The 42,785-nt window shown below is 72.1% G+C and carries 34 protein-coding genes, 1 tRNA gene and 1 riboswitch; of the genes, 13 read left to right on the top strand and 22 right to left on the bottom strand.

From position 1 onward, the window contains the following. Positions 1-92 precede the first annotated feature (92 nt). From AB0435_RS25725 to AB0435_RS25785, 13 genes are all read right to left on the bottom strand, one after another. The gene (locus tag AB0435_RS25725) at positions 93-1,034 is read right to left on the bottom strand and encodes a Ppx/GppA phosphatase family protein (RefSeq protein WP_366006336.1); all 942 of its coding nucleotides are present in this window, start codon (positions 1,032-1,034) and stop codon (positions 93-95) included. Next, a complete protein-coding gene (locus AB0435_RS25730) occupies positions 1,031-1,561 on the bottom strand; it encodes a DUF501 domain-containing protein (RefSeq protein ID WP_366006335.1) in 531 nt (176 codons plus the stop codon). The genes AB0435_RS25725 and AB0435_RS25730 overlap by 4 nt, the downstream gene beginning before the upstream one ends. Positions 1,562-1,638: 77 nt before the next feature. After that, positions 1,639-2,112 carry a septum formation initiator family protein gene (locus AB0435_RS25735; RefSeq protein WP_366006334.1) on the bottom strand — a complete coding sequence of 158 codons (474 nt, stop codon included), beginning with the start codon at positions 2,110-2,112 and terminating at the stop codon, positions 1,639-1,641. Between the two features lie 127 nt (positions 2,113-2,239). Next, complete coding sequence (gene eno / locus AB0435_RS25740) at positions 2,240-3,520, bottom strand: phosphopyruvate hydratase (RefSeq protein WP_366006333.1); 1,281 nt, start codon at positions 3,518-3,520, stop codon at positions 2,240-2,242. A 478-nt stretch (positions 3,521-3,998) separates the two neighbouring features. Beyond that, positions 3,999-4,748 carry a transglycosylase family protein gene (locus tag AB0435_RS25745; protein ID WP_366006332.1) on the bottom strand — a complete coding sequence of 250 codons (750 nt, stop codon included), beginning with the start codon at positions 4,746-4,748 and terminating at the stop codon, positions 3,999-4,001. Between the two features lie 3 nt (positions 4,749-4,751). Next, positions 4,752-4,918, bottom strand: a riboswitch (cyclic di-AMP (ydaO/yuaA leader). Between the two features lie 260 nt (positions 4,919-5,178). Beyond that, positions 5,179-6,231: a transglycosylase family protein gene (locus tag AB0435_RS25750; RefSeq protein ID WP_366006331.1), complete on the bottom strand. Its 1,053-nt coding sequence runs from the start codon at positions 6,229-6,231 to the stop codon at positions 5,179-5,181. A 164-nt stretch (positions 6,232-6,395) separates the two neighbouring features. Further along, entirely contained in the window at positions 6,396-7,643 is a 1,248-nt protein-coding gene (locus AB0435_RS25755) for a cytochrome P450 (RefSeq protein ID WP_366006330.1), read from the bottom strand. A gap of 345 nt (positions 7,644-7,988) precedes the next feature. Beyond that, positions 7,989-8,420, bottom strand: coding sequence for a DUF6479 family protein (locus AB0435_RS25760; RefSeq protein WP_366006329.1), 432 nt, complete (start codon positions 8,418-8,420; stop codon positions 7,989-7,991). 78 nt (positions 8,421-8,498) lie between these two features. Further along, positions 8,499-9,680 (bottom strand): nucleoside triphosphate pyrophosphohydrolase, encoded by a 1,182-nt coding sequence (locus AB0435_RS25765; RefSeq protein ID WP_366428059.1) that lies wholly within the window; start codon positions 9,678-9,680, stop codon positions 8,499-8,501. 213 nt (positions 9,681-9,893) lie between these two features. Next, a complete protein-coding gene (locus tag AB0435_RS25770) occupies positions 9,894-10,508 on the bottom strand; it encodes a SurA N-terminal domain-containing protein (RefSeq protein WP_366006327.1) in 615 nt (204 codons plus the stop codon). Between the two features lie 125 nt (positions 10,509-10,633). After that, positions 10,634-12,184, bottom strand: coding sequence for a serine/threonine-protein kinase (locus AB0435_RS25775; protein WP_366428060.1), 1,551 nt, complete (start codon positions 12,182-12,184; stop codon positions 10,634-10,636). Then, positions 12,181-12,909, bottom strand: coding sequence for a hypothetical protein (locus tag AB0435_RS25780; protein ID WP_366006325.1), 729 nt, complete (start codon positions 12,907-12,909; stop codon positions 12,181-12,183). The genes AB0435_RS25775 and AB0435_RS25780 overlap by 4 nt, the downstream gene beginning before the upstream one ends. A gap of 88 nt (positions 12,910-12,997) precedes the next feature. Beyond that, positions 12,998-15,088 carry an N-6 DNA methylase gene (locus AB0435_RS25785; protein WP_366428061.1) on the bottom strand — a complete coding sequence of 697 codons (2,091 nt, stop codon included), beginning with the start codon at positions 15,086-15,088 and terminating at the stop codon, positions 12,998-13,000. A gap of 183 nt (positions 15,089-15,271) precedes the next feature. Here AB0435_RS25785 and AB0435_RS25790 point away from each other — a divergent pair, with 183 nt between their 5' ends. Continuing rightward, positions 15,272-15,988, top strand: a complete 717-nt coding sequence (locus AB0435_RS25790; protein ID WP_366428062.1) for a hypothetical protein — start codon at positions 15,272-15,274, stop codon at positions 15,986-15,988. 208 nt (positions 15,989-16,196) lie between these two features. Then, a complete protein-coding gene (locus tag AB0435_RS25795; protein WP_366006322.1) occupies positions 16,197-17,666 on the top strand; it encodes a DUF2079 domain-containing protein in 1,470 nt (489 codons plus the stop codon). A 197-nt stretch (positions 17,667-17,863) separates the two neighbouring features. Here the strand turns inward: AB0435_RS25795 and mfd are convergent, their stop codons facing one another. Continuing rightward, positions 17,864-21,448: a transcription-repair coupling factor gene (mfd, locus tag AB0435_RS25800; protein WP_366428063.1), complete on the bottom strand. Its 3,585-nt coding sequence runs from the start codon at positions 21,446-21,448 to the stop codon at positions 17,864-17,866. A 259-nt stretch (positions 21,449-21,707) separates the two neighbouring features. Here mfd and AB0435_RS25805 point away from each other — a divergent pair, with 259 nt between their 5' ends. Then, positions 21,708-21,908 (top strand): hypothetical protein, encoded by a 201-nt coding sequence (locus tag AB0435_RS25805; protein ID WP_366006320.1) that lies wholly within the window; start codon positions 21,708-21,710, stop codon positions 21,906-21,908. A 14-nt stretch (positions 21,909-21,922) separates the two neighbouring features. On the opposite strand, the gene AB0435_RS25810 is transcribed toward AB0435_RS25805, so the two are convergent. Together AB0435_RS25810 and AB0435_RS25815 are read right to left on the bottom strand one after the other, a co-directional pair. Beyond that, positions 21,923-22,624 carry a DUF4097 family beta strand repeat-containing protein gene (locus AB0435_RS25810; protein ID WP_366428064.1) on the bottom strand — a complete coding sequence of 234 codons (702 nt, stop codon included), beginning with the start codon at positions 22,622-22,624 and terminating at the stop codon, positions 21,923-21,925. 159 nt (positions 22,625-22,783) lie between these two features. Continuing rightward, complete coding sequence (locus AB0435_RS25815) at positions 22,784-23,332, bottom strand: DUF1697 domain-containing protein (RefSeq protein ID WP_366006317.1); 549 nt, start codon at positions 23,330-23,332, stop codon at positions 22,784-22,786. 67 nt (positions 23,333-23,399) lie between these two features. Here AB0435_RS25815 and AB0435_RS25820 point away from each other — a divergent pair, with 67 nt between their 5' ends. Then, positions 23,400-23,612, top strand: a complete 213-nt coding sequence (locus tag AB0435_RS25820; RefSeq protein ID WP_366006316.1) for a DUF4287 domain-containing protein — start codon at positions 23,400-23,402, stop codon at positions 23,610-23,612. A 105-nt stretch (positions 23,613-23,717) separates the two neighbouring features. Here the strand turns inward: AB0435_RS25820 and AB0435_RS25825 are convergent, their stop codons facing one another. Then, the gene (locus tag AB0435_RS25825; RefSeq protein WP_366428065.1) at positions 23,718-26,282 is read right to left on the bottom strand and encodes an FtsX-like permease family protein; all 2,565 of its coding nucleotides are present in this window, start codon (positions 26,280-26,282) and stop codon (positions 23,718-23,720) included. Beyond that, positions 26,279-27,067 (bottom strand): ABC transporter ATP-binding protein, encoded by a 789-nt coding sequence (locus AB0435_RS25830; protein WP_366006314.1) that lies wholly within the window; start codon positions 27,065-27,067, stop codon positions 26,279-26,281. The genes AB0435_RS25825 and AB0435_RS25830 overlap by 4 nt, the downstream gene beginning before the upstream one ends. A 499-nt stretch (positions 27,068-27,566) precedes the next feature. On the opposite strand from AB0435_RS25830, the gene AB0435_RS25835 reads away from it, so the two are divergent. Beyond that, the gene (locus AB0435_RS25835) at positions 27,567-29,246 is read left to right on the top strand and encodes a lytic transglycosylase domain-containing protein (RefSeq protein WP_366428066.1); all 1,680 of its coding nucleotides are present in this window, start codon (positions 27,567-27,569) and stop codon (positions 29,244-29,246) included. Positions 29,247-29,781: 535 nt separating this feature from the next. Here the strand turns inward: AB0435_RS25835 and AB0435_RS25840 are convergent. The 3 genes from AB0435_RS25840 to AB0435_RS25850 form a co-directional block, all read right to left on the bottom strand. Beyond that, complete coding sequence (locus AB0435_RS25840) at positions 29,782-30,675, bottom strand: cellulose-binding protein (protein ID WP_366006312.1); 894 nt, start codon at positions 30,673-30,675, stop codon at positions 29,782-29,784. Between the two features lie 192 nt (positions 30,676-30,867). Then, the gene (locus AB0435_RS25845; protein ID WP_366428067.1) at positions 30,868-33,600 is read right to left on the bottom strand and encodes an SUKH-4 family immunity protein; all 2,733 of its coding nucleotides are present in this window, start codon (positions 33,598-33,600) and stop codon (positions 30,868-30,870) included. Positions 33,601-33,607: 7 nt separating this feature from the next. Further along, positions 33,608-34,585, bottom strand: a complete 978-nt coding sequence (locus AB0435_RS25850) for an SMI1/KNR4 family protein (protein WP_366006310.1) — start codon at positions 34,583-34,585, stop codon at positions 33,608-33,610. Positions 34,586-34,951: 366 nt separating this feature from the next. On the opposite strand from AB0435_RS25850, the gene AB0435_RS25855 reads away from it, so the two are divergent. Together AB0435_RS25855 and AB0435_RS25860 are read left to right on the top strand one after the other, a co-directional pair. After that, the gene (locus AB0435_RS25855) at positions 34,952-35,491 is read left to right on the top strand and encodes a YwqJ-related putative deaminase (RefSeq protein WP_366006309.1); all 540 of its coding nucleotides are present in this window, start codon (positions 34,952-34,954) and stop codon (positions 35,489-35,491) included. 4 nt (positions 35,492-35,495) lie between these two features. After that, positions 35,496-36,002 (top strand): SUKH-3 domain-containing protein, encoded by a 507-nt coding sequence (locus AB0435_RS25860; protein ID WP_366006308.1) that lies wholly within the window; start codon positions 35,496-35,498, stop codon positions 36,000-36,002. 178 nt (positions 36,003-36,180) lie between these two features. Here AB0435_RS25860 and AB0435_RS25865 read toward each other — a convergent pair whose 3' ends face one another. Further along, positions 36,181-37,557, bottom strand: coding sequence for a histidine kinase (locus AB0435_RS25865; protein WP_366006307.1), 1,377 nt, complete (start codon positions 37,555-37,557; stop codon positions 36,181-36,183). A gap of 155 nt (positions 37,558-37,712) precedes the next feature. Between AB0435_RS25865 and AB0435_RS25870 the strand changes: the two genes are divergently transcribed. From AB0435_RS25870 to pth, 6 genes are all read left to right on the top strand, one after another. Continuing rightward, positions 37,713-38,408, top strand: coding sequence for a hypothetical protein (locus AB0435_RS25870; RefSeq protein ID WP_366006306.1), 696 nt, complete (start codon positions 37,713-37,715; stop codon positions 38,406-38,408). 11 nt (positions 38,409-38,419) lie between these two features. Further along, positions 38,420-38,491, top strand: a tRNA-Gln gene (locus AB0435_RS25875). Between the two features lie 115 nt (positions 38,492-38,606). Then, positions 38,607-40,073 (top strand): bifunctional UDP-N-acetylglucosamine diphosphorylase/glucosamine-1-phosphate N-acetyltransferase GlmU, encoded by a 1,467-nt coding sequence (glmU, locus tag AB0435_RS25880; RefSeq protein ID WP_366006305.1) that lies wholly within the window; start codon positions 38,607-38,609, stop codon positions 40,071-40,073. A gap of 73 nt (positions 40,074-40,146) precedes the next feature. Further along, positions 40,147-41,124, top strand: a complete 978-nt coding sequence (locus AB0435_RS25885; protein WP_366006304.1) for a ribose-phosphate diphosphokinase — start codon at positions 40,147-40,149, stop codon at positions 41,122-41,124. A 184-nt stretch (positions 41,125-41,308) separates the two neighbouring features. Continuing rightward, positions 41,309-41,878 (top strand): 50S ribosomal protein L25/general stress protein Ctc, encoded by a 570-nt coding sequence (locus AB0435_RS25890; protein ID WP_366428068.1) that lies wholly within the window; start codon positions 41,309-41,311, stop codon positions 41,876-41,878. An 82-nt stretch (positions 41,879-41,960) separates the two neighbouring features. After that, a complete protein-coding gene (gene pth / locus AB0435_RS25895) occupies positions 41,961-42,551 on the top strand; it encodes an aminoacyl-tRNA hydrolase (RefSeq protein WP_366006302.1) in 591 nt (196 codons plus the stop codon). Positions 42,552-42,785: the final 234 nt, after the last annotated feature.

The raw sequence follows: 42,785 nt of genomic DNA on the forward strand, positions 1-42,785 counted from the left end.
TCTCGGTCTTCTCGACGGTGGCCGGAACGGTCTTCCGGCACTCCGTGGACGGCTCGTCCGGCAGACCCCCTGCGCGACCCTTCGGCGGCCTCTCAGGCGACGCTCCACGCGATGCCGTCCAGGATGTCGTGCTCGCTCACCACGACCTCCTGGGCGCCCGCCCGCTCCATCACCGAGCGGAGCACCAGCGCGCCCGCCGCGATCACGTCGATACGGCCCGGGTGCAGCACCGGGATCGCCTCGCGCTGCTCGTGCGTCGACGTCAGCAGCATGTCGGTGATCTCCCGGACCCGCTCCAGGGAGATCCGCGCGTGGTGGACCGCCTCCGAGTCGTACTCCGGCAGCCCCAGCGCGATGGCCGCGACCGTGGTGACCGACCCGGCCAGGCCGACGAGGGTGCGCGCCTCGCGCAGCGGCACCGTCTCCTCCGCGAGGTCCAGCGCCGCCTCGACGTCGGCCCGTATCGCGGCGAGCCCGTCGGCCGACGGGGGGTCGACGAGCGCGCCGTCCGCCGCGAGGTGACGCTCGGTCATGCGGACGCAGCCGACGTCCACGCTGCGCGCAGCCCGGACGTGGGCGTCGCCGACGACGAACTCCGTGGAGCCGCCGCCGATGTCCACGACCAGGAACGGCCTGTCCAGGTCGGCGCGGCCGGCGAGCTCCCTGGTCGCGCCGGTGAAGGAGAACTCCGCCTCCTGGTCACCGCTGATCACCTCGGGCTCCACGCCCAGGATCTCCACGATCCCGCGCACGAACTCCTCGCGGTTCTCCGCGTCGCGGGACGCGGAGGTCGCCACGAAGCGGGTCCGCTCGGCCTTCAGGTCGCGGATCACCTCCGCGTACTCCCGGCACGCGGCGAACGTGCGCTCCAGCGCCTCCTCCGCCAGCCGGCCCGTGCGGTCCACGCCCTGGCCGAGCCGGACGATCCGCATCCGCCGGTCCAGCTCGGTGAGCTCACCGGTCACCGGGTCGAGGTCGGCGACGAGCAGCCGGATGGAGTTCGTGCCGCAGTCGACGGCGGCTACGCGGGTCACTTCTCCTCGCCCCCGCACGGGCTGACGCACGGGCCCTTGGCCCACCACTCGGGGAGCATGGCGATCGCCTCGTCGCCCAGCGGGTTGACGCCCGGGCCGGCGGCCAGCGAGTGGCCCACGAGCACGTGCAGGCACTTGACGCGGTCCGGCATGCCGCCGGCGCTGGGGAAGCCCTCCAGGACCTCGATCGCGTCACGGCGCGTGATGTAGTCCTCGTGCGCCTTCTCGTACGCCGCGGCGAGCTCCGGGTCGGTCTTCAGACGCTCCGTCATCTCCTTCATGACGCCGTCCGCCTCCAGCGTGCCGATCGCGGAGGCCGCGCGCGGGCAGGTCAGGTAGAAGAGCGTCGGGAAGGGCGTGCCGTCCTCCAGCCGCGGCTGGGTCTCGACGACGTCGGGGTTGCCGCACGGGCAGCGGTGGGCGATGGCGCGCAGCCCGCGCGGCGGGCGGCCCAGCTGCTCCTTGAACGCCGCGATGTCCGCGTCGGTGGGCTCGGTGGGCTCGGTCTTCGGAGGAGGGGTGTCCATGTGCTCGCTCGTACTCGGTCTCGATGGAGGTCTCGGTGAAGCTCGGTGGGGGGGAAGCCCGATGGGAGGGGACGCGGTCAGCGGCCGGCGCCCGGGGCGTCCGAGGCGTCGGCCTGGTCCACGCCGTCCCAGAGGTTGCTGTACCAGGGCCGGTCGGCGGCACCCTGGTCCTTGGGCCGCCGGGCGGCGGCGCTGCCGTCGACCACGCTGTAGCCGGTCTCGCCGGGGCGGAGGTAGTGCAGGTGCTCACGGGCCTGCTGCTCGACGTACGCCGGGTCCTCCAGGCGCGCCTTCTCGTCCAGCAGCCGCTGCACCTGCTTGCGGGCCTGCTCGGTGCGCTGGCGCTGGCCGGCGATGTCCGAGCGCTGGGTGACCCATTGGCGCATGGGATAGGCGAGGGCGACGACCAGGGAGCAGACGACGAGCGCGAGCAGCGCCGCGCGCCCGGTGAGCCTGCCGCGGCGGCGGGTCCGCGCGCGGTACACCCGGGCCCGCGGGCCCCGCACCAGCGCCTTGAGTCTGGCCGCGGTCGAGAACCGGTCGCCCGCCACTTCGCCTCCCCGTGGTCCCTCGACAGCCTCGTTGACGAACGTACGTCCCCGGCCACGGTACGGGACCGTGGCCGGGGACGTGGTGAGGCTGTGGATATCACCCGGGGGTTTCGGCCCCCGGCGGGTGTCAGCCCTTGAAGCGCGGGAAGGCGCTGCGGCCCGCGTAGACCGCGGCGTCGTCGAGGATCTCCTCGATGCGCAGCAGCTGGTTGTACTTCGCGACGCGCTCGGAGCGGGCCGGGGCACCGGTCTTGATCTGGCCGCAGTTGGTGGCGACGGCGAGGTCGGCGATGGTGACGTCCTCGGTCTCGCCGGAGCGGTGCGACATCATGCACTTGAAGCCGTTGCGCTGGGCCAGCTCGACGGCGTCGAGGGTCTCGGTCAGCGAGCCGATCTGGTTGACCTTGACCAGCAGGGCGTTGGCGGCGCCCTCCTCGATGCCGCGGCCGAGGCGCTCGGGGTTGGTGACGAACAGGTCGTCGCCGACGATCTGCACCTTGTCGCCGAGGCGGCCGGTGAGGGTCTTCCAGCCGTCCCAGTCGTCCTCGAACAGCGGGTCCTCGATGGAGACCAGCGGGTACGCGGCGACGAGCTCGGCGTAGTAGTCCGTCATCTCGGAGGCCGAGCGGGACTTGCCCTCGAAGTTGTACGAGCCGTCCTTGTAGAACTCGGAGGCGGCGACGTCCAGGGCGAGCGCGATGTCCTGGCCGGGGGTGTAACCGGCCTGCTTGATGGCCTCGAGGATGAGGTCGAGGGCCTCGCGGTTGGAGCCCAGGTTCGGGGCGAAGCCGCCCTCGTCGCCGAGGCCGGTGGACAGGCCCTTGGCCTTCAGCACGGACTTGAGGGTGTGGTAGACCTCGGCGCCCCAGCGCAGGGCCTCGGAGAAGGACTCCGCGCCGATCGGAGCGATCATGAACTCCTGGATGTCCACGTTGGAGTCGGCGTGCGACCCACCGTTGAGGATGTTCATCATCGGAACGGGCAGCAGGTGCGCGTTCGGGCCGCCCAGGTAGCGGAACAGCGGCAGGTCGGAGGCCTCGGACGCGGCGTGCGCCACGGCGAGGGAGACGCCGAGGATGGCGTTGGCGCCGAGCGAGCCCTTGTTCTCGGTGGCGTCCAGGTCGAACATGGCCTGGTCGATCAGGCGCTGCTCGGTGGCGTCGTAGCCGACGAGCTCCGGGCCGATCTGCTCGATGACGGCCAGCACGGCCTTCTCGACGCCCTTGCCGAGGTAACGGTTCTTGTCACCGTCACGGAGCTCGATGGCCTCGAAGGCACCGGTCGAGGCACCGGACGGCACGGCGGCACGGCCCGTGGAGCCGTCGTCGAGGCCGACCTCGACCTCGACCGTGGGGTTGCCTCGCGAGTCGAGGATCTCGCGAGCTACGACGACGTCGATGGACGGCACGAGGGTCTCCTTCGTGTGTGTCTGGAGTTCTGCGAGCACGAGCCTAACGGGCGGCGGGGGCTCACCCTGCCGTCGGGACGCCCCACGGCCGGAAATTTGGAGCAAGTGGCGAGGTAATGGGGCGAATGGTGTTCGCTGAGCGATGAAGTGGGCCGGGCTTGGGTGCGGGTTTGCTTTTCCGCCTGCGGCGGGCTCGTTCCCCACCCCGCCCCTTCCCGAACTGGGGCGCGTGCCCCAGACCCCCGGCTACCGGTCTGTTGCCGCCTGCGGCGGGAGCGGCCTGCGGCCACGTCCTCAAACGCCGGACGGGCTGAATCGTGCGGACCGTAGCGAAGCGTGCTTCGGGGGTCTGGGGGCCCGGGGGCCGAGCCCGCGGAAAGACAGAGCCCCGCTCCGGCGCGGCTCGGGGTTCGCGTCGGAGCGGGGCGGTGTCGCCGTGCGCGGTACGGGTGCGGCGTGAGCCACCGCACCCACCGGATCAGCTGAGGTGCAGCTGCTGGCCCGGGAAGATCAGGTCCGCGTTGTCGACGACGTCCTTGTTGAGGTCGTAGAGCTTCTCCCAGCCACCCTTGACCTTGTTGGCGTCGGCGATCTTGCCGAGGGTGTCGCCTTCCTTGACCTCGTACTCGCCGTCGCCCTTCTGCACGGGCTTCGGGGCGGCGTGCTTCGGCGCGGTCTGCTTCGGGGCCGGGGCGGCCTCGGACTCGTCCTCGTCGGAGCTCTGCGCCTGCGGAGCGGCGTGCTTCGGGGCGGTCTTCTTCGGCGCGGCCTGGCGCTCGCTGCGGTCGGCGTGCGACTTGGTGGAGGTGCCGTGCGAGGCGGAGGACGAGTCGTCGGAGGTGTCGACGTCGGCCTTCGCGCCACCGGAGCTCAGGTTGCCCGCGCCGGCACAGCCCCAGGCACCGGGGCCCTGCATGGCGAGGAGCTTCTCGGCGACGGCGATCTGCTGGGACTTGCTGGCGTGGTCGGCTCGGTCGGCGTAGCTCTGACCGCCGGCGGCGTTCCAGGAGGACTGCGAGAACTGCAGGCCGCCGTAGTAGCCGTTGCCGGTGTTGATGGACCAGTTACCGCCGGACTCGCACTGGGCGACCTTGTCCCAGGTGGAGACGGAGGCGGCGTTCGCGGAGGTCGCGATCATCAGCGGGGCCGCGACCGCGGCGCCGGTGACACCGGCGAGCGTGACGATGCGGACGGCCTTGGACGGACGACGGTGCTTGCCCTTGGACATGAGTCGTTTCCTCACCGACGCCTACGAGGTGAGCTGTCGGGTTCGGGCTGTGAGTTCGCCCGGCCTCGTGTGCGAGCACACTCGGCTTCACCCCAAGCCGTCCCGGTCCCAGCGGACCGTTCCGGCGCCTACCTTGGTTCCCCCGCTCCTGCCTACGGCGCTTGCGCGACGACTCCGCCGGTCGCCGGCAGGATTCGGCGTGGCGACCGTGGTGCTCGCGGTGGCGAGCGGTCATGACGGTAAGCACTCCGGGCCGACGGGTTCAAACCCCTCTTTCCAGCCACAGTTGCCTCTTGTTACCCATAGAAACCTGACATTTCCGCAGGTGGGAGCGGGTGTGCCAAGTTTTGGAGGGGACCGTTCCGCGGAACTTCAACGAGACCCATGTCTCACTTTCGACTGGAACGGACATTCCCCCCGAACTGTCGGGCTATTTGCCGACCTCAAGCCGCTGACCAGGAAGGATCAGATCGGGATCGGAACCGACAACTTTCTCGTTGCGCTGGTACAGCGATTGCCATCCACCGTTAACGGAGTGAGCCTCCGCGATGACTGACAGATTGTCACCGGGCCGCACCGTGTAGTCCCCGGCGGCGGGCTTGTCCGTACGGGCGTCGCCACCGCCGCGCGAGGCACGGCCCTCGTCGCCCGAACGCGGCGGCTCGGCACGGTGCTTGCCCGAGCCCGAACCGGAACCCTGGCCGGAACCCTGACCGGAGCCGGTCTCCGGGCTGTCGGTGGACGGCGCGTGCGGGGACGCGGAGTCCGCGGGCGCCGGTGTGCCGGTGGACGGGTCGGCGGGCTTCTGCGTGGACGGCGCGCCCGACGTGGGGATTTCGGTGGGGTCGCCCGTGGGTCCGGTTGTCGGGCCGGTCGTGGGACTGTTCGCCGGGCCGCTCGTGGGGCCGCTCGGGTCCTTGCGGTGCTTGCCGCCTTCGGGCTTCCCGTCCCTGTCGCCCGCGGAGGGCGAAGGGGTCCCGGGAGAAGGCTTCGCGTCCGGGTTTGCCGACGGTGAGGCCGGGGCAGCCGGGGAAGCGGTGGAGTCCGACGGCGCGGAGCCGCCCGTCGCGGGTGCGGAGGGAGTGCGCTCCGGTGCACGCGGCGCGGGCGCGTCGTCCGTCGGCGCCTTGGTGCTGCCGGGGGTCACTTCCGGAGCCTTGCCGTCCTTGGCGAGGCCCGCGGCGGAGCCGCACGCCTGCCAGGGGCTCGCGCCGGCGTTCAGGACCTGCTCGGCGACGGCGATCTGCTGCTGCCGGCTGGCGAGGTCGGGGCGCGGCGCGTACGCGCGGCCCCCGTACTGCTCCCACAGCTCCTGGGTCATCTGCAGACCGCCGTAGGAGCCGTTGCCGGAGTTGGTGCTCCACGTCCCGCCGCTCTCGCACTGGGCGACGCGGTCCCACGTGGGGGCGTCGGCGGCGTTGGCGCCGGTGGCCGCGAGCAGCGGCATGGCGAGGGCGGACCCCGTCACCCCCGCTGCGACCACGACGGCGGGTACCTGACGGGGGCGACGATGTCGACCGTTCCCGGAGCGCATGCGATGGCCTCTCGTGTGACGGCGAATATGGTGGTCGAACATAGCCACCGGCCCCACGAGTCACAAGCCGGTGTAGCGCAGGTCACGCGGTGGTCACGACAGTTGACGCAGGGTCACCCGGCGCGTGTCTCGAACTCGACCGGCAGCGTGCGCAGTCCGCGCATGATGAGCCCGCCGCGCCACCGCAACTCCTCAGGATCGACAGAAAGCCGCAGGTCAGGGAGGCGCCGCAGCAGTGTCGCGAGCGCGGTCCTGCCCTCCAGCCGGGCCAGCGGGGCGCCCAGGCAGTAGTGGATTCCGTGCCCGTATCCGAGGTGCTGGTTGTCGGACCGGGAGAGGTCGAGGGTGTCGGGCTCGGCGAACCGTTCCGGGTCCCGGTCGGCGGCCGCGAGGACCACGAGCACGGGGTCCCCCTCGGCGATGCGCTGACCGCCGATCGTCAGCTCCTGCTTGGCGAACCGCCAGGTGGCGAGCTCCACCGGGCCGTCGTACCGCAGCAGTTCCTCCACACCGGTGGCGAGCAGGCTCTCGTCCCCTTCGGCGAGGGCCAGTTGGAGCCGCGCGCGCTGCTCCGGATTGCGCAGGAGGGCGTGGACACCGTTACCGATCAGGTTCACAGTTGTTTCGAAACCCGCAAAGAGCAGGATGAAGGCCATGGCCGCGGCCTCGTTCTCGGTGAGGTGCTCGCCGTGGTCACTTGCCCGGATCAGACCAGAAATCAGATCCTCGCCGGGGTTCTCCCGCTTTCGGTGGATCAGTTCCGCCAGATAGGTGCGCATCTTCTTCACCGCGCGGGCGACGCCGCCGCGCGGGCCGCCGCCGTGGCGGATCATCATGCCCGCCCAGTCGCGGAAGTCGTCCTGGTCCTCGGCCGGCACACCGAGCAGGTCGCAGATCGCATAGATGGGGAGGGGAAAGGCGAACTCGTGGATGAGGTCGGCGCTCCCCCTCGCGCAGAAGTCGTCGATGAGCCCGTCGGTCAGCTCCTGGACGCGCGGCGCGAACTCGGCGACCCGCCCCGGCGTGAACGCCTTGGACACGAGCCGGCGCAGCCGGGTGTGGTCCGGCGGGTCGATGTTGAGCAGGTGCGTCATCAGATTGGCGCTGCGCTCGCCCGGGATGCCGACCTTCCCCTTGCCGTGCGCGGACTCGCTGTGGTGCACGGGGTTCTTCGACAGCCGCTGGTCGGCGAGCGCCTGCCGGGCGTCGGCGTAGCGGGTCACCAGCCAGGCGTCCACGCCGCTGGGGAGCGCGGTGCGGTGGACGGGGGCGTTCTCGCGGAGCCAGGCGTACGTGGGGTACGGGTCTGCGGCGAATTCCCAGGTGAAGAGGGTGGGGATGGCGGTTTGGTTCTCGTGCACGTCTGCTGACGCTACCGGGTGGGTGGGGGCGGCCTGTCCCGACGACCACGGGTCGGCCCGGCGCCTGCGGCGGGCTTTCTCCCCAGCCCCGCCCCTTCCCGGCTGCGTCTGATGTGCGGCTCCGCCGCGTGGGGGGCTGCGCCCCAGCCCCCCCACGACTGCGGGCCGGGTTGCGCCTGCGGCGCTTTGTTCCCCTACCCCGCCCCTTCCCGAAACCGGGGCTGCGCCCCAGACCCCCAGCAACACGCTTCGCGCGTTGTCCTCAAACGCCGGACGGGCTGACTGCGCTGGCTACGGTCCGCACCACCCAGCCCGTCCGGCGATTGAGGACACGCCCGGCAGGGCCTACGTGTGGCCTCCGCCGCCGCTGCCGAAGCCGCCGCTGCCGCCCGGGTTCCACTTCTTGCGTTCCTCGGTGAGTTCCTCGGCGTGGCTGCCGGGGTTCCGCACCTCGTGCGGGAGGACGCGTTCCCCGTCCGCCTCGGGGAGGAGTTTGTCGGATTCGCGGTGTTCGGTGACGTAGCCGATCACGCCGTTCTCGTCGTTGTGCCCCGGCCCGTGGTCGGGCGACTCCGGGCCCGTGTCGTGTTCCTGACGTGTCTGCCAGGCGCCCGAGCGCCGCTGGGGCTGGGACGGCGGGGGTGGCTCCTTGTCGCGCTTCCGGAAGCCGTAGACGACGGCCAGGATCAGCAGGGCGACGACGCAGATGCCGACGATGAACTGGACGATGCCCCCGAGCCAGTCGGGGGCGGCGAGGTCGGTGTACTCGATGCGCATGGAACTCGGGTACCCGCCGACCCCCAGGACAAGTCGACATCTAGGCCGAACGGGTGTCCAGGCGCCCTGGGCCCGGTGTCACCCGGCGCGCTCCGCCGCGCGGATCGCGTCGCGGTAGGTGCGGGCCGCCGCTCGCAGGGCCGTCTCCGGGTCCACGCCGTCCGCTTCGGCGCGGGCCGCCAGGGCCAGCAGTTCGTAGCCGACGCCGTCGCCGGACGGGAGGGTGACGCCGATGCCCTCCGTACGGACCCGGGAGGCCAGCTTCGCGGCGAGGGCGAGGGCGGGCTGCCCCAGCGGGACGCCCTCGGTGACCGAGTCGCGGCGCTTCTCGTCCGCCTTCGTCCGCAGCCAGTGCGCCTTGACGTCCTCCGGGGTCTCGGCGCTCTCGTCGCCGAAGACGTGCGGGTGGCGGTGGACGAGCTTGTCGACGATCGTGCCCGCCACGTCGTCGACGGAGAACGGCTCGTCGGGGTCGTCCTGGGCGATCCGCGCATGGAAGACGACCTGGAGCAGCACGTCGCCGAGCTCCTCGCGCAGCGCTTCCCGGTCGCCGGTCTCGATGGCCTCCAGGAGCTCGTACATCTCCTCCAGCCCGTACTTCGCGAGGTCCTCGTGGGTGCGGATGCCGGTCCACGGGCAGGCGGCCCGGATCCGGTCCATGACCTGCACGAGGTCGAGGAGCCGGGCGCCGGGCAGGTCGTACGCGCCGGGGAGCAGCTCCAGCGCCGGCATGTCCTCGCGCCCGGAGCCGGCGAGCCGGGCCAGGCCGTCGGTGAGCGCGGAGTCGCCCTCGGCGGTGGTGAGGACGACGACGTCCCGGCCGCCGCCCGCCACGCAGTGGTCCACGAGCTCGCGGGCGGTGGCGGTGGCGTGCTCCACCTCGACGCCGGCTTCCCTGAGATAGGGGAGCTGCGGGTGGGCGGGGTCGGCGCAGAGCACGCGATCGGCTGTGCGCAGAGCCTCCCAGGCGGGCCAGGAGAGGAGGCCGGGGGCTACGCGGTGGCTGGTCGTGAGCAGGATGATGCGGCCGGAGTCGTTCACGGTGTCGAGCGTACGCTTCGCGCGGGGGCGGTTCGTGGGGCCGGTGGGGGTGGCTTCCGCCTGCGGCGGGCTTCTTCCCCAGCCCCGCCCCTTCCCGGCTGCGTCTGATGTGCGGCTCCGCCGCGGGCCCTTGGGGCGGGTGCGCGGCCGCCTGCGGCGGGCTTTTCCCCTACCCGCCCCTTCCCGAAACTGGGGGCAAGCCCCCAGACCCCGCAACACGCTTCGCGCGTTGTCCTCAATCGCCGGACGGGCTGATTTCGCTGGCTACGGTCCGCACCATCCAGCCCGTCCGGCGATTGAGGACGCGGCCGCAGGCCGCCCCCGCCGCAGGCGGCAACGGACCCGCGCTCGGGGGCCTGGGGCACGCGCCCCAGTTTCGGGAAGGGGCGGGGCTGGGGAAAAAGCCCGCCGCAGGCGACAGACGGCAGGCGGCTACGCCGGGTTCGCAGCCGGAGGCTCCGGGCGCAGCCACGGTTCCTGCAGCGGCTGCGCCGTCCCCCGCTTCGCGTCCCAGACGCCGTAGCGCGGGTTGACATCGACCCGCATCGCGTCGGACGTCCGCATGAGGATGTCGTTCGTCCGCGCCGTCCCGAACTTCGCGTCGAGTTTCGCGCGTGTGAGGTCCATCGTCAGGGCCTGGTCGATCTGGTCGGGGGCGATGCCGAGGGTCAGGAAGCGGGCGCGCACCGCGTCCGCGCCGCCGTTGGCCCGCTCGACGGCCGCGCGCTGCTCCTGGAGCTCGCGGCGGGTGACGGCGATGCCGTTGTCCGCGCCGGCCCGGGCGACGATGCGGTACTGGATGAGCCGGACGAGGGTGTCCTGGCCCAGCCGGGCGCTGTTGGCCGTGAGCTGCTGCCCCTGCGGGGAGGACCGCTGCGCGTCGCGTACGTCCGCCACCTGGCTCTGGAGCTGGGTGACGGTGATCCGGTCCTTGCCCACGACGGCCGCGGCGCCCGGGTGCGGGGCGGAGCCGCAGGCGGTGAGGGCCGGGGCCGCGGCGAGGAGGGCGACGGCGGAGACGGAGAGCGCGGTCCTTCGGCGGATCATGGAGCCTCCCGGCAGAGATCGTGCGGTACCTGGACCTGGTGGTGATCGATGGTAGGGAGTCCCTGTGATCCGGGCCACCCGTACGACCAACGATTCGTGGGTGGTTGAGGTGTTCGGGACCTGCTTCAGGCCCGCACCCGGCCCAGCCACTGGAGGGTGTGCCTGATCTCGGCGGGCAGCGGGTGGTGCGGTCCGTGCAGCCGTTCCGCGTCGTGGAGGAGGGCGGCGAGCGTGTCGTGCGCGGCCTGCCGGTCGCCGAGGGACAGCAGCAGATGGCCTGTCCTGCGGCGGATCTCCAGCGGGGTGGCGGGGTCGTCGGGGTGGTTCTCGAAGAGCGGGAGCAGCGCGCGGTACTCCGTCAGGGCGGCGACGGCCTCGCCGAGTTGCTCCAGGCACTGGGCGGCCTCGTACTGGAAGCGCAGCACCTGCCGGGCGGCGTGCGGGCCGCTGTCCTGCGCGTACTCCTGGGCGAGCAGCCGCAGTTCGGGCAGGGCGCGGCGGTACTGCCCGTCGTCCATCAAGGTGGCGGCGTACTGCTTGCGCAGGGTCCGGACGACCGTGGAGCGCTCGCCGTGTTCCGCCGCGGCGGCCGGGAGGATGGCGCCGAGGAGGTCGACGGCCTGGGTGATGCCGCCCTGGTCGAGCAGGCGCTTGACCTCTTCCACGGCCTCGGCGACGTCGGGGCCGCTGGGGGCCGGGGGCGGCGGGCCGACGAGCGCGGTCGCGGCGGGCTGCGCGGGGGCGGAGGCGGCGGGGGCCCGTTCGGGCCAGGGCGCGTGCGGCAGGAGGAAGGGGCGGGTGGGGTTCATCGGCCCGGACGGCGGGCCGCCCGCCGCGCCCGGCACGGGCAGCAGCGGGGCGAGGGCCCGGTAGGCCTCCTGGGCGTCGGCGAGCCGGTGCAGCGGGTCCTTGGCGAGCAGCCGCAGGACGAGCTCTTCGAGGGCCTGCGGCACCTCGGGGCGGAGTCTGCGTACGGGTACGGGCGGCTCGTAGAGGTGGCGGTGCAGCACGCCCAGGGCGGTGGATCCGGCGAACGGGACCTCGCCGCTGAGGAGTTCGTGCAGCAGCACGCCCAGCGCGTAGAGGTCGGTGTACGGGCCGACCGCGCCGCCCATGGCCTGTTCGGGGGCCATGTAGGCGGGGCTGCCGATGGGTGAGCCGGTGCGGGTCAGCCGGGTGGTGTCGGTGTCGAGGACGGCCGCGACGCCGAGGTCGAGGACGAGCACGGAGCCGTCCGGGCGGACCATGACGTTCCGGGGCTTGAGATCGCGGTGGACGATGGGCACGGCGTGCACGGCGGAGAGCACCGAGCACAGCTGCGCGGCCACCGAGACGGCCCACTGCCAGGGGTAGGGATCGTGCTCGGCGAGGTGGTCGGCGAGGTCGGCGCCCTCGACGTACTGCATGACGAGGTAGAGCTCCTCGCCGTCGCTGCCCGCGTCGTGGACGGTGACCAGCCCTCGGTGGTCGACCTGCGCGGTGACGCGGCACTCGCGGACGAAGCGGCGGCGCATCTCGTCGGCGCCCTCGGTCCCGGCCATCCGGTCGGGGCGCAGCAGCTTCACGGCGACGCGGCGGTCCAGGCGGCGGTCGTAGGCGGTCCAGACCTGGCCCATGCCGCCTTGGCCGATGACGGTGGACAGTTCGTAGCGTCCGGCGATGACGCGGCCGTTCACCGGTCGTGCTCCCTGCGGTCCCGGGGCTCCCTGCGGAGCAGATCACTGAGTTCGTCCAGCTCGGCGCGCACCTGGTCGATGCGCTGGGGCCGGTGGGGGCGCGGCGGGGGCTGTGGCGGGCCGGGCAGCGGGGGCGCCTGGTCCGCGGTCACGGCCTGCGCCGACTCGGGCGTGGGCTGCGGGCGCGCGTGCCGGGGGCGGCGCGGGGGCGGGGGCTGGGGGGCGGAGTGGCGCGGCTCGTCCATGTTCCGCGGGGCGGGCCCCGGCTGAAGGGGCATCACGTATTGAGGCTGCGTCAGCTGCTGGTGGACGTGCGGGCCGTACGGCTGCGGCGGGTAGCCGTAGCCGTACGGCACGGCCGGGGCTGCCGGTGCCGCCACGGGCTCCGGGCCGCCGTCCGCCTCGCGCTGGATCCTGGTGTCGGTGCGGATGTAGAGGGTGAGCGTGGCCGCGGCGAGGAGCAGCAGGCCGGCCAGCCCCGCGTCGTCCCAGCCGGTGCCGGACAGGGACTTGCGCATCATCGACAGCAGGACGACAGACGCCACCAGCACGGTCCAGAACAGCGCCCAGTCCCGGGCCCGTCGGCGCACGATGGCGAGCCGGAGCACCGGGACCCAGCACAGGATCCCCACCGTGCACACGGTGAGCACGACGACGACCACCCGGATGGTGATCACTGTCGCCCCGCTGGGGCGCCGAGGCGGCGTGTGGCCTGGGCCGTTCATTGCTGCTCCTGGGGTCCTGGTTGTACCTGAGCCTATCTACGACTCCGGCGGGGCCGCCCCAGTTGTACGGATCGGACGGTGCGACAGATCACTCCGGCCGGACGGTGCCGTCCGCCAGCCCGTCGTAGAGCCCCTGGACGAGGTGTTCGCCGAGCCGTTCGGCCTGGCGCAGGGCCTCCTCGAAGGCGGCGACGGCGCGGAAGCGTTCGCCGTAGCGGCGCTGGTCGGCCGCGGGCATGCGGGGCACCTGGAGGCGGCGGACGTCGAGGCGGGTGGCGGTGGAGGCGTAGCTGCTGGCCTGGCGGCGGCCCGCGGTGCCGCGCAGGAACCCGGCGAGGAACCAGGGGTCGAGGGCGGCGGGGTCGGTGCGCAGCAGGAACAGCCCGCGCCCGAGGGCGGCTCCGGCGGTGGCCTCGTCGACGACGCGGGCGGCGGTGACGTCGCCGAGCACGGGCACGACGACGTCGTCGCGGCGGAGGAGGACGGGCTCCTCGGCCGGGCCTTCGGGGAGGGTGCCGGAGGGTGCGCCTCCGTATTTCACGTCGTGGTCGGTGAGGACGGGCGGGGCCGTCCCGTCGGGGCCAGGCGCGGTGCCGGGGCCGCCCGCGCGCAGCACCAGGGCTCCGGCGCGGGCGAGTTCGCCGACGGTGGTGGTGGGCCAGCGGGCCGGTCCCGCGGGGTCGGCGGGCCGGCCGGGGGCGAGTTCGGCGGTGCGGCGCAGGGCGAGGGTGAGCCGGTCGTGGACGTCGGCGAGCTCGGCGGTGCCGCCGCCGGGCGCGGGCGGCGGGAGGTGGCGGGCGGGGGCGAGGTCCACGTCGTCGTCGAGCAGGTCGATGACGGGCAGGGAGCGGCAGCGGCCGGGCTGTTCGGGGACGGTGCCGTCGCGGTCGAAGTCCGCCCAGGCGTCGAGCACGGCGCTCCGCACCGTCTGCCAGGGCAGCTTGTCACGGCCCGCGGCGGCGGTGGGCGCGGCGCCCGCGGTGTCGACGAGCAGGACGTGCGGGGCGGGTGACTGCCGGGCGTCGGGGCGGCGCAGCACCCACAGGTGCAGGGGGATGCCGTAGGGCGGGGCGGCGCCGGCGGGCAGGGCGACGACGGCGCGGAGGGCGCCGCGGCGCAGCAGGTCGGCGCGGATGCGGCGGCCGGAGCGGCGGGACGCGGCGGCCGGGGGCATCAGCAGGACGGCGGTGCCGCCGTCGCGCAGCCGGGCGAGGGCGTGCTGGACCCAGGCGAGCTCGGACTCGGTGCGGGCGGGGAAGCCGTACTCCCAGCGGGGGTCGTAGGCCAGCTCCTCGTGGCCCCAGTTGCGCTCGTTGAAGGGCGGGTGGCACAGGACGGCGTCGGCGGCGGTCCCGGTGAAGGCGTCGGCGCGCAGGCTGTCGCCCGCGTGGACGCGCACGGGGGCGTCGGTGTGCAGGGCGAGGCGGAGCGCGGTGAGCGCGGCGAGGTCGGGGTCGAGCTCCTGGCCGTGGACGGCGGCGGCCCCGGGGGCGCCGACGGGATGCGCCGCCGCGTGCAGCAGGCCGCCGGTGCCGCAGGCCGGGTCGAGGACGGTGCCCTTCTCCCGGCGGCCGGTGCCGGTGCCCAGGGCGAGGGCGGCCATCAGCTCGGCCGGGCCCTGCGGGGTGAGGGTGTACTGCCGGGGGTTGGCGTCGAGGTGGCGGCCTAGCAGGAACTCGTAGACCCCGCCGGCGCCGCGCTGCGCGGCGAGTTCGGCGGCGCCGCGTACGAGGGCGGTGGAGGCGGCCAGTTCGGCGGCGGTGGGCAGGGCGACGGGGTGGCCCTGGCCCAGCCGGGCGGTGAGCACGGCGTCCAGGGCGGCGGGCAGTTCCTCGGCGAGCGCGGGATCGGTGAGGGCGGCCAGGCCGAGCCAGGTGGTGGGCCGGTCGCGGACGAGGAGGAGGACGGCGCCCGCGTGCCGGAGGGCGGTGGCCGCTCCTGCGGGGTGGCCGGTGAGCTGCTGCCAGGTCCGTTCCTCCGGGGAGACCTCGGCGAGCTTGCCCTGGCGGCGCAGCCAGTCCTCGACCTCGGCGAGGGCGAAGGCGGGGCTGGTCTCGGTGCCGCCGACGGGCTGCGGGAAGTCGGCGTGGCGGCGCCGCCAGTTGCTGACCGCCGCCCGGCCCACTCCGGCCAGCCGGGCGATCCCGGCCGCGGTCACCTCGGCTGCGCTGTCCGGCACCGGGCTCCTCCCCATCGTCTCCGAGCCATTCGCTGAGGTGCCGAGCATACCCGCGGAGGCGGGGCACCCCCCTTCACAGGCGTGAACCGACCCATCATTGTGAATCTTGTTGACTCGGTTCACAGCTTCTGCTGTCATTGACCTATCGGTTCACGAACTTCCCCACGCCGAAAGGTGTCAGTGATGGCTCACCACGCCCACCCCCAGCCCAAGCAGCGCAGCTGGTTCGCCCGGCACAAGGTGCTCACCGGCGCCGGCGCCCTCGTCGCCGTGATCGCCATCGGCAGCGCGGCGGCCGGAGGCGGCGACGGGGACGACAAGCCCACCGCCGCGTCCGCCGGCAAGGGCACCGACGCCGGGAACGCCACGGACAAGAGCGCCGACAAGAACAGCGACAGCGTCAAGAAGAAGGCCGACATGTCCGGCAGCGGCACCTACCAGATCGGCAAGGACGTCAAGCCCGGCACCTACCGCTCCACCGGCAACAAGCTCGGCTGCTACTGGGAACGGGCCAAGGACTCCAAGGGCGAGATGGACTCGATCCTCGCCAACGACAACGTCGTGGGGCCCGCCTACGTGACCATCGCCGACGGCGACAAGCTCTTCAAGACCCGCGGCTGCAAGGGCTGGAACCTCGTCACCGACGAGAAGAGCGGCACCCCCAAGAGCGAGGTCCCCGGCAACGGCATGTACCGCGTCGGCGTCGACATCGCCCCCGGCACCTACAAGGCCGACGGCAACAAGTCCGGCTGCTACTGGGAGCGCGACAAGGACGCCCTGCACGGCATGGACTCCATCGAGGCCAACGAGAACATCACCGGCAGCGGCATCGTGACGATCACCCCCCAGGACGCGTACTTCAAGACCAACGGCTGCGCCGCCTGGAAGAAGACCGCCTGACCGCACGCGGCACCGCACCAAGACCGGCCGGATCGGAGCCAACCGCACGCGGCGGCCCCTCGTCCTTCCCAGGAGGACGGCCCCGCCCCGACGGTCCCCGCACGGAACTTTCCGGCAGCCGCCACAGGCGCGCGCGGCATCCTGGACACTTCACTGAGGCCCCGGGAAGTCCGGGGAGGAAACCGCCGGAGAAGAAGAGGGAACACGCATGGACCCGGCCGCAGCCGCCACCGGACCGGCACCCGCCCGGCGCGCGGCCGAGGAAGCACCCGCCGCCCGCCCCCGCACCACCGGCCCGCGCGCACCCCGGCTCGACCCGTACTGGCTGGCCGGCACCCTCTTCGTCCTCTTCACCGCGCTGTCCGTGTGCCGGCACCGCAGGATGCTCACCATGTCCTGGGACCTGGGCATCTTCGAACAGGCGATACGCGGCTACGCCCACCTCCAGGCACCCATAGCCGACCTCAAGGGCCCCGGCACCAACATCCTCGGCGACCACTTCAGCCCGGTCACCGCGCTCGTCGCACCCTTCTACCGGCTCTTCCCCTCCCCCGTCACCCTGCTCGTCGTCCAGGCCGCGCTGTTCGCCCTCTCCGCGATACCCGTCACCCGGCTCGCCGCCGGGCTGCTGGGCCGCAAGCGGGGACTGGCCGTCGGCATCGCGTACGGACTCTCCTGGGGAGTCCAGCGGGCCGTCGACTTCGACTTCCACGAGATCGCGTTCGCCATGCCGCTGCTGGCGTTCTCCCTGGAAGCCGTCGTCCGCAAGCGATGGCGGGCCGCGGCATGGTGGGCCGCGCCCCTCGTCCTCGTCAAGGAGGACCTCGGCATCACCGCCGCCGCCATCGGCGCGCTCATCCTGATCCGGCTGCACGGCGACCGGAAGCGGACCGGCGGCACCCGCGACACCCACGCGACCGCCCTCGCCGTGGGCCTGCTCGCCTTCGGGCTCGCCGCCACCGCCCTCACCCTCGGCGTGATCATCCCGGCCTTCAACAGCGGCGGCGCGTACGACTACTGGAACAAGCTCAAGGGCGGCGACGGCCCCGCCCCCGTCATCCCCCTCGACACCGCGGTGCGCACCCTGCTGTGGACCCTGCTGCCCACCACCGGGCTGCTCGCCCTGCGCTCACCCGTGCTGATCGTCGCCCTGCCCACCCTGGGCTGGCGGTTCGTCTCCCACGACGAGCACTACTGGGCCACCGACTGGCACTACAGCGCCGTCCTCATGCCCGTCGTCTTCATCGCCCTCACCGACGCGCTCACCGGCGCGAGCCGCGACCGGCGGCCCTGGCTGCGCTCCTACGCGCACCACCTGCCCGGCGCCGTCCTCGCCGCGGCGCTCGCGCTCACCGCCTCGCTGCCGCTCTACTCCCTCACCCAGGGCGAGACCTACCGCGTGCCCGCGAGCGTGCACGCCGCCGAGAAGCTCCTCGCCCGCATACCCGACGACGCCACCGTCGAGTCCGACGTGGGCCCCATAAGCCGGCTCGCGGGCCGCTGCCGCGTCTTCTGGATCGGCGACACCCGCGGCATCACCCCCGACTACGTCGCCCAGCACGTCCTCGACGGCAGACCGCCCGCCGACCTCGTGGCCGACGCCGAGAAACTGCACCCCGGCGCCCGCTACGCCCTCCTCGGCAGCGACGGCGGCTACGCCGTGCTCCAGCGGGTTTAGGGCCTGTCCGGCGGATCTTGTGGTCGGTTCTGCGGGCCGTCTGCCTCCCCCCAGAGGTGCCCCCACGGGCTGGATTGCGCACCCGCATCAGCCACATCCAGCCCGTCCGGCGCTTGAGGACACCGCCGCGCAGCGGTGGTGCGGGCGACACCGCCCGCAGAACCGACCACAAGATCCGCCGGACAGGCCTTAGCCGCTCACCCCAGGATCGTCGTCAGGAACTCGCCCGTCCACGCCAGCAGTTCCCGCCCCACCAGAGGCTTCCCGCCGATCGGGCGGGTCGCCGGGCGCGGCACCAGGATCTGCTGCGTCGCGGGCTTCATGACCGTACGCGGATAGAGCCGCTTCAGCCGCAGCTCCCGCGACTCCCGCAGCTCCACCGGGCCGAAGCGCACGTTCGCGCCCTGGAGCGTGATGTCCGAGACGCCGCACGCGCGCGCCAGCATCCGCAGACCCGCGACCAGCAGCAGATTCTCCACCGGCTCCGGCAGCTTGCCGTAGCGGTCGGTGAGCTCCTCGCGGACCGCGCGGACGTCCTCCTCGCTGTTGGCCGAGGCGATCGCCCGGTACGCCGCCAGGCGCAGCCGCTCACCCGGCGCGTAGTCGTGCGGGACGTGCGCGTCGACCGGCAGCTCGATCTTCACCTCCAGCGGCGCCTCCTCCTCCACACCGCCCTCCAGCGACGCGCGGTAGTCGGCCACCGCCTCGCCGACCATGCGGATGTAGAGGTCGAAGCCGACGCCCGCGATGTGACCCGACTGCTCCCCGCCGAGCAGATTGCCCGCGCCGCGGATCTCCAGGTCCTTCATCGCCACGTACATGCCCGCGCCCATCTCCGTGTGCTGGGCGATGGTGGCCAGCCGCTCGTGCGCCGTCTCGGTCAGCGGCTTCTCCGGCGGATACAGGAAATAGGCGTAACCGCGCTCACGGCTGCGGCCCACCCGGCCGCGCAGCTGGTGCAGCTGCGACAGGCCGAAGTTGTCACCGCGCTCCACGATCAGGGTGTTGGCGTTGGAGATGTCGATGCCCGACTCCACGATCGTCGTGGAGACCAGCACGTCGAACTTCTTCTCCCAGAAGTCGACCACGACCTGCTCCAGCGCGCTCTCCCCCATCTGCCCGTGCGCCGTCTGGATCCGCGCCTCCGGCACGATCTCCCGCAGCCGCGCGGCCGCCCGGTCGATCGACTCCACACGGTTGTGGATGTAGAAGACCTGGCCCTCGCGCAACAGCTCGCGCCGGATGGCCGCGCCGATCTGCTTCTGGTCGTACGGCCCGACGAAGGTCAGCACCGGGTGCCGCTCCTCCGGCGGGGTCGTGATCGTCGACATCTCCCGGATACCCGTGACGGCCATCTCCAGGGTGCGGGGAATGGGCGTCGCCGACATCGTCAGCACGTCGACATTGGCCCGCAGCTTCTTCAGCTGCTCCTTGTGCTCGACACCGAAGCGCTGCTCCTCGTCGACGATGACCAGGCCGAGGTCCTTGAACTTCGTCTCCGAGGAGAACAGCCGGTGCGTGCCGATGACGATGTCGACCGAGCCGTCCCGCAGCCCCTCCAGCACCGCCTTCGCCTCGGTGTCCGTCTGGAAGCGCGACAGGGCCCGGACGTTGACCGGGAACTGGGCGTAGCGCTCGGAGAACGTCCCGAAGTGCTGCTGCACCAGCAGCGTGGTGGGCACCAGCACCGCCACCTGCTTGCCGTCCTGCACCGCCTTGAAGGCCGCGCGGACCGCGATCTCCGTCTTGCCGTAGCCGACGTCGCCGCAGATCAGGCGGTCCATGGGGACGGACTTCTCCATGTCCTCCTTGACCTCGGCGATGGTGGTGAGCTGATCGGGCGTCTCCGCGTAGGGGAAGGCGTCCTCCAGCTCGCGCTGCCAGGGGGTGTCCGGGGCGAAGGTGTGGCCGGGGGCGGCCATGCGCGCCGAATACAGCTTGATCAGGTCGGCGGCGATCTCCTTGACCGCCTTCTTCGCGCGCGCCTTCGTCTTCGTCCAGTCCGCGCCGCCGAGGCGGTGCAGGGTGGGCGCCTCCCCGCCGACGTACTTCGTGACCTGCTCCAGCTGGTCGGTGGGGATGTAGAGCCGGTCGCCGGGCTGGCCGCGCTTGGCCGGGGCGTACTCCACCAGCAGATACTCGCGGGTGGCGCCCTGCACCGTGCGCTGCACCATCTCGACGTAGCGGCCGACGCCGTGCGACTCGTGGACGATGTAGTCACCGGCCTGGAGCGTCAGCGGGTCGATGGTCTTCCGGCGGCGGACCGGCATCCGGCCCAGGTCCTTGCTCACGGACTTCTGGCCGGAGAGGTCCGTCTCCGTGAGCACGGCGAGCTTCAGGCCGGGGTCGACGAAGCCGTTGTCGAGGCTGCCGCAGGAGACGTGCACGACGGACGGCGCGAGACCGTCGATGTCGGCGTCGAGCCGGGCCGCGATGCCCTCGCCGCCCAGCACCTCGACCGTACGGGAGGCCGGGCCGTGGCCCTCGGTGACGAAGACCGTGCGCCAGCCGTCGGCCAGCCAGCCCTTGGTGTCCGCGAGGGCGCGGGCGGTGTCGCCGCGGTAGCTCTCGGGGGCGTGCATGCCCAGCTTGAGCGTGTCGCCGTCCCCCGCCGCGCCAGCGGCATATGCCAACGTCTCATCGGCGGCGAACGGACTGACCGACCACCACATCATGCCCAGCTCGCGCGCCCGGTCCCGGACGTCCGCGATGCCCCACAGGGAGGCCGCGTCCACGTCGATCGGCGCCTCGCCGCCGCCCGCGGTCGCCGCCCAGGACGCCTGGAGGAACTCCTGGCTGGTGGCCACGAGGTCGGCCGCCCGGGTCCGTACGCGCTCCGGGTCGCAGACGACGGCCATGCTGCCCGCCGGGAGGACGTCCAGCAGCAGCTCCATGTCGTCCACCAGGACGGGGGCGAGGGACTCCATGCCCTCCACGGCGATGCCCTCGGCGATCTTGCCCAGGAGCTCGCCCAGCTCCGGGTGCTCCTCCGCGAGCGCGGCGGCCCGCTCGCGCACGCTGTCGGTCAGCAGCAGCTCACGGCAGGGCGGCGCCCACAGGCCGTGCTCGGCGGCCTCCAGGGACCGCTGGTCCGCGACCTTGAAATAGCGGATCTCCTCGACGTCGTCGCCCCAGAACTCCACCCGCAGCGGGTGCTCCTCCGTCGGCGGGAAGACATCCAGGATGCCGCCGCGAACCGCGAACTCGCCGCGCTTCTCGACCAGTTCGACCCGGGCGTACGCGGCGGCCGCCAGTGCCTCCGTGACCTCGCCGAGGTCCGCACTCTGCCCCGTGCGCAACGAGACGGGCACCAGGTCACCGAGCCCCTTGACCTGCGGCTGGAGCACGGAGCGCACGGGCGCGACGACCACGCTGACCGGACCAGCCGCCGGGTCGTCCTTGCTCGGGTGCGCCAGCCGGCGCAGCACGGCGAGCCGCCGGCCGACCGTGTCCGAACGCGGCGACAGCCGCTCGTGCGGCAGCGTCTCCCAGGCCGGATACTCCGCGACACTGTCCGGCGGCAGCAGCGAACGCAGGGCCGCCGCCAGATCCTCCGCCTCCCGCCCGGTGGCGGTCACCGCCAGCACCGGCCGCCGGGTCATGGGGGCACCGCCCGTGCCGTTCAGGCTACGGGGGCGCGCGAGCGCGGCGATGGCGAAGACCCGCGCGGCGGGCGGACCCACCAGATCGACATGCGGCCGGTGACCGTCGGAGGCGGCCTTCACCGCTTCGGCGAGCGCCGGATCATTGACGACGGCGTCGAGCAGACCGTGCAGACTCATGAAGGGCTTCCGTCCCGGGGGTGGGCAACGCGAACGACCCGACGCGTGGATGACGGGCCGGGGCTGGGTCCCAGCGTACGACGGGGGGCTGACAGCGGCCGCCGGAACGATCCTGCCGGGGCGGCTCGCGGCCAGGCCGTGTCCGGCGGGTCTTGTGGTCGATTCTGCGGGTGATCGTCGTCCGCACCACCGCTGCGCGGCGGCGTCCTCAAACGCCGGACGGGCTGGGTGTGGCGGATGCGGGTGCACAATTCAGCCCGTGGAGGCGAGCGTCCCCTTTTACTGGCGCGTCGAGCGCGGTGAGGGCAACTTCCCCGTCCTCCACGAGTTCCGGCTGGACGAGCCGAGCGGCGTCTACGCGCCCGCCAATCGCCCCGAAGGCGCTTCCCACGCCGACCGCTTCCGCGCCGAGGTCCCGTTCCCCGTGGAGATCGACCTCAAGTCCATCTTCCGGTTCTGAGCGGCGGGCCCCGCTTACGACGGCGAGACCGTGACGTCCCCGCCCTGCGTGTGCGCCTTGATCCCGTGCGCGGAGCGGTCGTCCGTGGGGACCGTGACCTTGCGCGTGCCGCCCTGCGTCGAGGCCTCCACCGCGTAGGAGTCCCTGGGCACGTGGATCTCGACGTCGCCGCCCTGCGTACGGCCGTCCACGGAGTCCGGCACGCGGGTGAAGGCCGCCGTGACGGTCCCGCCGCTCGTCCGCGCGGTCGCCTTCTTCGCCGCGGAGTCCTCGATGGTGATGTCACCGCCGCTGGTGTGCGCGGCGATCTCGCCTGACGTGCCGCGCACGGTGATGTTGCCGCCGCTCGTGCGCAGGTCGACGGCGACCGTACGGGGCACGAGCACCTCGACGTTCACGGTGCACCGGTGGTTCGAACCGCCGCAGTCGTCGCGCTCCAGCGTGAAGCGGCCGTCCTTGAGGCTGTGCCGGGGGTCGGGCTTCTGGCTGCTGTACTCGTACTTCTCCGTCACCCGCACCGGCCCGCCGCTCCCCTCCATGGGCACGACGGTGATGTTCCCGCCGTTGGTCGCGGCGTCGACGACCTTGACCTGGCCGTCGAGCGTGTACGCCCGCTCGGCCTTCTTCGTCGGCCCGTCGACCATCGAGCAGCCGGCGGTCAGCAGGGCCAGCGCGACGAGGGGCAGGGCGATACGGGGAGCGAGGTGTCTGGCCATGGCGGGTACGGGCTCCAGGATCTGAGGCGCGATCAGTCGGACGAGTCCATTCTCGGTGCACCCCCGAGGCCCGCCTCTAGACCCGGCGGATGACGCGTTCCCTAGGGGAAGCGGGACAGCCGTAACAGGCCCGCACCATCAAGCTCGTGAGGGCGCCCCCTACCCGCCCGCCCCGGTCAATTCCACCAACTTCATGACCGTGTTCCAGTTCCGCGAGGTCGCCACCCCCGGCGAAATCCGCGCCAGGACATCCGCGAGCTTCGAGCGGCCCAGGCCGTCCGGGGCGTAGAGACAGAGCGCACGGTCGCCCAACCGGAAGTCCTCCGGCAGGAAGCGGGACGGGTCGACCTTCGTGAAGTCCGCCGCCGTGATCGGGTTCGCGAAGTACGTGACGTGGAGTTGCTTCGGTTCCAGGGAGGCCGCCGGGAAGGGGCAGGCGTCGGCGATCGCCTTCAAGTAGGCGTGGTCGCGCACCAGGACGTCCACGGCGAAGCCGAAGCGCTCCTCGACGGCCTGGCTGAGCCGCGCCGCGAGAACCGCTTCGTCCGTCGCCGCGCTCGTGAAGACCGCGTTGCCGCTCTGGAGGTGCGTGCGGACGTCCCCGTAACCCGCTTCCGTGAGCAGGGCCCGTAGGTCCGCCATCGGGACCTTCCTGTGGCCGCCCACGTTGATGCCGCGGAGAAGCGCCGCGTATGCCTTCGTCGTCATGTCCGCACAGCTTAGGAGCGGGGTCCGGCAGAGCCCCGTTGTCAGTGGCGGGTGTCAGACTCCGGCCATGACCAACGCCGTGAAGGGCCCCGCGAGTTACTTTCCGTCGATCGAGAAGAAGTACGGCCGGCCGGTGGCCGAGTGGAAGGACCTCATCCGCGCCTCCCCCATGACCAAGCACATGGAGCTGGTCGGCTGGCTCAAGGCCGAGCACAGCCTGGGGCACGGCCACGCCAATGCCCTCGTCGCCCACACCCTCGCGGAAGCGGGCGACAAGTAAAGGCCCGGCCCGGACGCGCACCCCCGTGGCGCGTCCGGGCCGGGCCCGGGGAAGAGGGGCGGCCGGCCGGAACCGGCCGCACCCCCTCGTAGGGGCAGGAGCCCGCTAGTCCGTCGCGATCGCGTTCAGGACGTTCATCCGGCCCGCCCGGAACGCCGGGACGAGTGCGGCCAGCAGGCCCACCACCGCGGAGCCGATGAAGACGGTGACGATCGTGGGCCAGGGGATGTCCAGCACCCCGAGGCCCTCCAGGGCCAGGAGCTTCTGGGCGACGATGCCCCAGGCCATGCCCAGGCCGAGGCCGAGGAGGGCGCCGAAGAGGGCGATGACCACCGACTCCAGGCGGATCATGCGGCGCAGCTGGCGGCGGGAGAGGCCGATGGCGCGCATCAGGCCGATCTCCCGGGTCCGCTCGACGACCGACAGGGCGAGGGTGTTCACGACGCCCAGGACCGCCACGATGATCGCGAGGGCGAGGAGCCCGTAGATCATGTTGAGGAGCTGGCCGATCTGGTCCTTGATGAGCTTCTTGTAGTCGGACTGGTCGCGGACCTTGATCTGCGGGTAGTCCTTGACCGCGGCCTTGAGGGACGCGGCGGCCTCCTTCGCCTGGCCGTCGGCGGCCTTGGCGAGGATCATGCCGGTCAGCGGCATCTTGTCGGCGGGCAGGTAGCTCTTCGCGGTGGCGATGTCGAGGTACATCGCGCCCTTGTCGATGCTGGTGTCGTCCGAGGTGATGGCGCTGACCTTGAGCTTCGCGGGACGGCCGTCGGTCATGACGACGGTCAGCCGGTCGCCGAGCTCGATGCCGTGGTCCTTGGCGTAGCCCTCGGGCACGGACATGGCGTCCTTGGCGTACGCGTCCTTCAGCCTGCCCTGGACGGTCTCCGAGCGGAGGTCGTCCGTGTAGGTGGGGTCGGTCGCGTTGAGCCGCTGGGTGGCGGTCTTCCCGTCGGGCGTGGTGACCTTGGCGATCACGCCGACGTAGCGGGTGAAGTGGTCGACGTGACCGGCCGAGGTGATGGCCTTCTCCGTCGCCGGGGTGATCGGGTTGTCGCCCTGGTCCTGGATGATGAAGTCCGCGCCGACCGACTTGTCGAGCTGGTCCGTGGCCGAGGCGACCATCGAGGAGCCGACGACCGACAGGGCGGCGACCAGCGCGAGGCCGATCATCAGGGCGGAGGCGGTGGCGCCCGTACGGCGCGGGTTGCGCAGCGCGTTGCGCTCGGCGAGCCGGCCGACCGGGCCGAAGACCCGCAGCACGACCGCGCTGATGACGCGGACGACAAGACCGGCCAGCAGCGGGGCCACGACCACGAAGCCGATCAGGGTGAGCGGGATGCCGAGGGCGATGAGGCCGCCGCCCTCGGTCGCCTTGCCCGCGTTCGCCGCGCCGAGCAGCGCGAAGGCCCCGAGAGCGGTGAGGACCAGGCCGATGGCGGCCCGTACCTTCCCCGCCTTGCCGTCGGCCGGGGTGCCCGCGTCGCGCAGGGCGGACATCGGGGAGATCTTCCCGGCCCGGCGGGCGGGCAGGAAGGCGGCCAGCACGGTCACGATCACACCGAGCGCGAGGCCCACGACGGGCGTCGTGGCCTTGACGGTCAGCTCGCCCATGTCGAGCTTCATGCCCATGGAGCCCATGAGTTCCATCAGGCCGACGGCCAGCGCGATGCCGCCGCCGATGCCCAGCACGGAGCCGACGATGCCGAGCAGCAGCGCCTCGACCAGCACGGACCGCAGGACCTGCCGGCGGCCGGCGCCGATGGCCCGCATCAGGCCGATCTCCCGGGTGCGCTGGGCGACCAGCATGGAGAAGGTGTTGACGATCAGGAAGACGCCGACGAGGACGGCGATGCCGGCGAAGCCGAGCAGCGCGTACTTCAGCACGTCGAGGACGGAGCCGAAGTCCTTCTTGTTCTCCTCCTTGGTCTCCGCGGCGGTGTGCACGGTGCAGTCCGTGCCGATGGCCGCGGTGACGCGCTCCTTGAGCTGCTCGTCGCTGACGCCGGAGGCGGCGGTCAGGCCGTAGCCGCTGTACGCGGTGGTGCTGCCCAGCAGCTTCGCCTGGGCGGACGCGGTGTCGAAGTAGAGGACCGCGGCACCGGGGTTGGTCGACTTGTACGTGGCGATGCCGACGACCTCGACGGTGAAGTCGCCCGGGGCGGCGATCACGCGGAGCGTGTCACCGGTCTTCACCTTGTGCTTGTCGGCGGTGTCGGAGTCGAGGACGGCCTCGCCCGCGCCGCGCGGCTCGTGGCCGCTGGTGATCTCGACGGACTTCTTCTGGCCCTCGTTCCAGTTGGTGCCCACGGTGGGGGCGCCGGAGCTGGGGCTCAGGCTCTCGTTGTCGCGGTTCGCGACGGTGATCTGCTGACTGGTGACGTGCGGCTCGACCTTGGCGACGCCGTCCACCTTGCCGAGCCTGGCCAGCAGCGAGGCCGGCAGGGTCTGCGGCTTGCCGGTCTGCTGCGCGTCGTCGTTCTTCTTCGGGTCGACCGAGACGTCCGAGGCGGTCGAGGCGAAGAGCTTGTCGAACGTGGCGTTCATGGTGTCGGTGAAGACGAGCGTGCCGCACACGAACGCCACCGACAGCAGGACGGCGACGGCGGACAGCGCCATGCGTCCCTTGTGCGCGAGGAAGTTGCGCACGGAGGTCCTGAAGATGGTCACGACACCCGTCCACGGGCGTCGAAGTGCTTCATGCGCTCCAGGACCGCGTCGGCGGTCGGGCTGTACATCTCGTCGACGATCCGGCCGTCGGCCAGATACAGCACCCGGTCCGCGTAGGAGGCGGCGACCGGGTCGTGGGTGACCATGACGATGGTCTGGCCGAGCTCGTCCACCGACTGGCGCAGGAAGCCGAGCACCTCGGCGCCGGCCCGCGAGTCGAGGTTTCCGGTCGGCTCGTCACCGAAGATGATCTCCGGGCGGGCCGCGAGGGCACGCGCCACGGCGACGCGCTGCTGCTGGCCGCCGGAGAGCTGGTTGGGGCGGTGCTTCAGGCGGCCCGCCAGGCCCACGGTCTCGACGACCCGGTCCAGCCACTCGCGGTCCGGCTTGCGGCCCGCGATGTCCATGGGGAGCGTGATGTTCTCCAGGGCGGTCAGGGTCGGCAGCAGGTTGAACGCCTGGAAGATGAAGCCGATCCGGTCCCGGCGCAGCTGCGTGAGCTTCTTGTCCTTGAGCCCCACTATCTGGGTCTCGTCGAGGAAGATCTGGCCGGAAGTGACGGTGTCGAGACCGGCCAGGCAGTGCATCAGCGTCGACTTGCCGGAACCGGACGGGCCCATGATCGCGGTGAACTGCCCGCGGGCGATGTCCACGTCGACGTGGTCGAGCGCCACGACGCGGGTCTCCCCCGCGCCGTACGCCTTGACGACCTGACGGGCCCTCGCCGCGACGGCCGCATGCCCTCCACTGCCCCCGGTCCTGGGAATCGATACGGCGGTTGTCACGGTGGTTCTCCTATGTCTGCGGTGTCCGCCGCGCCCTGGGGCGCACGGCACTGAGGTACGTACTCAGCCTGCTGGAATCCGGCCACGGCCACATTGGTGGCTGCACGTCTCTTCGGGGTGGGGCCGGCCCCACCCCCCGCACTCCGGCCGTCATCGAAAAGGCTAGGCAGCGATCAGGAGGCGTTCCTCCTGCTGCGGTACGACCGGGGGGCGGGGGCGAGGAGGAGGCGCGCGGGAACATCCCCTAGGGGTCCGACCGTTGCGCCCGCCCCCGCCCTCAGGGTCCATAACTGCATATAAGCGGACGAAGCGTACGCAATACGGGCAGTTTCGCTCATCGAGAGATCACCGAGGGGAAACGAAGCGCGGAGAATACGTGAAGCCTGGCCCGGGGCAAGACAATTGCGGTCAGAGGGAATTAGTGTTCGGCTTTGATGGTCGAGGGGGGCGACGTGCCACCCCTTCGAACCGGCCGCCGGTCTTTCGAAGGAAGCAGCCCGTGAAGATTCTTCCCACGCGCGCCGCGAGCGTCTCCCGGCAGGGCCTGTGCACGGCCCTGCTCGTCGCCAGCCTGACCGCGGCGGTCGGCGTCAGCCCCCCGCACAACACCGCCGATGCCGACGAGCCCGGCCCGGGCCCCGACAACCCCCAGTCGCTGCCGCACGGCACCCCCAACCTCACGCTGCCCGACCTCAGACCCCACTCGCCCGGCGGCCTCCCCGGCACGCCCGCCGCGGGCGGCGGCAACGGCACCGACGGCTCCACCGGCATCCCCGCGACGGCCCTCGACGCCTACAAGAAGGCCGAGGCCCAGGCGCGCACCGAGTTGCCCAACTGCCACATCCCCTGGCAGCTCATCGCCGGCATCGGCAAGGTCGAGTCCGAGCACGGCACCATCTACGGCACCCACCTCCTCCCCGACGGCACCACGGACAAGCCGATCCTCGGCCCCGCGCTGACGGGCCGCGAGTTCGCCCTCGTACGGGACACCGACGGCGGCTTCTGGGACGGCGACACGCAGTACGACCACGCCGTCGGCCCCATGCAGTTCATACCGTCCACCTGGAAGCACATCGGCTCGGACGGCAACGGCGGCTACAAGAACCCCAACAACATCTACGACGCCGCCCTCGGCACCGCCCGCTATCTGTGCGCGGGCGGCCGGGACTTGAACAAGCCGGGGGACCTCGACAAGGCGATCCTCAGCTACAACCCGTCACGCGAATACGTCAAGAGCGTCGTCGCGTGGATGCGCACGTACCAGAACGGCGACGTCACGGCACTGCCGGACACCTCCGGCAGCCCTTCCGCTCCGCGGATCCCGGCGGGCAGCAGTCCCAGCGCGCCGAGCTCGCCCAGCACTCCGGGCACGTCACGGCCCTCACCGCAGCACAGCACTCCGGGCAAGCCGAGCACTCCGAGCACCCCGAGCAAGCCCAAGCCGTCGAAGCCCTCGAAGCCGACGGAGCCGAGCAGGCCGACGCCTCCGGCGCCCACCACCGCCCGCCTGGAGCGGGTCGGGGACGCGCAGTGGACGGCCACGGCCGGCGAGACGTTCAAGGAACAAGCCCGCGTACGGACCCTCACCGACGCCGGCAAGCCGACCGCGGGCACGCGCGTGCGCTTCGAGATCATCGGCGAGACCAAGGCCCGCTTCCCCGGAACCGGCACGGTCTTCACCACCACCACGGGCAAGGACGGCACCGCCGCCGCGCCGGCGGTCATCGCGAACGACCAGGCAGGCCAGTTCACGGTGCGCGCCACCGTCGAGGACCGGGACATCACCCCGGTCGACTTCGCGGCGACGGTCAAGCCGATGCCCGTGGCGAACGTGGTGCTGGTGGGCGACAAGCCGGCCCCGGTGGCGCCTTCCGCCACCTTCGGAGCGATCCAGGTCCAGACCCTGGGCAAGGACGGGAAGCCGCTCGCGGGCGTCAGCGGCATGACGGCGACGATCCTGGCGGCCAACGGCGTGACGCCGACTTCTGTCGGGCCGTACTTCAAGAAGGACGGCAAGGAGGTGCGGACCATCGCTCTCGCCCCGACGGACGAGAAGGGGATGGTTTCCTTGCCGGATCTGTTCGCGGACGCGAAGCCTGGGGGTTATACGGTGCGGTTCACGACGGCGGATGGGCAGGAGCTGACGGTCCATTTGACGGTGACGGCGCCGCAGGGCTGATGGGGGTGGGCTTTTTCCCCAGCCCGCCCCTCCCCGAACTGGGGCGCGTGCCCCAGGCCCCCGACTGCGGGTCGGTCGGCGCCTGCGGCGCTTTGTTCCCCTACCCCGCCCCTTCCCGAAACTGGGGCGCTGCCCCAGACCCCGATGTGCGGGCCGGTTCGCCGCCTGCGGCGGGAGCGGCCTGCGGCCGCGTCCTCAAACTCCCCCAGCTACCTCCCCCAGACTCCGTCCGGGGGTGCCCCCAGAGGTGCCCCCAACGGGCTGAAAAGAAAAGAACGGCGCACCCGGCGGAAAAGCGAGGCGCACCCACCGGCCGTGAACGTACCCACCGGCGGAGGGGGTGGGGCCGGAGGGTGAGGTTCTGGAACGCGGTGCGTTGTCAGGGCACCCAATGCGTATGACGGTGCCATGCACCGCGTTCCAGGTCCTCAGCCCGGAGGTCACACCCCCGGCCCAGCCACAAACCCAGCCCGGCCGGCGATTGAGGCCACGCCCGAAGGGCGTCCCGCCGCAGGCGCACACAACCCGCAAGACATCAATCCGCCGCGTCAGCCACCGGCTTCCCCGTGAGCGCCGCCAAAGAATGCCGCACATGCGCCATGTGCGACCGCAACTCCTCCCGCCGTTCCTCATGCTCACGCAGCACCCGCTCCGTGTCACGGACAATCCGCTCCTCACGGACACGAGCCTGCGCGATCAGAGCCGCGGCCTGGGCGTCCGCGTCCTCCTGGCCGTGGCGCGCCGCCTCCTCCGCCTCCGCGTAGCGCCGCTGGGCCTCGGCGAGGGCGTTGCGGCCGTATTCCTCCATGGCGGCGACACGGACGTCGAGCCCGGCCTCGTGCTCGGCGATCTCGTGGCCCGCCGCGTCCCAGCGTTCCGCGTGGTCCTTCTCCTGCTCGGCGAGGGCGTCGGCGGTACGCTCGCGCATCTCCTTCAGCGAGGTCACCGCCTCGACACGGCGCGCCTTCGCCTCGCGCTGGGCGACGGCGCGCACGTCGTCGGCGACGGACAGCGCGGCCAGCCCGGCCTGCCGCGCCCAGTCCTCCGCCTCCGCGCGGACCTCGGTCCCGTAGACGTGCGCGGCGTCCCGCACCGCCCGCCCGTGGGCGTCGGCGGCGTCCATCAGGGACGTCGCCTCCGCCTCCGCCCGCTCGTGCAGGCCCGCCGCCTCGGCCTGCGCCGTGAACAGCAGGCCCTGCGCGCGGTGGCCCAGCGACTCGTACGTCTGCGGCGGCAGCTGCTGCACCAACTGCCGCAGCCGCGCGACCTCGTCCTCCATCTCGCGCGCGAGCACCGTCAGCCGCGCCGCGCGCTCCCACGCCTCGTCGCGGCGCCGCTCGCACTCGACGAGGGCACGGTCCACCTGTTCAGGGCGGTAACCACGGCCCCGTACCACGGTGAAACCGTCAGGAGATACCGATGAACTCATCCTCGAAGCCCCTCATATCCCGGACAACCGAATGACGCGGTCCGGCGCACATCATTCCTGGACGGCGCGAGTGCCCAGAACCCGACACTCCGCCCGCTTCCTCCCGCAAGGTTGTGCCGACCGACGACGCGGGGCGCCCGCCCCTTCGTCCAAGGGTCGAACGCCCCGCGTCGTCGACACATCGGCCGGCCCCTAGAAGAGACCGTCCCACATCTGCTCCACCAGCACCGCCCACCAATTCTCCGGCGCCGCCAGGGCGGCCGGGTCGAGCGCCGCCAACTGCTCCTGGAAGTCCACGGTCCAGCGGCCGGCCTGTTCCGGCATCAGACCGTAGCGCCAGCGCCACATCTTGCCGAGCAGCGCCAAAGAGCGAACGAACTGAGGGAGGCTCGTGTTGACGAACTGCGGCGCCACGGAACCACCGTCCGGCCCCGCCTCCATCGGCACGGCCACGATGTGCGCCGTGCCGTACTGCACGCACAGCTGACGGCCGTAGTCACTGCCCATCACCAGATACGAGCCCGCGTCCGGCGCCGGGCGCACCCCGCGCTCCGCCGCCAGCTCGGCCAGCGTCGGCACCGGGCGGCCGGGCTGCGCCTGGCCCCAGAAGAACGGGCCGAGGTCCACCGGCAGGCCCGCCCAGACGAGCGTCTGCGCCACCACGTCCGGCACGCCCTGCCGCGACACCGCGCGCTGCTCGAACCGGAACACGCCCTGCGGACCGAACGACTCCGCCAGCTCACGGGCGATGACATCCGGCCCGACCGGCGGCAGTTGGGCCGAACCCGACAGCGGCACCCGGTTCGGCGCGGGCCGCGCCGGGCCGTCGGCGACCTGGTGCAGCTCGCCCTGATGCTCAATCAGATGCCGCATACCCTGCTGCCGGGTCGGCAGGTCCCGGCCGTACGCGGCGGTGTGGCTGATCCGCACCTGCGGCCAGGTCTCCCGCACCATGCGCGCGCAGTAACCGCCCGGCAGATCACAGGACTCCAGCTCCGTGTGCAGCTCCAGCACCTGCTGCGGCGGCACGTTCATCGCCCGCAGCTCGTGCAGGATCTGCCACTCGGGGTGCGGCGTCCCCGGCGCGCTGCGCCGGATCAGCTGCTGCTCCGAACCGTCGGCGGCGCGGTAGCGCAGTACGGCCATGTAGCCGGGCCCCACGGTGGGCACCCCGGCGGGCTGCGGCGGATAGCCGTAACCCTGCGGGGCACCGGGTCCCTGCGGGGCACCGGGCGTGCCGGGGCCCGCGAGCATGGTCGCCGCATGGTGCACGGGCGTACCGGGCGCACCGGGCGGCTGCCCGGGAACGCCCGGGGCGCCGGGAGCGTGCGGTGCGCCGGGGCCCGGCGTACCGGGTCCGGCGAGCATGGTGGCCGCGTGGTGCACCCCACCGGGCCCCTGCGGAGCGCCGGGAGGCTGGGGTGCGCCGGGGGCCTTCGGGGCGCCGGGAGCACCCGGGGCGGCGGGCATGCCGGGGGTGCCCGGGGTGGCCAGCATCGTCGCGGCGTACGCGGCACCGGGACCCTGCGGGGCCGCCGGGGGCTGCGGAGCTCCGGGGGCACCCGGAGGCTGCGGGGCGGCCGGGCCCTGAGCGGAACCCGGGGCCCCGGGAGCCCGAGGCGCCCCAGGAGGCTGCCCCGGAACACCGGGAGCACCAGGAGCATGCGGCACATGCGCCCCACGCACACCCGGCTGCCCGGGAGCGCCGGGAGCACCAGGGGCTGCCGGAGCACCAGGCACACCGGGCTCGGCAAGCATCGTGGCCGCCGCGTGCGCCGCTCCGGCACCGAGCGCAGCGGGAGAACCGGGCGCACCGGGAAGACCGGGCGGTACGGGCCCGTCGGCGCCTGGAATCCCCGGCGTTCCCGGGGCGTTGGGCGGCTGACCCGGCACGCCGGGCGCGCCCGGAGGCCGCGGCCCGCCCGCGTCCGGAACCGGCGGAGCGGCGGGAGCCGGCACACCCGGAACCGGCGCATCGGGCGCACCCGGACCCGCCGGGTCCTCGAGCGCCGGGGAGATCGCCGTACGCGGCAGCGCGCTGCCCGCCGGCATCAGCGCCGTCTTGGCCTCGGGCCCGACACCCGGCGCCGGGAAGTCGTCGTCGTCCGCACCCGACAGGGCGGGGGCGAGCACCGTGGCGGGCAGCCCGACGGAACGGTCCCCGTCGTCCTCGTCCGCGTTCGTGTCGGCCCAAGGAGTCGCCGAGACGTCGGTGGCCCCGCTCGTGGCCGACGACGCGCCGGCGTCCGGCCACACGGCGGCGTCGGCGGAATCCGTCCCCGAGGCGGAGGGAGCGTCCGGCCGAGCAGGCGCACCGGCCGCAGCTCCACGCTCCGGATCCGTACCGGCCGCCGCAGGCACAGGCGCATCCGGCGCGGCAGGAGCACTCGGCACAGCCGCCACAGGCGCATCCGCGGCCTCCGGTGTCACTCCCCTGCCCTCGGACGAATCCGTCCCCGGTGCCGACGTCGCGTCCGACCAGGCCGCGGCCGGCCGGTCGCCCCGCGTGCCGGACGCCGTACCCGACGCCGACGACCGCCGGTCCGGGATACCGATCGCGTCCGCCGCGTCCTGGAGCCACTGCGGCGGGCTGAGCAGGAAGGACGTCGCCTCCAGGTCCAGCCGCTTCGGCGGCGCCGCGTCCGGCGGCGGCAGTTGTTCGTCCACGGCCCCGTACTCCTCCTCGTACCGGCGGATCACCTCGCCCACCGGCAGACCCGGCCACAGCGTCGTCTCGCCGCTGTCCCGGGCTATGACCAGACGGGCCCGGCCGCCGTCCGACGTCGGGCCGTCCTCGCGGTCCTCCGCCCAGACCACGAAGCCCAGGTCGAACTCCCGCACCCGCACCTCGCGGTGCTGATACGCCGGTACGTCGCCGTTGACCCAGCGCTCCGCGCGCTCCTGTGCTTGCGCGAACGTCACCATCCCGCGCTCACCCCTCCACCGGGACGGCGTACGCGAAGCCACCGTCGACCATCAGGTTCGCGACGGTCTCCAACTCCGGCGGGCCACCGGCCAGCCGGGAGAGAAACGCGTCGAAGTCCTCACCGCAGGGCAGCAGCAACCGCTCCACCCGCTCCTGCACCGTCCAGCCGTCCCGGTCCCGGGCGTCGTCGAACGGGCAGAACCACACCGAGCCGAGCGACTCGCCCTTCACCTTCACCGCGAGGACACCGCCCTGCACGAAACCGACGCCCAGATAGTCCTTGGTGAAGTGGTCGCGCAGACACTTGTTCACATAGACCAGGTCGTTGACAGCCGCGTCGTCACGCACCGTGAAGAACGGCTGGTCGATCAGGAGCCCCAGCTCCGCGTCCAGCGCGGCACCCACCGGCGCACAGCCGCCCGCCGCCTTCAGGAAGGCGCGGTACGCGCCCGGCAGCCGATAGCCGAGGTCCTCCTCGACACCCTGGACCTGCTCCTCCGTCACCGCCAGATCCCGCTGCGGCAGCGCGAAGTGCACCGGACGCGTCTCCTGCAACGGCCGCGTACCGCGCTTGTCCTGGTCCACCGCCGCCGTCGCCAGCCCCGCGTGGTGCCGCAACAGCGCCTTCACCTCGACCGGGACGAGCTCCAGCCGGCGCGTACCCGCCACGTGGTGCCACGTCCAGCCGTGCGGCGTCGCCACACTCGGCAGACTCGCCCACAACTCGTGCCCGGCCGCGTGCTGCGCGGCGTTCGCCGACACGTAGTCCGTCAGCCGGAGCTCGTCGACACCGAACCCCTCCGGTGGCTCCGCGATCTCCGCGGCCGCACGCGCGTACGGCGAGAAATCCGGGAAACCGTCCTCGCCCACCCGTACGCCCTTGGGATGGCGCGCGGCACGGACCGGATCCGGGAAGTGCACGACCTGCCCGGCATAGGCCGTGTTCGGTGGCGCGGCGTGCTGCCCGAGCCGACCTGTCGTCATGGCGGATGCCCCCTGCTGACTCTGTCACCTGACGCCCAGGACACGTGCGGCGGACACCGCGGGCCACCGGGCCACCGGCCGCGCCACGGGGCGGCCCGGCCGGTCGGTGTCCCCATGGCCGAGAACACCCCGTTCGGCACAGCCTATGCGCTGCGGCGAGGCGGGGTCCGCGCAGCGGACCGCACGCACCGCGCCACGCCGCCCCGGCCCCGGCGACCGTCCCCCGGCACCGCATCCCATAGTGATCACACGACACACGAACACCACACGGCACGCACCCAACCCCGACCTGACTTCCACACCCGCCATCCCATTTGGCAGGCTGATCCCCGCAACAGGGGGATTGCACGGGAGGGAAGAACCACCATGCACACGACTCAGGACCGCCAGCCCGTGGACGAACACGCCTCCGTACCCGGAGACCCCCGGCTCAGCTGGAGCGCCACCGACGACGCGGACAGACCGCCGGCACTGCTCCACCGCCGCGACGGCATCCTGCCCGCCGTCGCCGCCGCGCTCTCCGTCCGCGGCGAGACCCTGACCTGCACCGCGGGCAAGGCCGACCAGCCGCCGACGCTCCACCCGCTCGTCCAGGACTTCCTGGACACGCTCACCAGCGACCGCCGCGAGCGCTTCACCGGCCGCTGCCCCGAGGCCGTGCTCCTCACCCGCTACCTCGGCGCCTTCGAGGCGGGCCGGAGCAAACGTGCCGCTCGCAAACCGCTCACCCACGGCGAGGCGAAACGCGCCCTGAAACACGCCAAGCTCACCGCCCGGCACATCCGCGAGGACGGCGACCCCCGGCACGGCGGCTACGCGGCCCCCTGCCGCTCCTGCACGGCCCTCCTCGCCCACTTCGGCGTACGGAGTGTCGACCCCGCCGCCCCGACCAACGGCAAGGGCTGACCCCATGCGCGCCTTCGAACGCACCGCCGCCACCCGCTTCCCCGTCGCCGTCGACGCCGCCCTCCGCGAGGCCGGCTGGCAGCCCGGCCGCTGGGACATCAAGGCCGCCGAGAACTGGGCCGACGCCCTGCGCGCCCACACCTCCCCCGCCGGCCACCGGCACACGGTCTTCCCCGCGGCGGTCGAGGCCTGGGCCGAATTCGGCGGGCTGCACATCACCGCCCCCGGACCCGGCCGCCACATCGCGCCGACGCCCTTCCGGATCGACCCGCTGCACGGCCTCCACCTCGCCCGCACGGTCGCCGACCTCGGCCGCGCGCTGGGCGCCGAGGTGTGCCCCCTCGGCCAGGAGGCGGACGGGCAGGCCCTGCTCGCCATCGACACCCACGGGCGGGTCTACAGCCTCGACCACACCGGCGACTGGTACCTCGGCTCGGACATCGACCGCGCCATCGGCACGCTCGTCACCGGCGCCCGCCCGTCCCGACTGTCGGCGGGACCGCGCGCTTAGGCCGTGGCCGGGCGGTCCTCCACCGCGGGCCGTCCCGTTCCCGCACCACCGCCGCGCGGCGGTGTCCTCACGGGCTCGATGTACCGCAGGTCGTCGATCACGTGCGGCACATCAAGCCCGTCGAGGCCCCCTCACAGGGGAACTATCCAGCCAATTACAGAGCGGTATCCGGCCTAATTCAGGCCGCCATCCGGCCCTCCCCCGACGGGATCACCGCCGAGACCCGGAAACCACCCACATCCGTCACACCCGCCACAAAGACACCACCGAGCGCCGACACCCTCTCGCGCATCCCCACCAGGCCGTTGCCACCACTCGGCAGCCCGACATCCGCGCCACCGTCCGAAGGACCGTTCTCCACCTGAAGGGCCACCTCGCCCTCCCGGTGCGCGAGCCGCACGACCGCCTTCGCACCCGGCGCGTGCTTGTGCACATTCGTCAGCGCCTCCTGCACCACGCGATACGCCGTGCTCTCCACCCGCGCACCGTGCGAACGCCCCTCACCCTCCACACACAGCTCCACCACCATGCCCGCCGCCCTCGACAGACCCACCAGATCCTCAAGACCGTCCAGACACGGACCGTCCCCGGCCACGGCCTCGTCCGCCACCCCCGCGACCGCCACCGCGCTCTCCGAGCTCTCCGACACCCGCGCCGAAGCAGCCGCGGCCACCTCCGCCAGCCGCTGCGAATCCGCCGACGACTGCGCCGCCACCGGACCGTCCGACGACGTCCGCAGCACCCCCAGCATCTCCCGCAGCTCCGTCAGCGCCTGGCGGCCCATGTCACCGACCAGGCCCGCGTTCCTCGACGCCTTCTCCGGATCCTTCAGCGCCACCGCCTGCAGCGCCGCCGCGTGCACCACCATCAGCGACACCCGGTGGGCCACCACGTCGTGCATCTCCCGCGCGATCCGCGTGCGCTCCTCGTTACGGGCCCACACCGCGCGCTCCTCCGCCCGGTCCGCCAGCAGCGCCAGCTCGCGCTCCAGACCGTCGGCCCGCTCCCGCAGGCTCTCGACCAGCCGGCGGCGCGCCCCCACGTACAGCCCCAGCAGCACGGGCGGCGCGGACAGCCCCAGCGCCATCAGCGCCGAGAAGAACACGGTCAGCCACAGGCCCGGGTGGTAGCCGTCCTGCGACATGTCCTGGTGGAACCGCACGAACGTCACCACGAACGTGCCCGCCACCGACACCCCGGCCAGCACCACCGTCAGCCGCCGCGCCACGTCGGACGCCGCCAGGGTGTAGAGCCCGACGATGCTCAGCAGGAAACCCATCTCGGCCGGTGTGATCGCGATCGACACCAGCACCACCGCTATCGGCCACCGCCGCCGCAGCAGCAGCGACGCCCCGGCCGGCAGCCCGATGGCGAAGCCGACCGCCGCGGGCAGCCCCGCGTCGTTCGCGAAGCCGACCCCTTCCAGCGCGCACTCCAGTGCCGACAACAGCGCGAGCGTCACGTCCAGCACGAGACTCCGACGCCGCCCCCACCACCACGGCCCCCGGGGCGCGCCCCGCGCGCCCGCCTCCGCGATTGCCCCCGTTGTGGTCATACCACCCAGACTACGGGCGCCCGCCACCGGTTTTCCTGCCCGCGCGGGAGCACGGGGCGGGTGCGATTGAAGGTGAAAGGCACCGGTTTCCCTCGAACTGCCGAATCGGCCATGCTTTCGCCATATGTGCGCGTATGGGCGATGACGCTGAGTTCATGACGCAAGCGAAGACGGAACAGCAGGCACGCGCCCGCGAGCTACGGCTGGCGGGCAGGACGTACGACGAGATCGTCGCTGAGCTGGGGGTGGCGAAGAGCTCGGTGTCGCTCTGGGTGCGGGATCTGCCGAAGCCGCAGAAGACGGCGGAGCAGATGCACGCGATGAGCGAGGCGCGGTGGGAGCCGTACCGGAAGGCCCGCGATCTGGCGCGCCAGCAGACGAAAGAGGCCGCGGTTCGCGAGATAGGCCAGATGACCGACCGGGAGCTGTTCCTGGTGGGCGTCGGGCTGTACTGGTCGGAGGGCTCCAAGTGCAAAGCGCACCGGCCCCAGGAAGTGACCACCTTCATCAACAGCGACCCCGGCATGATCCGCGTCTGCCTCGCATGGCTCAAGCTGCTGCACGTCGAGCCGGAGCGCCTGCGATACCGCGTGATGATCCACGAATCCGCCGACGTGGCGGGCGCCGAGAAGTTCTGGGCGGATCTCGTCGGCGTCGATGCCACCAGCCTCGACAAGACCACGCTCAAGAAGCACAACCCGAAGACCGTCCGCAAGAACATCGGGGAGGACTACCGAGGGTGCCTCGTGGTCCGCGTCCGGGAAGGCGCCGACCTGTACCGTCGCATCGAGGGCTGGTGGTGCGGCATAGTGTTCTCTGCGCGCACGGCCGATCACCAGAATCGGACATAACTCGCAAACCATCCCCTGTGGTGTAATTGGCAACACAACGGACTTTGGATCCGTCTTTCCAGGTTCAAGTCCTGGCAGGGGAGCTCAAAGTTCGAATACTCGGGTCCTGACCCCCAGGTCAGGACCCGCCCGCGTTTCGGCCTTCAAACGCACCGGTATCCTTCGGATGTCCACCACCCGAAGCCGAAGGGCACACCCGTGAGCGCCAACCGCCCGGCAGCCGTCGTCGTCCTCGCAGCGGGTGAGGGCACCCGCATGAAGTCGGCGACCCCCAAGGTCCTCCATGCCATCTGCGGCCGCTCCCTCGTCGGGCACGTCGTCGCCGCCTCCCGCGAGCTGGACCCCGAGCACCTCGTGGTGATCGTCGGGCACGAGCGCGCGAAGGTGGCCGCACACCTGGCCGAGATCGACCCCGCCGTCCGTACCGCCGTGCAGCACGAGCAGAACGGCACCGGCCACGCCGTGCGCATGGGGCTGGAGGAGCTCGGCAACAGCGGCGTCGTGCTGGACGGCACCGTGGTCGTCGTCTGCGGCGACACCCCGCTGCTCACCGGCGGCACGCTGCGCGGGCTGAGCGAGGTCCACGCCGCCGACGGCAACGCCGTCACCGTGCTGACCGCCGAGGTCCCGGACTCCACCGGCTACGGCCGCATCGTGCGCGACCCGGCCACCGGTGCCGTGACCGCGATCGTCGAGCACAAGGACGCCACCGAGGAGCAGCGCGCGATCCGGGAGATCAACTCCGGTGTGTTCGCGTTCGACGCGCAGCTGCTGACCGACGCGCTCGGCAAGGTCCGTACGGACAACAGCCAGGGCGAGGAGTATCTGACGGACGTCCTGGGCATCCTGCGCGAGGCCGGGCACCGGGTGGGCGCGGCCGTGGCGGGTGACCACCGGGAGATCCTGGGGATCAACAACCGCGTCCAGCTCGCCGAGGCGCGCAAGCTGCTCAACGAGCGGCTGCTGCACGTGGCGATGATGGACGGCGTGACGGTCGTGGACCCGGCGTCGACGCTGGTCGACGTGACGGTGACCTTCGAGCGCGACGCGGTCGTCCACCCGGGCACCCAGCTGCTGGGCGCGACGCATGTCGCCACCGGCGCGGAGGTCGGCCCGAACTCCCGGCTGAGGGACACCTCGGTCGGTGCGGGCGCGGTCGTGGACAACACGGTCGCGGACAGCGCGGAGATCGGCGAGGGCGCGAACGTCGGCCCGTTCGCCTATCTGCGTCCGGGCACCCGGCTGGGGACGAAGTCCAAGGCGGGCGCGTACGTGGAGATGAAGAACGCCGTGATCGGCGAGGGCACCAAGGTGCCGCACCTCTCCTACGTCGGGGACGCCACGATCGGCGAGTTCACCAACATCGGCGCGGCGAGCGTCTTCGTGAACTACGACGGTGTGAGCAAGCACCACACGACGATCGGCTCGCACTGCCGGACCGGCTCGGACAATATGTTTGTGGCTCCGGTCACGATCGGGGACGGCGCGTACACCGCGGCCGGCTCGGTCATCACCAAGGATGTGCCCCCGGGTTCGCTGGCTGTCGCACGTGGACAGCAGCGGAATATCGAGGGCTGGGTGGCTCGTAAGCGCCCGGGAAGCGCGGCCGCACAGGCCGCTTCCGCCGCTCAGCAGGACGGTCGAGAGACCGACGCCGAACAGTGACCGTGACACGGGCGCGTCGTGCGGGGCGTACCGTGATAAGCGCACACAAAGCGACATCCAAGGAGACTGTGCTGTGACCGGGATCAAGACGACCGGCGAGAAGAAGCTGATGCTCTTCTCCGGCCGCGCCCACCCCGAGCTTGCCGAGGAGGTCGCGCACCAGCTGGGCGTCGGCCTGGTCCCGACCAAGGCATTCGACTTCGCCAACGGCGAGATCTACGTCCGCTTCCAGGAGTCGGCGCGTGGCGCCGACTGCTTCCTGATGCAGAGCCACACGGCTCCCATCAACAAGTGGGTCATGGAGCAGCTCATCATGCTCGACGCGCTGAAGCGCGCGTCGGCCCGCTCCATCACCGTGGTCGTGCCGTTCTACGGTTACGCGCGTCAGGACAAGAAGCACCGTGGCCGTGAGCCGATCTCGGCGCGTCTGGTCGCGGATCTGTTCAAGACGGCGGGTGCGGACCGGATTCTGACGGTCGACCTGCACACGGACCAGATCCAGGGCTTCTTCGACGGCCCGGTGGACCACCTGTTCGCGCTGCCGATCCTCGCGGACTACGTGGGCGCCAAGGTCGACCGCGACAAGCTGACGGTCGTCTCCCCGGACGCCGGCCGGGTGCGCGTGGCCGACCGCTGGTGCGACCGTCTGGGCGCGCCGCTGGCGATCGTGCACAAGCGCCGTGACAAGGATGTCGCCAATCAGGTCACGGTGCACGAGGTCGTCGGTGATGTGAAGGGCCGGGTGTGTGTCCTGGTCGACGACATGATCGACACCGGTGGCACCATCTGTGCCGCCGCGGACGCGCTGTTCGCGAACGGTGCGGAGGATGTCATCGTGACGGCGACGCACGGTGTGCTCTCGGGTCCGGCCGCGGACCGTCTGAAGAACTCCAAGGTGAGCGAGTTCGTCTTCACCAACACCCTGCCGACGCCGGGTGAGCTGGAGCTGGACAAGATCACGGTGCTGTCGATCGCGCCGACGATCGCGCGCGCGGTGCGTGAGGTCTTCGAGGACGGTTCGGTCACGAGCCTCTTCGAGGAGCAGGCGTAAGTCACGCGCTGACTGATCGATTTCTGGGCGGCCTTCCCGCCGGGTACACTGCACAAGTTGCTCGGCGAGGGAGGCCGCACTTTTTTTGGGTGCGGCGGTCCGTTATCGACGCGCTCTTCGTAGCAGGTCTGTCGTGGGCCGGGTAACGGCCGTCAGATCCTTTTACTTTCTACGAGGAGTGCGTATGTCCGAGGTCAAGATTCCCGCACAGATCCGCCGCGAGTTCGGCAAGGGCTTCGCCCGCCGCGCCCGTGTCGCCGGTCAGGTTCCGGCCGTCGTCTACGGTCACGGTGGCGAGCCGGTTCACGTGACCCTGCCGGGCCACGACATGATGATGGCGCTCAAGACCCCGAACGTCCTGCTCTCCCTGGACATCGAGGGCCGCACCGAGCTGGTCATCCCCAAGGCCGTCCAGCGTGACGCGCTCAAGGGCTTCCTGGTCCACCTGGACCTGCTCGTCGTCGCCAAGGGCGAGAAGGTCACGGTCGAGGTTCCGGTGCAGACCGAGGGCGAGCTGGCCCCGGGCGGCAACCTGCTCGAGCACGTCCTGAACACCCTGACCGTCGAGGCCGAGGCCACGCACCTCCCCGAGGCCGTCGTCGCGAACATCGCGGGCCTGGAGGCCGGTGCCTCCGTGCTGGCCAAGGACGTCGTCCTGCCGGCCGGTACCACCCTGGCCGTCGACGGCGAGACCGTCGTCCTGCAGGTCCTGGCCGCTCAGACCGAGGCTGCCGCCGAGGGCGCCGAGGCCTGATCCAGGCTTCCCTCGTTTTTCCCTGCCGCCGTCCCGCTCTTCCCGAGTGGGGCGGCGGTTGGCTATGGAGGAGAATGTTCGGATGACGGACGACACGAGCCCTTGGCTGATCGTGGGGCTGGGCAACCCGGGCCCCGAGTACGCGGCGAACCGCCACAACGTCGGCTTCATGGTGGCCGACCTGCTGGCGGAGCGGCTGGGGGCGAAGTTCAAGGCGCACAAGTCGCGGGCGCAGGTGGTCGAGGGCCGGCTCGGTGCGCCGGGGCCGTCGAGCCGCCGGGTGGTCATCGCGAAGCCGATGTCGTTCATGAATCTGTCGGGCGGGCCGACGGCCGCGCTGCGGGACTTCTACAAGGTGCCGGTGGAGCGGATCGTCGCGGTCCACGACGAGCTGGACATCGATTTCGGTCAGCTGCGGCTGAAGCTGGGTGGTGGCGACAACGGCCACAACGGTCTGAAGTCGATCACGAAGGCGATGGGGCCGGATTACTGCCGGGTGCGTTTCGGTATCGGGCGGCCGCCGGGTCGTATGCAGGTGGCCGACTTCGTCCTGAAGGATTTCTCGTCGCCCGAGCGCAAGGAATTGGCGTTCGAGGTGGACCGGGCGGCGGATGCGGTGGAGACGCTGATCGTGGACGGCCTGGAGCGGGCGCAGGGGACGTACAACTCGTAGCGGGACTCCTTGACCGGGACTGCGCCCCGGACCCCGCGGTCCGCCTGCGGCGGGCTTTGTTCCCCTACCCGCCCCTTCCCGGCTGCATCTGATGTGCGGCTCCGCCGCGTGGGGGGCTCCGCCCCAGACCCCGCAACACGCTTCGCGCGTTGTCCTCAAACGCCGGACGGGCTGATTTCAGCCCGTCCGGCGTTTGAGGACGCTCCCCCAGACTTCGTCCGGGGGGACCCCCAA

This window comes from Streptomyces sp. NPDC051173, from assembly GCF_040689515.1.
Lineage (GTDB): Bacteria > Actinomycetota > Actinomycetes > Streptomycetales > Streptomycetaceae > Streptomyces.

Coding starts and splice junctions, on each gene's coding strand:
- AB0435_RS25730 (WP_366006335.1), bottom strand. CDS start 1,561: ATGGACACCCCTCCTCCGAAGACCGAGCCCACCGAGCCCACCGACGCG.
- AB0435_RS25745 (WP_366006332.1), bottom strand. CDS start 4,748: ATGTCCAAGGGCAAGCACCGTCGTCCGTCCAAGGCCGTCCGCATCGTC.
- AB0435_RS25760 (WP_366006329.1), bottom strand. CDS start 8,420: ATGCGCATCGAGTACACCGACCTCGCCGCCCCCGACTGGCTCGGGGGC.
- AB0435_RS25770 (WP_366006327.1), bottom strand. CDS start 10,508: ATGATCCGCCGAAGGACCGCGCTCTCCGTCTCCGCCGTCGCCCTCCTC.
- AB0435_RS25780 (WP_366006325.1), bottom strand. CDS start 12,909: ATGAACGGCCCAGGCCACACGCCGCCTCGGCGCCCCAGCGGGGCGACA.
- AB0435_RS25790 (WP_366428062.1), top strand. CDS start 15,272: ATGGCTCACCACGCCCACCCCCAGCCCAAGCAGCGCAGCTGGTTCGCC.
- AB0435_RS25795 (WP_366006322.1), top strand. CDS start 16,197: ATGGACCCGGCCGCAGCCGCCACCGGACCGGCACCCGCCCGGCGCGCG.
- mfd (WP_366428063.1), bottom strand. CDS start 21,448: ATGAGTCTGCACGGTCTGCTCGACGCCGTCGTCAATGATCCGGCGCTC.
- AB0435_RS25810 (WP_366428064.1), bottom strand. CDS start 22,624: ATGGCCAGACACCTCGCTCCCCGTATCGCCCTGCCCCTCGTCGCGCTG.
- AB0435_RS25815 (WP_366006317.1), bottom strand. CDS start 23,332: ATGACGACGAAGGCATACGCGGCGCTTCTCCGCGGCATCAACGTGGGC.
- AB0435_RS25820 (WP_366006316.1), top strand. CDS start 23,400: ATGACCAACGCCGTGAAGGGCCCCGCGAGTTACTTTCCGTCGATCGAG.
- AB0435_RS25840 (WP_366006312.1), bottom strand. CDS start 30,675: ATGAGTTCATCGGTATCTCCTGACGGTTTCACCGTGGTACGGGGCCGT.
- AB0435_RS25845 (WP_366428067.1), bottom strand. CDS start 33,600: ATGGTGACGTTCGCGCAAGCACAGGAGCGCGCGGAGCGCTGGGTCAAC.
- AB0435_RS25850 (WP_366006310.1), bottom strand. CDS start 34,585: ATGACGACAGGTCGGCTCGGGCAGCACGCCGCGCCACCGAACACGGCC.
- AB0435_RS25855 (WP_366006309.1), top strand. CDS start 34,952: ATGCACACGACTCAGGACCGCCAGCCCGTGGACGAACACGCCTCCGTA.
- AB0435_RS25860 (WP_366006308.1), top strand. CDS start 35,496: ATGCGCGCCTTCGAACGCACCGCCGCCACCCGCTTCCCCGTCGCCGTC.
- AB0435_RS25865 (WP_366006307.1), bottom strand. CDS start 37,557: ATGACCACAACGGGGGCAATCGCGGAGGCGGGCGCGCGGGGCGCGCCC.
- AB0435_RS25870 (WP_366006306.1), top strand. CDS start 37,713: ATGACGCAAGCGAAGACGGAACAGCAGGCACGCGCCCGCGAGCTACGG.
- AB0435_RS25890 (WP_366428068.1), top strand. CDS start 41,309: ATGTCCGAGGTCAAGATTCCCGCACAGATCCGCCGCGAGTTCGGCAAG.
- pth (WP_366006302.1), top strand. CDS start 41,961: ATGACGGACGACACGAGCCCTTGGCTGATCGTGGGGCTGGGCAACCCG.